General features: G+C 47.3%; 45 protein-coding genes, 1 tRNA gene and 1 pseudogene. 26 read left to right on the top strand and 21 right to left on the bottom strand.

Annotated features, from left to right (window positions below; all coding sequences use genetic code 11):
- Positions 1-47 precede the first annotated feature (47 nt).
- From AB3R30_RS06270 to AB3R30_RS06250, 5 genes are all read right to left on the bottom strand, one after another.
- Positions 48-1,631: a bifunctional DNA primase/polymerase gene (locus AB3R30_RS06270; protein WP_458648295.1), complete on the bottom strand. Its 1,584-nt coding sequence runs from the start codon at positions 1,629-1,631 to the stop codon at positions 48-50.
- 13 nt (positions 1,632-1,644) lie between these two features.
- The gene (locus tag AB3R30_RS06265) at positions 1,645-1,926 is read right to left on the bottom strand and encodes a helix-turn-helix domain-containing protein (RefSeq protein ID WP_458648294.1); all 282 of its coding nucleotides are present in this window, start codon (positions 1,924-1,926) and stop codon (positions 1,645-1,647) included.
- Between the two features lie 271 nt (positions 1,927-2,197).
- A complete protein-coding gene (locus tag AB3R30_RS06260) occupies positions 2,198-3,463 on the bottom strand; it encodes a tyrosine-type recombinase/integrase (protein ID WP_458648293.1) in 1,266 nt (421 codons plus the stop codon).
- A 159-nt stretch (positions 3,464-3,622) separates the two neighbouring features.
- Positions 3,623-3,696 (bottom strand) — tRNA-Val (locus tag AB3R30_RS06255).
- Positions 3,674-3,799 (bottom strand): hypothetical protein, encoded by a 126-nt coding sequence (locus AB3R30_RS06250; RefSeq protein ID WP_458648292.1) that lies wholly within the window; start codon positions 3,797-3,799, stop codon positions 3,674-3,676. The genes AB3R30_RS06255 and AB3R30_RS06250 overlap by 23 nt, the downstream gene beginning before the upstream one ends.
- Positions 3,800-3,918: 119 nt before the next feature.
- Here AB3R30_RS06250 and AB3R30_RS06245 point away from each other — a divergent pair, with 119 nt between their 5' ends.
- The 5 genes from AB3R30_RS06245 to AB3R30_RS06225 all read left to right on the top strand — a co-directional run bounded on the left by AB3R30_RS06245 (position 3,919) and on the right by AB3R30_RS06225 (position 10,963).
- Positions 3,919-4,119, top strand: coding sequence for a hypothetical protein (locus AB3R30_RS06245; protein ID WP_458648291.1), 201 nt, complete (start codon positions 3,919-3,921; stop codon positions 4,117-4,119).
- Positions 4,120-4,504: 385 nt separating this feature from the next.
- Entirely contained in the window at positions 4,505-7,264 is a 2,760-nt protein-coding gene (locus AB3R30_RS06240; protein ID WP_458648290.1) for an efflux RND transporter permease subunit, read from the top strand.
- Between the two features lie 48 nt (positions 7,265-7,312).
- Positions 7,313-8,293 carry a hopanoid-associated sugar epimerase gene (gene hpnA, locus AB3R30_RS06235; RefSeq protein ID WP_458648289.1) on the top strand — a complete coding sequence of 327 codons (981 nt, stop codon included), beginning with the start codon at positions 7,313-7,315 and terminating at the stop codon, positions 8,291-8,293.
- A 100-nt stretch (positions 8,294-8,393) separates the two neighbouring features.
- A complete protein-coding gene (hpnH, locus tag AB3R30_RS06230) occupies positions 8,394-9,416 on the top strand; it encodes an adenosyl-hopene transferase HpnH (protein WP_458648288.1) in 1,023 nt (340 codons plus the stop codon).
- Between the two features lie 722 nt (positions 9,417-10,138).
- Entirely contained in the window at positions 10,139-10,963 is an 825-nt protein-coding gene (locus AB3R30_RS06225; protein ID WP_458648287.1) for a squalene/phytoene synthase family protein, read from the top strand.
- A gap of 83 nt (positions 10,964-11,046) precedes the next feature.
- Here the strand turns inward: AB3R30_RS06225 and gcvH are convergent, their stop codons facing one another.
- The 7 genes from gcvH to AB3R30_RS06190 all read right to left on the bottom strand — a co-directional run bounded on the left by gcvH (position 11,047) and on the right by AB3R30_RS06190 (position 17,249).
- A complete protein-coding gene (gene gcvH, locus AB3R30_RS06220) occupies positions 11,047-11,433 on the bottom strand; it encodes a glycine cleavage system protein GcvH (RefSeq protein ID WP_458648286.1) in 387 nt (128 codons plus the stop codon).
- A gap of 125 nt (positions 11,434-11,558) precedes the next feature.
- Positions 11,559-12,695 (bottom strand): glycine cleavage system aminomethyltransferase GcvT, encoded by a 1,137-nt coding sequence (gcvT, locus tag AB3R30_RS06215; RefSeq protein ID WP_458648285.1) that lies wholly within the window; start codon positions 12,693-12,695, stop codon positions 11,559-11,561.
- Between the two features lie 56 nt (positions 12,696-12,751).
- Positions 12,752-12,904, bottom strand: a complete 153-nt coding sequence (locus AB3R30_RS06210) for a hypothetical protein (RefSeq protein ID WP_458648284.1) — start codon at positions 12,902-12,904, stop codon at positions 12,752-12,754.
- A 138-nt stretch (positions 12,905-13,042) separates the two neighbouring features.
- A complete protein-coding gene (locus AB3R30_RS06205; RefSeq protein ID WP_458648283.1) occupies positions 13,043-14,470 on the bottom strand; it encodes a PrsW family glutamic-type intramembrane protease in 1,428 nt (475 codons plus the stop codon).
- 35 nt (positions 14,471-14,505) lie between these two features.
- Positions 14,506-14,703 (bottom strand): hypothetical protein, encoded by a 198-nt coding sequence (locus AB3R30_RS06200; protein WP_458648282.1) that lies wholly within the window; start codon positions 14,701-14,703, stop codon positions 14,506-14,508.
- Positions 14,704-14,817: 114 nt separating this feature from the next.
- Positions 14,818-15,423, bottom strand: a complete 606-nt coding sequence (gene def / locus AB3R30_RS06195; RefSeq protein WP_458648281.1) for a peptide deformylase — start codon at positions 15,421-15,423, stop codon at positions 14,818-14,820.
- 143 nt (positions 15,424-15,566) lie between these two features.
- Complete coding sequence (locus AB3R30_RS06190; protein ID WP_458648280.1) at positions 15,567-17,249, bottom strand: MBL fold metallo-hydrolase; 1,683 nt, start codon at positions 17,247-17,249, stop codon at positions 15,567-15,569.
- Between the two features lie 714 nt (positions 17,250-17,963).
- Between AB3R30_RS06190 and AB3R30_RS06185 the strand changes: the two genes are divergently transcribed.
- Complete coding sequence (locus tag AB3R30_RS06185) at positions 17,964-21,596, top strand: endonuclease/exonuclease/phosphatase family protein (RefSeq protein WP_458648279.1); 3,633 nt, start codon at positions 17,964-17,966, stop codon at positions 21,594-21,596.
- Between the two features lie 123 nt (positions 21,597-21,719).
- Here the strand turns inward: AB3R30_RS06185 and AB3R30_RS06180 are convergent, their stop codons facing one another.
- Positions 21,720-21,920: a hypothetical protein gene (locus tag AB3R30_RS06180; protein WP_458648278.1), complete on the bottom strand. Its 201-nt coding sequence runs from the start codon at positions 21,918-21,920 to the stop codon at positions 21,720-21,722.
- A gap of 6 nt (positions 21,921-21,926) precedes the next feature.
- Here AB3R30_RS06180 and AB3R30_RS06175 point away from each other — a divergent pair, with 6 nt between their 5' ends.
- A complete protein-coding gene (locus AB3R30_RS06175; protein WP_458648277.1) occupies positions 21,927-22,475 on the top strand; it encodes a cyclic nucleotide-binding domain-containing protein in 549 nt (182 codons plus the stop codon).
- Positions 22,476-22,573: 98 nt separating this feature from the next.
- Here the strand turns inward: AB3R30_RS06175 and AB3R30_RS06170 are convergent, their stop codons facing one another.
- Positions 22,574-23,323 carry a Uma2 family endonuclease gene (locus tag AB3R30_RS06170; protein WP_458648276.1) on the bottom strand — a complete coding sequence of 250 codons (750 nt, stop codon included), beginning with the start codon at positions 23,321-23,323 and terminating at the stop codon, positions 22,574-22,576.
- Positions 23,324-23,783: 460 nt separating this feature from the next.
- Here AB3R30_RS06170 and AB3R30_RS06165 point away from each other — a divergent pair, with 460 nt between their 5' ends.
- Positions 23,784-23,963 (top strand): hypothetical protein, encoded by a 180-nt coding sequence (locus AB3R30_RS06165; RefSeq protein WP_458648275.1) that lies wholly within the window; start codon positions 23,784-23,786, stop codon positions 23,961-23,963.
- A 115-nt stretch (positions 23,964-24,078) separates the two neighbouring features.
- Here the strand turns inward: AB3R30_RS06165 and AB3R30_RS06160 are convergent, their stop codons facing one another.
- From AB3R30_RS06160 to AB3R30_RS06150, 3 genes are all read right to left on the bottom strand, one after another.
- Positions 24,079-25,515 (bottom strand): AAA family ATPase, encoded by a 1,437-nt coding sequence (locus tag AB3R30_RS06160; protein WP_458648274.1) that lies wholly within the window; start codon positions 25,513-25,515, stop codon positions 24,079-24,081.
- Between the two features lie 127 nt (positions 25,516-25,642).
- A complete protein-coding gene (locus AB3R30_RS06155; RefSeq protein WP_458648273.1) occupies positions 25,643-26,311 on the bottom strand; it encodes a Uma2 family endonuclease in 669 nt (222 codons plus the stop codon).
- A gap of 12 nt (positions 26,312-26,323) precedes the next feature.
- A complete protein-coding gene (locus AB3R30_RS06150) occupies positions 26,324-28,933 on the bottom strand; it encodes a DNA polymerase III subunit alpha (protein ID WP_458648272.1) in 2,610 nt (869 codons plus the stop codon).
- A gap of 247 nt (positions 28,934-29,180) precedes the next feature.
- Here AB3R30_RS06150 and AB3R30_RS06145 point away from each other — a divergent pair, with 247 nt between their 5' ends.
- Complete coding sequence (locus AB3R30_RS06145; RefSeq protein ID WP_458648271.1) at positions 29,181-29,750, top strand: Uma2 family endonuclease; 570 nt, start codon at positions 29,181-29,183, stop codon at positions 29,748-29,750.
- Between the two features lie 550 nt (positions 29,751-30,300).
- Here AB3R30_RS06145 and clpB read toward each other — a convergent pair.
- Together clpB and AB3R30_RS06135 are read right to left on the bottom strand one after the other, a co-directional pair.
- Positions 30,301-32,955: an ATP-dependent chaperone ClpB gene (gene clpB / locus AB3R30_RS06140; RefSeq protein WP_458648270.1), complete on the bottom strand. Its 2,655-nt coding sequence runs from the start codon at positions 32,953-32,955 to the stop codon at positions 30,301-30,303.
- Positions 32,956-32,997: 42 nt separating this feature from the next.
- Entirely contained in the window at positions 32,998-33,126 is a 129-nt protein-coding gene (locus AB3R30_RS06135) for a hypothetical protein (protein ID WP_458648269.1), read from the bottom strand.
- Between the two features lie 341 nt (positions 33,127-33,467).
- Between AB3R30_RS06135 and AB3R30_RS06130 the strand changes: the two are divergent.
- Positions 33,468-34,069 (top strand): annotated as a pseudogene (locus tag AB3R30_RS06130) (DUF4142 domain-containing protein).
- 76 nt (positions 34,070-34,145) lie between these two features.
- On the opposite strand, the gene AB3R30_RS06125 reads toward AB3R30_RS06130, so the two are convergent.
- Both AB3R30_RS06125 and AB3R30_RS06120 read right to left on the bottom strand, forming a co-directional pair.
- Positions 34,146-34,418, bottom strand: a complete 273-nt coding sequence (locus AB3R30_RS06125) for a cupin domain-containing protein (RefSeq protein WP_458648268.1) — start codon at positions 34,416-34,418, stop codon at positions 34,146-34,148.
- Positions 34,415-35,005 (bottom strand): hypothetical protein, encoded by a 591-nt coding sequence (locus AB3R30_RS06120; protein ID WP_458648267.1) that lies wholly within the window; start codon positions 35,003-35,005, stop codon positions 34,415-34,417. The genes AB3R30_RS06125 and AB3R30_RS06120 overlap by 4 nt, the downstream gene beginning before the upstream one ends.
- Before the next feature lie 174 nt (positions 35,006-35,179).
- Here AB3R30_RS06120 and AB3R30_RS06115 point away from each other — a divergent pair, with 174 nt between their 5' ends.
- The 16 genes from AB3R30_RS06115 to AB3R30_RS06040 all read left to right on the top strand — a co-directional run bounded on the left by AB3R30_RS06115 (position 35,180) and on the right by AB3R30_RS06040 (position 53,289).
- Complete coding sequence (locus AB3R30_RS06115; protein WP_458648266.1) at positions 35,180-36,346, top strand: ferrochelatase; 1,167 nt, start codon at positions 35,180-35,182, stop codon at positions 36,344-36,346.
- A 131-nt stretch (positions 36,347-36,477) separates the two neighbouring features.
- Entirely contained in the window at positions 36,478-36,852 is a 375-nt protein-coding gene (locus AB3R30_RS06110) for a DUF1823 family protein (protein ID WP_458648265.1), read from the top strand.
- A gap of 520 nt (positions 36,853-37,372) precedes the next feature.
- The gene (locus AB3R30_RS06105; protein WP_458648264.1) at positions 37,373-39,082 is read left to right on the top strand and encodes a phage tail sheath family protein; all 1,710 of its coding nucleotides are present in this window, start codon (positions 37,373-37,375) and stop codon (positions 39,080-39,082) included.
- Between the two features lie 125 nt (positions 39,083-39,207).
- Positions 39,208-39,696, top strand: coding sequence for a phage tail protein (locus AB3R30_RS06100; protein ID WP_458648263.1), 489 nt, complete (start codon positions 39,208-39,210; stop codon positions 39,694-39,696).
- Between the two features lie 64 nt (positions 39,697-39,760).
- Positions 39,761-40,228, top strand: a complete 468-nt coding sequence (locus AB3R30_RS06095; protein WP_458648262.1) for a phage tail protein — start codon at positions 39,761-39,763, stop codon at positions 40,226-40,228.
- Positions 40,229-40,316: 88 nt separating this feature from the next.
- The gene (locus tag AB3R30_RS06090) at positions 40,317-40,829 is read left to right on the top strand and encodes a phage tail protein (protein ID WP_458648261.1); all 513 of its coding nucleotides are present in this window, start codon (positions 40,317-40,319) and stop codon (positions 40,827-40,829) included.
- On the top strand, positions 40,819-41,112 hold the full coding sequence (locus AB3R30_RS06085; protein ID WP_458648260.1) for a hypothetical protein: 294 nt from the start codon (positions 40,819-40,821) through the stop codon (positions 41,110-41,112). Before AB3R30_RS06090 ends, AB3R30_RS06085 begins: the two co-directional genes overlap by 11 nt.
- Positions 41,113-41,138: 26 nt before the next feature.
- Positions 41,139-41,504, top strand: coding sequence for a phage tail assembly protein (locus tag AB3R30_RS06080; RefSeq protein ID WP_458648297.1), 366 nt, complete (start codon positions 41,139-41,141; stop codon positions 41,502-41,504).
- Positions 41,498-41,650, top strand: coding sequence for a DUF6760 family protein (locus AB3R30_RS06075; RefSeq protein ID WP_458648296.1), 153 nt, complete (start codon positions 41,498-41,500; stop codon positions 41,648-41,650). Before AB3R30_RS06080 ends, AB3R30_RS06075 begins: the two co-directional genes overlap by 7 nt.
- A 15-nt stretch (positions 41,651-41,665) precedes the next feature.
- Positions 41,666-41,842, top strand: a complete 177-nt coding sequence (locus AB3R30_RS06070; RefSeq protein ID WP_458648259.1) for a hypothetical protein — start codon at positions 41,666-41,668, stop codon at positions 41,840-41,842.
- Complete coding sequence (locus AB3R30_RS06065; protein WP_458648258.1) at positions 41,842-42,366, top strand: phage tail protein; 525 nt, start codon at positions 41,842-41,844, stop codon at positions 42,364-42,366. The genes AB3R30_RS06070 and AB3R30_RS06065 overlap by 1 nt, the downstream gene beginning before the upstream one ends.
- 2 nt (positions 42,367-42,368) lie before the next feature.
- Positions 42,369-48,497 carry a hypothetical protein gene (locus tag AB3R30_RS06060; protein WP_458648257.1) on the top strand — a complete coding sequence of 2,043 codons (6,129 nt, stop codon included), beginning with the start codon at positions 42,369-42,371 and terminating at the stop codon, positions 48,495-48,497.
- 31 nt (positions 48,498-48,528) lie between these two features.
- Positions 48,529-49,053, top strand: a complete 525-nt coding sequence (locus tag AB3R30_RS06055) for a CIS tube protein (protein ID WP_458648256.1) — start codon at positions 48,529-48,531, stop codon at positions 49,051-49,053.
- 3 nt (positions 49,054-49,056) lie between these two features.
- Positions 49,057-50,994, top strand: a complete 1,938-nt coding sequence (locus AB3R30_RS06050) for a VgrG-related protein (protein WP_458648255.1) — start codon at positions 49,057-49,059, stop codon at positions 50,992-50,994.
- A 39-nt stretch (positions 50,995-51,033) separates the two neighbouring features.
- Entirely contained in the window at positions 51,034-51,429 is a 396-nt protein-coding gene (locus AB3R30_RS06045) for a DUF4280 domain-containing protein (protein WP_458648254.1), read from the top strand.
- A 114-nt stretch (positions 51,430-51,543) separates the two neighbouring features.
- Positions 51,544-53,289 carry an eCIS core domain-containing protein gene (locus tag AB3R30_RS06040; RefSeq protein WP_458648253.1) on the top strand — a complete coding sequence of 582 codons (1,746 nt, stop codon included), beginning with the start codon at positions 51,544-51,546 and terminating at the stop codon, positions 53,287-53,289.
- Positions 53,290-53,375 lie beyond the last annotated feature (86 nt).

The raw sequence follows: 53,375 nt of genomic DNA, 5'->3' as shown, positions 1-53,375 counted from the left end.
TGGAATACTGAAGTCGAATCGTCCATTTGACCCCAACTTCCTCACCACTACCCCTTGACTTTCAAGACAGCATCTACGAGAACCTGATCCTCTTCAATCACATTAAGAAGCTGCCACAAGTCCTTTAGTGAATTGTTTGCAACAGGTTCAGTTAGACCAAGTAAAGTATTGGGTCGTCGAAATCGTACTGGGTAATCTGACACAACTTGCCATCCCTGCGAATCGATTTCAACAGCAGTCCAAGCGTCGGTTCCCAAATCCAGATAGATTTTGCTCTCAAACTCTGCCAACCGAATATAGACTTGGCGTTCTTCTCCTTCAAAGTTGGCTTTTGCTTGTAGAAGGTTCAGCACAGTGTTGATTGGTTCAGATGCGGCAGCCCGCTCATGCAACGCATACAGTTGATAGGCGAGGAATTGTTTAAATTGTCTAGAACGTACTAAAATCGTTTGCCTGCATTGGTTTAGCCAAACATCGGCGTAAGCAATGCGATCGGGAGTGTGAAAGAGAGTTAAATCTCCAGTAATCGCCAGTAGTAACTCCACTATCGAGGTTTTTTTATCTTCTTTAGTGGTAGTTTTTCCAGGTTTTTCCACATCAAAATCAAATTCTTCTCCTTTCCGCTCCCAAGCGGTAATACAGTTGGCGATCGCGTCTGGAGTTAGGGCAGGTTGGGGATCGCTCCGTTCAGCGGAATTCCAGATGCTGCTTCGTTCTTCAGGGTTGATTGGCGGTTGGCAGCGATCGCAAAACATCTCAAACAGTTTTTTAGGATTGTCCTCAAACGCTATGCCTTCGCTGTTTAGGTAGTTAGCCGTACCGATCAAATTTCGTGCTAACGCAGCGCCCGAATCATTGCGTATACCGTCTGGTAATCCGTCCTTGATCCAAGAGCGCTCCTTTTTTCGGAGTAGTCGTTCGAGTGGGATTTTTGCAGTTGATACTTCAGACGATAATAAAGATGAAAGATCAGAACGCTCTTCTGTTTCCCCTTGAACCACTCCTATTAGGTAAGAGAATAACCAATCGGGCAAATCAGCAGGGTCTTGTTCTGCCGGGGACTGCTTTGACAACCAGTCATAACGTCTCCCTGAAGGATGCAGAGATGGAGGCAAAACTGATTGATGATTGCTCCAGCGAAATTCCAGTTGCGACGCTTTGTTATCTTCTGCAACGCATGAAACAACCCAGCGTCCTTGAGGTGACTTGGAACGGGTTTTCTGAGCCGCCGCTGTCAGGAGAGCTTTTTGCTCTAATGTTAGGTGGAACGCCAGATGATAGCGTCCCGGTACTCCACTCGTCCAAGCAACTGTAGGAGGGATTGTCCGTCCTGCGGCAATTTCCTGCAACTTCTGGTGAGGCGCACTGCCATCTACGTCCAACCCGATCGCAGTTCCACCCCAAACAACACCGTAATTTTCTCCCTGCTCAACCCAGAGTCGAATTTGATCAGTGGTCAGTGTGTTGTCTTGCCAACCTTGATCAATAGGTTTCTTAGTTCCTTTCCTTACTCGACAAAAGTTCCAGTCAGTGGGCAAGAAAGGTAGTTTTAGATTAGAATCGGACGAAGACTTAAAGTTATTAGATGGGCGATCGCTTGATTGAGCGATCGCGCTTTTTTGCTCATCCATTTAAATATTTCTCCTATTTCTTTGGCGCTAATTTATTAGTCAATCGGGAGTTTTTTTGATTGCTTGCGAGACTAGCCAAAAAGTTATCTACTGCTCTTTCGTGCGCCTCCGGATCTCTAGAGCGGTTAATTAACCAATCCAGCAATAACTGTTGGTTGTAACGGACAAATTTGTCATCACCGCTATAGTGAACGCCGTTCCGTAAAAGTCCTTTCCGCCGCCAACTCTTGAGCGTCTCGACAGAAACTCCTAAAAGTTCTGCGGCTTGGTGTTTGGTAATAAATTTATAATCCAATTCAACCTCCTAACAGTGGTTGAGCCAAACCGTAAAAACGCAAAAAGCCGCCAGTACCAACGGTACTAGCGGCTTATCTTTTCAGGTTTAGCCCAAAATCTTCAGTTTTTGGCTGCGTTGATTTAATGGTTTCCAACGCAGCTACTAAGATATAACATATACCCAATCAACTAAATCAGAGTCGTTATTTTTAGATATTCTTAATTATTTTTAACAATTCAATTTTTTGAGGTGAAAGTGCTCACCAAGCTAAAATAAGTCCTAACTGTTTCTACTCCTTAAACAGCAAATCTGGCAGAACAGTGCTACTTTTAACGCTTGCTGCGTAGTCTCGATAAAGAGTTCGTACATCGTGACCTGTGACATCGGCAATGGCGACAGGGTTCAGTCCCGCATCAAGTGCATGACTGATAGCTGAATGTCTGGTGTTGTAGGGTTTTCTATAACTAATCCCAAGCCTAGTGAGGATGGTTTTCCAGGCACGATTTCTAAAGTTATGATCATCAATTGGATTGCCTTGACGAGTGATAAAAACTAAATCGTCTGGTTTAGTATTCTCCAGTTTTCTATCTTTAAGCATTGTCTGAAGGCGAGGATTAAGTCGGATGGTTCTATCCTTATTCGTTTTAGTGGATTTGCGAACGCCTCGTGAAAGAGTTTCACCAATCCATATTTGAGAGTAGTCTTCTGAAATGTGTTTCCATCTCAGTCCGATCGCCTCAGACGTTCTACATCCTGTCCCAAACAGAAATTCAACGTAGTCAGCGTAGTAGTGGTAATGACTATCCGTGCGGAACGCTTGGGCGATCGCGCTAATTTCCTCACGATTAAATGGTCTGGGCTTTTGCTTGGGAGACACTTTCACTCGCTTGACTAGCTGTTCCCAAGGATTTGACTCACCTTCCCAAAGTCGCTTACTCATTCCCCATTTCCAGCAAGCTGCCAACAGACCCAAAGCTTCCTTAAGTGTTCGGTCTGCCAATTTCTTTTCAAGATAATCATAAAAATGTTCAGCCAAAACCTGATCGATGAGGATGGCAGGATTGTCTGCAAAGGAAAGCTTTCCCTTATCATCCTTGATTTGACAACCTTCCAGATGGTTGAGCAACGCATTATATTTTTCCAGAGTGCGCGCATAAACGATTTTGGATTTGTGTTTAATGAACCGCCGAATTTCCAGAGTGCGCGCATAAACGATTTTGGATTTGTGTTTAATGAACCGCCGCATCACCTCACCCGTTGTAACCAAGTTCAACTTTGAAGAGGAATGGACAGGCTGAGGTTTGTATTTGGATAACGTTTCGTCAAAATTCCCACTCAGAATATCCAACTCAATTTTTCTGGCTCTATCAGCCGCAATTTCTTTGTTCAGCCGACTATCAATCAGCCCTAAAGCGATCGCGTACCTCTTACCTTGATAGGTGAAGCGCAGCCTCAGCCAGCCTTTGTCAACTTCAATTTTGACTGTGCCCTTTGCCGCTTTTTTCTGTCTACCAATTTCTACCAATTCTTGATTATGAGCTTGAGAGGCTTTCATATCGGCACTCCAGGTAGGGATTTGTCTACCAATCTTCTACCAATATTATGCCTAAAGATACCTAGAACTACCCATTTGACGGGAGCTTATCGACATTACGAGAAGTGCCGCCAGCTACTCTAATGGCTGTAGTCCGCTTTAGAAAAGGCTTTTGGAGAATGGACACATCCCGACTCGAACGGGAGACCCCCACGATGTCAACGTGGTGCTCTAACCAACTGAGCTATGCGTCCATGACAGTTTACTAGAATACCATAGGTTGAGCGGAAAGGGCGATCGCGGATGAATAGTGTAATCAGAGCGGCGATCGCGATTGTTGAGAAGGTCTATTCTCATCCATAACTTACACGGATAGCGTTAAACTTAGTTGCGAGAATGCCTGCTAAACGGGTCTCTGTGTTAAGTTCGTTCACATAGAACAATCTTGCAGAGTTTGGGAATAAAGGAGAATACTCTTGGAATCGCGCTCACATCAAGCTTTACATTCTTCTAATCGAGAAGATATTAGTGAATATGTTGCTCATCTTCAGCTTCATATGAGTTTACAGGCTCGCAACTTAGTTCCACCCCTAACCCAAGTAACCGATAGCCGAGAGCAATTGCTCCAGCAAACCCAAGCCCATTTTGAAAAGCTGATCTCTCGACAAATTCATTAATCTGCCATTTACAGCGGTTTTCACTTGAGTAGACCACAAACCCCTGTAGGGGCAGTTCGCGAACTGCCCCTACCTGTGTGGCTTACCCGTCCGACAATTGCTGTATCTAGAATACAAGTCTAGAACACAAAGCAGGGCTAATATTAGTCCTGCTTTTGCATGGGGTACATTTCAAGAATGAGATTTCCTAATTCATCGACTTCCTCATGTTGCTCTAACCGCTCTATGGGTCAAGCGCGTCCTATTCCTATGAGGGTTGCATATGAGGTTGATGGCGTTGACTTCTAAATAAAACCGATGGAGGATTTCTAGGACAGTTGACCAAGAAATTGGGATCTGTTCGGTACTATGACAATACGCTTGCCACTTATCATCATCCGAATCAATGGACAATTTAGATCCCGAATCTTTGCGATCGCGCTTTAATATTTCCAAAATTGCCATCCAGCGTCCGGTTTTAACCCTCAGCTTTTGGCTGGCAGTAGTAGTCGCAGGGGTGCTGGCATTTAGCTCCCTCAAGTATGCGCTGTTTCCAGACGTAACTTTTCCGGTAGTGGTGGTAAATGCTTCGGCACCACTGAAAACCGCTGTGGACACTGAGCAAAAGTTGACTAACCCGATTGAAGCCACCCTGAGCGATTTGAAAAACGTGGATGGGGTAGAGTCCACAACCTATCCAGGACAATCGGTGGTGCGGCTGCGGTTTGCTGTGGGCACCAACCTGGAGGAATCAAGCCAAACAGTGAAAGTGGCATTGAGAACTGTGGCACTGCCTACCAAAACAACGACCAAGGTGATTTCGGTCAATTTAAACGAAGCGGCGGTGGTTAGCTATGCAATCGACAGTTCGTCGCAAGATTTAAAGGCGTTGAGCAAAACGGCACAGGATCAAATTATTCCCGCGATCGCAAAGCGACCCGGCGTATTAAAAGTGACATTGCTGGGTGAGCCGAGCAAACTGGACTTGACTAACCCCCCGACGCTAGAAGATTTGACCAAAAGCGGCAACTTGGTTCGGTTTAACGGACAGGAAGCCCTCGCATTTCAGGTGGTTAAAAAGAGTGATGCCAATACCTTGGAAGTGGTGCGCGAGGTGAACCAGGAAGTGGAGCGTCTGCAAACTAAATTCCCCAACGTACAATTTTCCCTGGCAGCGACCCAAGCGGACTACATTGAAGCCGCTACCCATGAAACGGTGAAAGCTTTAATTGAAGCAATCATACTCTCGGTGATCGTCATTTATCCCTTTTTGTGGAATTGGAAAGCTACGGTTATTTCGGCGCTGGCAATTCCCATGTCTTTGCTGGGCACTTTCATCGTTATGGCATTTTATGGGTTCAATTTTGAAACGATTACCCTACTCGCGCTGGCGTTGGTGATTGGCAATGTGGTGGATGATGCAATCGTGGATGTGGAAAATATTGCCCGTCATTTGGAAGAAGGGGAATCTCCTCGGCAAGCGGCAATTTTGGCAACTGAGGAGATTGGGTTAACGGTTACCGCCGCAACGTTGACCGCGATCGCGGTTTTTCTGCCTGTTGGCACGATGGGCGGTGTGTTGGGGCAATTCTTCAAACCCTTTGGCATCACCATTTCGGCAGCCATGATTATGTCTCTACTGGTTGCTCGGACTCTATCTCCCTTACTAGCGGCATCCTGGCTAAAACCGCCCAAACCTCGCAATCATGATAACCCCAGTCTTGCCGATCGCTTCCAGCGCGGGTTTGATCGGTTAAATCAGCAATATCAACGGCTATTGCAATGGTCACTGACGCATAAAGCCATAGTGGTCGCGATCGCTTTAGCGAGTTTTGTAGGCGGCTTAGCGCTGATCCCCTTGATTCCCAAAGGTTTTATTCCCAAACTCGATCGCGGTGAATTTAATATTTCATATATTGCCCCCACTCCCCAAATTCCTGAAGCGCTGAAGCAAGCACTATCGAGGCAGGCAAGCGGACAAGGTGAGATCGATCCCCGTCAGCTACCCCCCGGCGTTTCACCAGAGCAACTGGCAGCGGCGCAAGGGCGATCGCCCCAACCTTTGCCGGAGTTTGACCCGCTACAAGATTCGCTCACCGTTGCCAAAAGACTGGATGGATTTGTGCAGCGATCGCCGGATGTTAAAAGTACTTTCACTGTGGTTGGCTCTCGGCAAGGCGAAGTTAACAAAGGCACAATTTATGTGAAGTTAAAAGCAGCCCGAACAGCGAATACGGCTGAGGTGCAAGAGCGATTTCGGCGAGATTTGCCCAAAATTGCTGGCGTAACCACCAGCATTGAAGATATTCAATTTGTGGATACAGGCGGCGACAAACCGATCCAAGTACAGATTCAGGGCAATGATTTATTTGCCCTAGATCGCGCCGCACGAGAGATTCAAACCCGCCTGACCAAAATTCCTGGCTTGGTGGATGTGTCTGCCACAACCCAGGCTGATTCTGACACGATTCGCGAAATTCAGCACGATAATCAACAGCAGGTTGCCACCATTAGCGCTAATCTAGGGCAAGGCTTGACGATTGGTGAAGCGGGCGATCTCGCCACGGCAGAGGCAAAAGCGGTGCTTCCACCCGGAATTTCTCTGCGCTTGGGCGGCGATTCTGCCAGAATTGATGACATTTTGAGCAGTTTTGGCAAAACCTTAGCGCTGTCCTTGCTGTGCATTGTGGGTGTGCTGTTTGCGCTGTTTCGCCGCTGGACAGACACCCTCGTCATTTTTCTATCGTTGCCACTGTCAATTGTGGGTGCCATGGTGGGCTTACTGATTTCCCAAAGCGACTTTGGCATGATTTCGCTCATCGGCATTATCTTTTTGCTGGGTTTGACGAGCAAAAACGCAATCCTGATTGTGGATTACATCAACCAACTGCGGCGATCGGGTTTTCAGCGAGATGATGCCATTCTCAGAGCGGCTCCTGTCCGTCTCCGTCCCATTCTCATGACCACCGTGGCGACTTTGCTAGGAATGCTGCCGATCGCGATCGGTTGGGGCGCTGGAGTAGAATTGCGATCCCCCATGGCGATCGCCATCATGGGCGGCTTAATTACTTCCACCCTGCTCAGCCTCATCGTCATTCCTGTCCTCTACGCTTTGCTAGATAACCTCAACAACGCTATTAAACGCAGCTTAAGTCGAAATTATTGACGCAGAGTTTCAGGTTGGAAAAGTGCAAAGGAATTTGAGGCTCTTATAGTGCAAAAAGTATTTGTCACGGGGGGCACAGGGTTTGTGGGTGCTAATCTTGTGCGTTTGCTATTGCAAGAAGGCTATGCCGTTAAAGCGTTAGTGCGTCCCAACAGTCAGTTGGATAACTTGCAGGGACTGAATGTGGAACTGGTGCAGGGCAGCCTCACCGATCGCAACTTGGATCAGGCAATGGCTGGCTGCCAGGGATTATTTCACGTTGCGGCTCACTATTCCCTCTGGCAAAAAGATCAGAAAATTTTGCATGAATACAACGTGCTGGGAACGCGAAACGTCTTAGCAGCGGCGCGGACTGCTGGAGTCGATCGCACGATTTATACTAGTTCAGTCGCCGCGATCGGAGTGAAACAAGGGGCGATCGCGGACGAAGCTTATCAAAGTCCGGTAGAAAAGCTAATTGGAGCCTACAAGCAATCCAAATATTGGGCAGAACAAGAAGCCATCAAAGCGGCACAATCTGGACAAACCATCGTCATTGTGAATCCCAGTACGCCGATTGGTGCCTGGGATATTAAACCTACGCCCACAGGAGACATCGTATTGCGCTTTTTGCGTCGCCAAATGCCCGTTTATTTACACACGGGACTCAACTTCATCCATGTGCAGGATGTGGCATGGGGGCATTTACTGGCATATCAAAAGGGAACAACGGGCGATCGCTATATCTTAGGGCACCAAAACATGACCCTCAAGTATCTACTTGACCAGCTAGAGCAAATCACCGGGCTACCCGCTCCTTCGCGTTCCATTCCTGCCTGGGTTCCCCTGTCTGTCGCCTGGATTGATGAGACTCTCTTAGCCAAGTTGGGCAAAACTCCGTCTGTTCCGATCGATGGCGTACGCATGGCAGGACAACTCATGTACTACGATGCTTCAAAAGCGGTGCAAGAATTGGGGCTTCCCCAAACTCCAATTGTTGACGCTTTGAAAGATGCCGTAGAGTGGTTTGTAACCAAAGGTTACGCATAAATCCTAGTTGACTCAGTGATAGATTGCCTATCCCCTGAAGCCTGAAACCTGAAATCTGTTTTCCCGTTCCCTATTTTTCCAGTGAGGAGTGAATCGCGCTATGGCAGTTAGTTTTCAACAAGCAATGGATATTGGTAAATACATCGTTACCCAGCGATTGAAAGGACGCAAACAATATCCCTTAACGCTCATGCTAGAGCCGCTCTTTCGGTGTAATCTTGCCTGTTCTGGTTGCGGCAAAATCCAGCATCCGGTCGAGATTTTGAAGCAAAATTTGTCGCCTGAAGATTGCTTTGCAGCCGTGGAAGAATGCGGTGCGCCAGTGGTGGCAATTCCGGGTGGTGAACCCTTGCTTCATCCTCAAATTGATGAAATTGTGCGCGGTTTAGTAGCACGCCGCAAATACATTTATCTCTGCACCAATGGACTCTTGCTAGAGAAAAGCCTGCACAAATTTGAACCATCCCCCTATTTTTCTTTTAGTGTGCATCTGGATGGGCTGCGTGAACTACACGATAAATGCGTCGATCGCAAGGGAGTATTTGATACGGCTGTGCAAGCAATCAAAGCAGCCAAAGCCAAAGGGTTTCGCGTTACCACCAACACCACTGTATTTGAGGGGTCTGATCCCAAAGAAATTCAAAACTTCTTTGATTTTGTCGCAACCTTGGGAGTAGATGGCATGATGATCTCTCCCGGCTATGGCTATGAGTGGGCACCGGATCAAGACCATTTCTTAAAACGGGAGCAAACCAAAGCATTGTTCCGCGATATTTTGGCTCCTTACACGGCAGGCAAAAAGAACTGGAACTTTAATCACAATCCTTTGTTTCTCGACTTTTTGACCGGCGAGAAAGACTATGAATGTACTCCTTGGGGAATGCCAAGCTTTAGTGTACTGGGCTGGCAAAAGCCTTGCTACTTACTCAATGAAGGGCACTATCAAACCTATCAAGCGCTCATAGACGGCACCGACTGGAGCCAATATGGTCGAGCGAGTGGCAATCCGAGTTGTGCGGACTGCATGGTGCATTGTGGCTATGAGCCAACCGCAGCGGTAGACGCGATGAATCCTCAAAATATTACGCGATCGCTGGGGTCGGTGTTTAGTATGAGTCGCTAATGCGATGGTTGGACTGAGAGCAGAGACAGCGCTGTTCTCAGTTCAAGAAAATTTAAAGCCATTAGTTATTAATGAACGTATTAGCAGTTATATCTGCTGTTAATACTGCGGTTTTGCAGAACCTTAAAATTTGTTGGTTAGAATCAGATTTTTTCCGGAAACTCTAGTATCAGCAGTGGAGAAATAATAGTAATTGTTAATTTCTAAGGCAATTTCTTAACTGCTCAGATTCTAGATTCATGTGCGCTAGATTCGTATCATAAATTTGCAAGCCTAATCCTGTTTTTCTTTCTATTAAATGTCAAATTCAAATTTAATTATTTTTTTGTATCAGATTATTCACTTGCCGATTTGATTGGAGTTTATCTTTCTTAAATAACTCTTTGATTTCCTCTTAAGTTGTAACGGAGTTATATTTCAAAACATTGATATCTAGCTTTCAACCTCTTTATAGAACTTTTTTTTAACGATGGAGATTGTTTAGCTGAAACAGCTTTTTCAATTGATCTTCCTATCGTAGGAGCGTGTCAGAAAATACTTATTCTTACTCAAAAATATTTTCAAAGCATGTTGATAAATAAAGAAGTTTTCACCTTTTAGACAGCATTAAATTATTTTAGAGAGGCAGGTTTTCCAGTTGGGTAAGGCATTTTCATCTTAAATGAAACGTCTTGTTGTATATTTAGAGCCAACCTGGTGTAATGACTTAGAGGAGTGAATCCATGCAGCTATGCAAAAGTGCTTTAGAAGTATTAGAAGAGACAAGCCGGACATTTTACATTCCCATCAGTCGGTTACCATCAGGGCTTCAAGAAGCAGTGGCTTCTGGTTACTTGTGTATGCGAGCGATCGATGAAATTGAAGACCATCCAACCTTAGATAATGCACTTAAAGCACAACTGCTACAAATCATTAGCTTGAGCCTACAAGCAGGAACTCACGAAATGCGGGCAAGCGATCTGGCTGCTGCGCTTGGCGAATACAAAGACCTATTGCCGGAAGTGTCTTATCGGATTGGAGAATGGGCACTCCTAGCACCCGAATCGATCGCGCCGCGAGTGTGGGATGCAACAGCGGCAATGTCCGATCGCATGGCATATTGGGCGCGCATTAACTGGAAAATTGAAGACCGAGCCGATTTAGACCAATATACGTTTGGCGTGGCTGGAGCCGTTGGGTTACTGCTCTCTGATCTATGGGCATGGTATGACGGCACCAAAACCAACCGTTCTCACGCGATCGGCTTTGGTAGAGGATTACAAGCTGTCAATATTCTCCGCAACCACACTGAAGATAAAACCCGTGGTGTAGACTTCTTTCCCACCGGATGGACGGCGGAACAGGTTTATCACTATGCTCGCCAAAACCTTGAGCTTGCAGATGCCTATACTGAGGCACTTCCCCTCGGTCCAGCCTTGGACTTTTGCCGAATTCCCCTGACTTTGGCTCATGCCACACTCAATGCGATGGCTCAAGGAGAAGCCAAATTGAGCCGCAGTACCGTGATTGATTTGGTGAGCCAATTAACCAGTAGTAGTGTTGGCTAAGCAGTGTTCGCTAGGTTGCCTAGAAGGACTGAGATCGCGGACATGGGAATAGATTAGGACTGAACAAAGAGAATCCAAGATGGTTATTCTCCCTCAACCTGCTCTCGATATTCATCGGCTGACAAGGTATCTTCTAGGTCGATATCATCAATCCGCACTTTCAGCAGCCATCCTTCGCCATAGGGATCATCCCCAATCTGTTCAGGAGCCTCTAATAAAGCACTGTTGATTTCAATCACGGTTCCACTGACAGGAGCGTTGAGATCTTCAACGGCTTTAACGGATTCGATCGTGCCAAATTTCTCACCTCGCTCGATCGCATCTCCCATTTCAGGTAACTCTAAAAACACGATATCGCCCAGTTGGTCAATCGCAAACGCCGTAATGCCAATGGTGGCAATTTCTCCGTCTAGCCGTGCATATTCGTGGGTGTCAAGATACTTCAGATCGCTAGGATATTCCAGTGTCATGGGTCTTCAAATTAATAGGAGAGTTTACGGAAGAGTTGAATTTCAACCCTTATAACTCATACCTCAAAAAACAGGATTCCTAGCGATTTTTGTAAAAAATTCCAAGAAATTAGATCGTATTCTTCCTACAAAGTCGCTGCTGCTGGAGGACGACGATAGAAAGGACGCTTCACGACGATCGCCGGATGAAGTTTGCCGCGAATTTCGACTTCCAATGGCTGACCCGGCTTGGAAAATTCGGGGGACACATAGGCAAGGGCGATCGCCTGACCCAACGTCGGCGATTGGGTGCCGCTCGTCACAATTCCGATTCCCTTACCGTTGACCATCACCGGATAATCATGCCGCGCAATATTACGTCCTTGCATCTGCAAGCCCACTAAACGCCGCGCTACCCCATGTTGTTTTTGATGTTCCAAAGTGGGTCGCCCCACAAAATTGGCTTTACTATCCAGGTGAACCAGCCATCCCAATCCTGCTTCCAAGGGCGTGGTTGTATCGTCAATATCCTGCCCATACAGTGCCATTGCTGCCTCTAGCCGCAAGGTATCTCGACAGCCCAAGCCACAGGGCACCACGCCCAACGTGAACAGCGCTTTCCACAGATCGATCCCCACTTCTGGCGACACCATGACCTCAAAGCCATCCTCCCCGGTGTAACCCGTGCGCGCCAAAAATCCAGGTTTTCCTAAAATCGTGCCGTCTAAATGCCCAAATGCTTGGATGGGGGACAGATCTTCTTGAACTAGGGTTTGCAGTTTGGCGATCGCGTCTGGTCCCTGCACAGCAATCAGAGCCTGATCTAGGGAACAATCCTGAAACGTCATCTCAGTTAAATCTAAATGGCTCAGCATCCACGCTTTATCTTTATCAGTGGTAGCAGCATTAACGATCGCCACCCAATGCTCTATCCCGTCGCTCTCTGTGCCCTGGTAGTAAAAAATTAGATCATCAATAATTCCAGCATGGTCATTTAGTAACACCGTATACTGAGCTTCTCCAGGTTTTAGCCGGCTTAGGTCAGACGGTACAAGCGTTTGAAGTTGTTGCAAAACAGTTTTGCCCGTCAGCCGAAACTTGCCCATATGGGAAATATCAAACATCCCGGCGGTTGATCGCACGGCGTGATGCTCATGGGAAATACCAGAGTATTGAACCGGCATCTCCCAGCCAGAAAACTCTGTCATCCGAGCGTTTAGCTGTTTCGCCAAGGAGTAAAGCGGCGTGCGAGCAAGGGCTGTGGTGTGGTGTGGGTCAGTCACAAAACAAGTGTCAAAAGGAATACCCTTTATATTACCGGGCTGGTTCTGGCAAATCCTTACAAGAATACGATTACTAGCAGTAAAAAGCCAAACATAGTCACCGCTGTGGCGATGAAAGTACCCGCGATCGATGCCTCTGGAAAGTCAGTTTTTTGCGTCTCCGGATTCGATCCAGAAGAACGTCGAGTCAACGTTGAAACCTGTTTCACTAGAACCTCTGAAGTTTATACCTGGATAAATAACTCAATCTGTGTTGTCCAATCATCTACAATTATACAAAACTTTACATACCCCAAATGGAGTAATCCATCAACGGGCGTTTAACAAATTTCAAAAAGGCAGGATTATTACAGAAAGCGAGTAGCGAAGTTTTGCGATCGCGTGGGAGAAAGGGCACGGGCTTTGAGAATTGCGGCACCTAAAAAGGCATAAGACAACACGCCGACAAATGCCAGGAATACTGGACTTAGCATCCCTGCCACATTCCAGAGCGTGTGTAAGCTAGCCGCAGTGCAGAGTCCAATGCCTAAAATGAGCCAGCGTTGGCGAGATCGGAGGACACTTAGCCCAATGAAATAGCCAAAGTAGCCACTGTAAGCCATATGTCCGGCGACCAAGCCTAATACTCTGGGTATGAGCAACTGTAATCCCGCAAGTTGAGCGGCTTCTTGTCCGCCTAAAAGGGATGATTTATAGGTTGCGGGAACATACACTCCCAAGGTTTCCATGAGGCTAAAACCCACGGCGGAAGCTGCGCCTAGCAAAATTCCATCTAGGGGTTCCCATACGCCAACACGAGTGCGGAAGGGCGATCGCAGCCGTAACCCTAACCCCAAGGCGATGAAAACAGGCACCGCTTTGAGCAACTCCTCCATCAACCCTGCGCCAAAAAACATCTTGATCAGCAGCACCCCAAAACTAGTCGCGGCATTGGTGTTGGATAAATCACCGGGCAAGAGGTCGTGAAAGATCAACGTGAACAGATCGAGGATGGGGCTGATCAAAATCAGCGCGGTCAGAGTTGCCACAGCCAAAAGCAGCCACCAGGGTTTTTGCTTGCCGCAAAGCTGATAAATGAAATATAGTGCCGCGATCGCCAAATATGCCGCCAGCAACAGGTTAAACAGTACCGGATTGCCGATCGCCAAAAACAACAGCACCACAAAAGTAATGGTGACAATTGCGGGCACCAAATAAGCTTTGTGAGTCAGTTCGCGCCCAGTAGACAGGATCGGAAATAACTGAGTCAAACTGACATCTTCTTCTAGATTGACGCGGTTTTTGGGCGGCGGCAGCGTCGGATCGAGATCCAGGGAAAATGTCCCTAGCGGCACTCCAGAATTGTCTAGCCGTTGCTCTGCTGGTTGGAGTTGACATTCAAAAATAAATTCTGGACCGTTATGCCCTAGCATAATGCGATCGCCGACCTGCAAAACTTGGCATCCTTGCACACGAGCGCCATTGACGAACGTACCATTGCGGCTATTCAGGTCACACACTTGCCAAAATCGCTTCCCGTTCGGTGCCTCAACCCCCAGAATGGGATCAATTTTTGCATGGTGTCGGGATACTGAACGATATAAAGAGGCATCCAGCGAAACATCGCAGCGCAAATCGCGTCCTACAGTAATAGGTTCAGTGGGAGACAGTAGATAGTAGGGTTGTCTGTGCCCTAGATGCTTCCTGCCACTTAATCGAAGAAATGCAATGGATTGAATGCCCGACATTTTGGGAAAAGTGTGCCGAGGTAAGGGGTCTGTCCAAAAAGTAGGCATTCAGTAGGGTTAGGCATTCAGCAGAGTTTGCGAGGTTACTTTTGATTCGCTCTAGTATCTCGAACGGCTGCCAAAAAACAGCCAATTGTTAAAGGAATACTCAGCGCTAAAATAATTCCAGTGACTAAACTACCGAGTTCCGGTTCACCGGAGGATAACTCAAATACTGAGCCAACTGCCGCGATCGCCGTAATGCAAGAACCTGCTAGAAGTATGCCGCTTTTTGGAGTCACTATAGACTAATCCCGAAACATCTCAATTGGCTAAAAATTAGACCATCCACATGAAAATTTTAAACAGATGGTTAAAAAACATACAGAAACGAACCGCTTGCCGAAAATTACCTCTTAGCTGATCGGTTTCACTGCTTTTACCGAAAAGCCATATTTAATCAATTCTTGATTCAACTCCAAGGCATTCTCTACGCGATCAACAAATAAAACGCCGTTTAGGTGATCGATTTCATGTTGAATGCAGCAGGCAAGCAGTCCGGTTGCAGTGAGCCGCTGAGGACGACCGTTTTCGTCTTTATAGGACACTTCAATTGCCGTTGGGCGTTTAACATCTAGATAGACATTGGGGATGCTGAGGCACCCTTCCTGGTTTACGACAATCTCTTGACTAGCATTGGTCAGCGTCGGGTTCATCAAAATCAGCGGCGGTTTTGTAGCGTCATCCGGGTCGCAATCTACAACAATGAGTTGCTTATTGACCCCAACTTGCGGTGCAGCTAACCCAATACCATCAGCGCTATACATAGTCTGCAACATTTCTCGAATCAGTTGCTTAATCTCTGCATCCACCTTGGCGATTCGTTTGGCAGGCGATCGCAACACGCGATCGCCCAACTGATGGATTTCCAGCGGTGGCTTTGCTAATTTCTTTTTTTCTACCAAAACCTCAGCAGTCATGGATGTGGCACTCACAGCTTTAATATAAAAGGTCGGACTCATTCCGCATTATTGTATCTTATCGAATTTTCAGTCTATTTAGCAGTTATTCACAAGTCTATTATTCACAAGTCTATTGCTCTACATTCCGCCCCCCCCCATTCCGCACTCCGTACCTTCCACATATCAATGTTATGGCTCCCTAGTTACGGCTCCACATTCCTTTCCCCGATTTGCACTGATTCAAATACAGGACAAAATCCCTCCGGCGTAACTTTGAACTCAAACAAAGGGGAGGCATCGTTCCAGCAGTGCTGCCCTCGATAGTGGCGACAGTTGCCACAGCAGTTTCGCAAGGGAGAGTTGGCATCCACCCAATCCAATAGGCGATCGCTCTCTTGAGGGCGCAGTAGTTCCCGTTGGGGCAAGCCACGCAGCACCAGTTCATCACCTTGCCAGCGAGCTTCGATCAAACCGGTATCTGCTAAACCCCGCCAGCGTGGATCAGCCGCGATCGCATTCGGTAGAGTAATTGTCACCAGGGCATCTAGTTCAGTCAGTTCTCCTTCATAGCTCGTATCAGGAGGAGCAGGTTGCAAAAAAGTATCCCCAATCGGCAGTTCTACCCTCGTGCCGCTAGCCGGCGAATGAAGATGATACCGATTATGTAATTCATCTAAGCCCGTTAAATCTGATAAATATGCCGCTGAACCATGAACAAACATCACATGCTGAGGACGGAGGTTGTGAATCAGTTGGGTGGTTCCAGTGCCATCACAATGGTGTGCCAGCAAGTAAGTTTCAGTTGCCAAATCGGTTGCCACAGTAGAAGACGGCATTGGCAACGCCCCTGCGTCGCGCTCAATCTCATACCGCCGATCTGCTTCTAAGGGCAACAACAACAGCCATGCGTTTGGATTCTCACGATAATACTGACGCAGATCTGCCGTTTCATCGGTCACTATAATACAGGGAGTTTGTCCTAACTGGGCACAACTTTCTGGAGTGAGACGGCGCACCCGTGGACGCACCCGTTCATCCCAAAAGAGGGGTTGGTGACGGGCAAAATTTTGAACGGACGTGGGCAGATGAGGCAAAATTTCTAGGTAGGCATCACAGCCATCCGCTACTGCTCCATCAACCCAAATGTCAATGTCTCGTCCCGTGAAATAATGATGGCTTCGCAACAGCAACAACAACTCTTGCCCCAAGCCCAAGGAAGCAGGTAACACAATAGACTGTTGGCGGGCGATCGCCTGATCAATTCGCTCAGCCAAGTGGTTTTCTTGGTGGCGACGATGGGGATGACGTGCCGTCCCATAGCTGCCTTCCACAATCAGCACATTGGGCTGAAGCCCACGTAACTCTTCTAGCGGCAACCCTTCCACCAAACGGGTGTTCGATAAAAAGAAATCTCCCGTATAAAGCACCGTATAGGAACGAGAAGGGACATTTTTTTCAGGGGGAGCGGTATAAGAAAGCAGAATTGCTGCGGCTCCTGGCAAGTGTCCCGATGGATAGATTTCAGCACTCAGTCCATCTAAAAATTCAATGGGTGTGCGCCAAGGCAACGCATGACAAAATTGCGGCGGTTCATTTCCAGAGGGGTCAAGCCAATTGAGCGCCAATAGCTGAGTGGTTACTTCGCTGGCATAAATGGGCAGCTTGGGGAACGATTGATGCAGTTCTAGCAATCCCCGTGCATGATCTGCGTGGGCATGGCTACATAGCACCAAGTCAGCCGGAGGTTCGCCTGTTGGGTTGAGTAAAGGAGAGAGATCGGATAAACCACAATCTAGCAAAATCCGGTAGGTGCCAATTCGCAACAGTAGGCAGACTCCCTCGCCTGAATGACCCACGCCATAGGTTAAACATTCCAACTCAACCACGTTTGTTTTGCATCTCCATGGGGCGATTCGTGAAACGATCCCTCCGGGAATCGCTGCTTTTACCTAACTGCGCTACTCACCATCCCAAAAAGCAACTCATTATCTAGTGGGCTGAGCCATTGCCATGATAGTTATCTGAATCATAGAAGCCATTTTTTGTGCCAAAGAATAAACAAGCAATTGTAAAAAAAACAGTTAAAACGACCAAAACCAGTTTGATATCCATGGGTTCAACCCTTCCTAATTTATGGGGCTAGCGATCAACTTATTAGTTTATATAACGACTTACCAATATTCATCTACCTACTGAGTAGCTTTATTTTTGCAGACACTTTGTTTTTGCAGACAACTTTATTTTTGCAGACATTAGACAACTATGTCTTAAGTACACTGGTACTCCGTACTCTCAAGAAGCTAGCCACCGTATGGCAGTTTGGTGCTTCTCAAACACTTTCTAAAATTATTTTATCCAAACCAGACAGCCCAAAGATCTTACAACAAGTCTTTCTTAATCATGCTTCTGCCCACTTTTTCCTCTTTCCACAATTATAAAAATTCAGTATAATCACTGGCTTTTTAATGCTGCGTTGAAGAGTTCTTAAAGTTTTTGTGGGATTTATGGTAATCGGCAGCTAAATAATTACCGACTAATTCCGTGAATTTTCTGAAGTTAGCCAGTAACCTTTTTTTCGTTCATTCTGCACACGAGGTTTTATGCCCAAGCTGATTATCAATGAATTCTACCGAGGAAGTACCTTAACGACGGGTGATGAATTTATTGAACTGTTGTTGACAGAAGATTTAACTGCGACTCAACTGAATTCATTTTTCGTGGGCGACTCAACCAGCAGCAAAGCCACTAAGTTTTCTGCCTATGATTTCATCAATCTGGAGGCGATCGCGCCCGTATTTAAGGCAGGCACCCTGATCACGGTGGGGGGGACAACTGCCTTTGCTCAAAACACGTCCTACAATCCAAATGGCGGCGATTGGAACATTTCCCTCAATTTAGGCGGTTCCTTCCTGCCCAACGCCAATTCTGGCAACAACGGCGATATTGCTGGTGACGACGTAGTTTGGATTGATACCGCCAATACGGGTGCCACCATTTCTGCGGATGGGTTTGCAGTTGATATTGGAACCGCGACAGGTGCCTTTACAAGTGCTGCAACCGTCAACTTTGGCAGCAGCGTGAATAACACGGGTTATGCGCTTAACTCTGACTTGGCGGGCGCAACCAACACAGCAAACTGGACAACTGGCATTCCTTTAGCCTCAACCACTCCAGGGCAAGCCAACGGAGGCACAAATACAAGCTACATCGAGAGTTTACGAGTTGGCGCTCCAACCGTTGCAGCGTTAAGCATTACGGCTACTCCCACCTCCTTTTCTGAGGGCGCGGGGACGACGGCAGCAACAGGAACGGTTACGCGCACGGGCAGCACGACTAACGCGGTGACGGTAACCCTGAGCAGTAGTGACTCCAGTGAAGCGACGGTGTCTACCACCGTAGAAATTTTAGCCGGACAAGCCTCGGCAACCTTTGCGATCGCGGCAGTTGAAGACACCATAGTAGATGGTTCCCAAACGGTAACCGTGACGGCGGCAGCAACCGGATTCACCAGCGGCACTGCCAGCTTAACGGTGACTGACAACGACATCGCGCCCAGCACGACCCGCATTCATGATATTCAAGGAGCAGCCCACAGATCGCCGCTATTGGGTCAAACCGTAACGGCAGTTCCAGGCATTGTCACGGTTGTTCGCTCCAACGGGTTTTATCTACAAGATCCTAACCCTGATACCAACGATGCGACCTCCGAAGCAATTTTTGTCTTTACCAGTTCGGCACCCCCGGTAGCGGTGGGCGATGCCATCGTCGTTAACGGCACCGTGAGCGAGTTTCGCCCTGGCGGGTCTGGCGGCACCAATAATCTCAGCCTGACTCAACTCATCAGCCCAACAATAACAAAGCTCTCCAGTGGAAATGCGTTGCCTGTTGCGACGGTTTTGGGCAACGGTGGACGTGCCATTCCCACCCAAATTATCAGCAATGATGCCGCAGGTGGAAACGTCGAAAATGCTGGCACGGTGTTTGATCCGGCGGAAGACGGCATTGACTTCTATGAAAGTCTGGAAAGCATGTTGGTGCAGGTGAACAACGCGATCGCGGTGGGTCCGACCAACAGCTTTGGCGAAATTCCAGTTTTGGCAGACAACGGCGCGAACGCAGGCACCCGCACGGCACGGGGCGGTATTGTGATTCAACCCGGCGACTTTAACCCAGAGCGGATCATCATTGATGATGCCATTATCTCCAGTGAACCCCAGGTGAATGTAGGCGATACCTTTAACGGGGCGATCGTCGGCGTACTGGATTACAGCTTTAGTAACTTCAAACTGCTAAATACCCAAGCGTTGCCCACTGTTACACCCGGCGAGTTGCAGCGAGAAGTGACGAATTTGACGGCTAGCGCAAATCAGCTTACCGTTGCCACCTTCAACGTGGAGAACCTAGACCCCAACGATGGGGCAGCGCAGTTCAATGCTCTAGCTAGCGCCATTGTCAATAACCTGAAAGCACCCGATATTCTGAATTTGGAAGAGATTCAGGACAACAATGGTGCCACTAACGACAGCGTGGTTGATGCCAACATCACCTTCCAGATCTTGATTGACGCGATCGCAGCAGCAGGCGGACCCACCTACGAATTTCGTCAACTCAATCCTGTGGATGATCAAGATGGCGGTCAACCGGGCGGCAACATTCGAGTAGGCTTTCTGTTCAACCCCAATCGGGTCAGCTTCGTGGAAGGCTCTTTGCAGCGCCTCACTGACACCGACCTCAGCGATGGCAATGCTTTTCAAAGCAGCCGTAAACCTCTCGTGGGCACCTTCCAATTCAACGGGCAGGACGTGACGGTAATTGGCAACCACTTCAACTCTAAGGGTGGCGATCAGCCCTTGTTTGGACCCAATCAGCCGCCCACATTGACCAGCGAAATCCAGCGCAATCAGCAGGCAACAATTGTGCGTGATTTTGTTCAAGGGATTCTCACGCCCAATCCCAGCGCCAATGTGATTGTGGCAGGTGACATCAACGACTTTGAATTTTCCAACCCCGTCACCATTTTAGAAAGCGGCGGACTGAACACGCTGATTGAAACCCTGCCTCAAAACGAGCGCTACACCTACAACTTTGAGGGTAATGCTCAAGTGCTTGATCACATCTTGGTCAGCAATAGCCTGTTGACAAAGCTAGATGGGTTCGATGTCGTTCATATCAACTCTGAGTTTGCGGATCAGATCAGCGACCATGATCCCGTTCTGGCGCGGTTTAATTTAGCTCCTTTAAACCAGGTGATCAACGGCACATCTGGCAATGATACTCTCGCCGGTGGAGCAGGCAACGACACGATCGCAGGCGGTGCTGGCAATGACCAAATTAACGGTCAAGGTGGCAATGATATGTTGTACGGAGACAGCGCGATCGCTGCATTCACCACCAATCTTTTCCTGCAATTGCAGCCTTCCCGGTTAACACTAGAGTTTAAGGAAGGGACGGGCACCGCGATTACGGAACGACTGAGGCAAAATGGGCAACTTCCCGACACGTTCGGCAGCCTCAAGTTTACTGCACTCGATGCCAATGGCAATGCTGCTCAGACTTGGGTGGATCAGGGCGAAGGGATTGGTATTCAAGATGAGGGCGATCGCCGTGCCAACACAGCCCTTCGCAAACGAATTGAAGGTGGCGAACAGTTCAACATCGAGATTCTAGCCCAAACCGACTATGACAGCGCCCTAGGAGCCAACATTGTCCTGAACCGCTTTGATCCAGGCTCCCAGGCAACGATCATCGCGCTGAAGAATGGCACTGAAGTCGATCGCGAATCCTTCACAACTTCATCATTCAACTTTGAGTCTGACTCAGTGTTTGACCAATTGGTCATCCAAGGAGATATGGGCAAATTCACCTTCCGCTCTGTGAACCTGACAGGTGTTGTTAACAGTGCAGATGCAGGCAATGATGTGCTGAACGGGGGGGCAGGCGATGATCTACTGTTTGGCGGCGCAGGTAGAAATACGCTTACAGGCGGCATTGGCGCAGATACCTTCGTGCTTTCCCCCTTCGCTGGCACCGACACTATCACCGACTTCACCAGTGGGCAAGACAAGATTGCTCTATCGGGTGGCTTAACCTTTGGCAGACTCACCTTTGCCCAAGGCATCGGCACAAACGCCACGGATACCTTAATTAGCCAAACCGGCAGCACCAACATTCTGGCGGTACTCAACGGGATTCAGGCTAGTAGTCTTACGGCTACGGACTTTACAACCGTTTAATCAAACTTCTCTCATCAAAAATCGCCGTTTTGGGGCTGTATCAGTGGGATACAACCACTACCCGTCTTATGGGAAGAAGAGCTTTCGGATGACGAACTTGACAGCCGTCTAAGGTAATCTTTCTCACTGATCAAACCGAGGAGTATAAAACTTCTCGGTTTTTTGTTGTCTAAAGCTGTTATCCAAAACACTAAACACGTACCAAAATACTATGCGATCGCCAAAGTTATCAGCAGCAAACCAGCCCACACCTGTAAGATCGGTTAAAACAGAAAGAATCGCGGAAGTAAGAACGAACCCAACAGTTTTGGGAAGGTGAGGCAATGTCCCATGAAAACAGTATTATTCCTTTTAGGAGAACTGGATGACGATGATATTGATTGGATGCTAGCCACGGGGACTCGCGAAAACATGCCCGCAGGCACCATATTGATTGACGAAGGCATCCCCATTAACACTCTCTTTATTTTGCTGGAAGGAACCCTCAGCGTCACCACTGCCGCCACCCAAGGGCGCGAAATTGCCAATCTTCTCAGCGGCGATATTGTGGGAGAGATGTCTTTCGTGGATACGCGCCCCCCTTCCGCCACCGTTTCTGCGAAAGGGGAAGCCCTAGTTTTATGCATTTCCAGAGAAAAACTAGCCGATCGCCTCAAGTTTGATATTGGCTTTGCCGCACGGTTTTATCGAGCCTTGGCAATTTGTCTTTCTAGCCGGATGCGCCTCACGGTGAATCAACTCCAAAATCGAGATAAACCTCAATCTGGCAACCTGAATCACGAACTGCCCGTTAGCGAGTTAGCAAAAGATGCCCTAGAAAGTGTCGAACTGGCAAAGACGCGCCTAGACTGGTTGCTACGACGGTTGAAGGATAATTAAAGGTGGCGGTTATTGTCTTCGCTCTTTTGTATGGCTAGCTATCAGCGTACTGGTCAAGCTTTTCAAGGAAATAAAGTCTTCGTTGGTAGATAGCCGCTTTAGTCGATCGCGTCTGGGTCAATCCCCTGAGATCGCAGCAATTCTGCGAGGCGATCGACTCGTTGCCGTTCCTGTTCTGCCTTTTGGCGTTCCTGTTCTACTAACTCCATTCCCCAAAGGAGCAATTGCCCTGCCTCATCCCACCAGCGCAGCCAATAGCCGTCTCGCCCTTCTTTCTCCCCGCGCCAAGTGCCCAAAAATAGCTTCAGATCCTCACACCAGTGGCGACCTTCTTCATCGGGCTGCTCTAACTGATAGCGATCGCCTTCCAAGCGGTGGACTTCTAATAATCCTCCATCTGGCTCAAATATCACATAGGTCGGTATCTTCAAGACTTGCTCATAGAAAAACCACTTGCCTACCGGAGGAATTTGGCGAATTGAATATTCACCACCATCCGTCGCAGACAAAAACTCCATGACAATACTGGGAATCTCACCCTCTATATAAGGCGTGTAGCTTTGACGGGGTAGACCGGGTTGTTTCACTCTGGGCACATAGAGCCAGTCTGGAGCTTTTAGGGTCAATTCACCGCTAATTTTGGTACACAAACCAAAGTTTGAAGCAATCAAGTTCTCTAACTGAATCCGCCCAGCAAGTTCTAAACTTTCCCGCAATGCGCCTGCGATCAGAGGTTGTCCAGTATTTTCCACGGGCGTATCATCCAGTACAAAGTCGGCGGGGGGCTTTTCCCAAGTGATAATCAGTTCGGGACGGCGGCGAATCGGAGGATTGGGAGTGGCAACCATCGCAGTGACCTCAAGACCAAGACTTTCTCAGTGTAGCGGGGATCGATCAGCTTGACCTTAGAACTTGGGCTGACAGCACTGAATGAGTGGTTTTGCCGCCAATTTTTCTAAGCCAGCGGTTTGCAGCAAAGCGTTCTAGTCTTTTAGCGGACGAACTGTAAGAATGTCGAGTAACACTTTATTTGTCCTCATAACAAATTAGTGTCACTCTCTTTTGAATGACTGAAAACCATGAGCTACAGAGCTTACAACTTTTTAGAAAAGCGAAGCCTTAATTCATCCCAATCACACATTAGATGTCGCCATCCTCGAATTTAACAAAATAGATGTCGTGATTTGACACCCTTGCTAAAATCTGTGGATAAACGATTTAACAAATTACCTGTCGCTTTTCTGAAGCCTTTCAATCCGACGGTTCAGTGCTTTAGCTTGTTAGTGCTGAGAAAAGTGAATGGGATAGGTGAGTTCGGCGAGGCTGGCAGCGATCGCCGCTGTATCCACAGCAGGCTATTGTTCAGTACGCTATCAACGTAAGTACGCTGGTTTTCTGACAGAGGGTAGGTGGATGGCAGATCGGCGATCGCCAGCACCCCTTGAGCCAGCAGCGCGTCTTTTTTCTTCCAGTCTAGGCGAGGGATAGTGAAGATGGAGATTTCTGGGACGTGCTGCCAGCAAGCTTGCGTGAACGGACAAGGGTTTGGGTTATCACAGTATTTGCCAATCGCCAGTGTTGGCTCAAGGTTCTCAGTATCACTTTATGAAGCAGCAAGAACTAGAGGAGTAGCGATAAAGTCCGCTGCATCCAAAGTACATAAATCAATTTCGCTGGGATCTTCAAGTTCTATAACTCGGCTAGCTTGAGCAGAGATTACCTGTTCAAACAAATTACGTACTCCCCGCGCATTACCAAATGTTGTTGGGCAACGATTCACTAAATCATGCATCAGTTCAACAGAATAATAAGTTGCTGACTCATTCATAAAATAGCCGGAGGATATACATAGGTTATCCAGGATTTCACATAGTTCATTGATTGTGTAGTCCTCAAAGGCAACGTACTTATTAAATCGAGATTTTAAGCCAGGATTAGACGTTAAAAACGCTGTCATCTGTTCTGGATAACCTGCTACGATTACTACAAAATCATCACGGTAGTCTTCCATTGATTTTAGTAGGGTATCGATTGCCTCCTGCCCAAAATCGCCGTTACTCCCACTTGCTGCAACTAATGTGTAAGCTTCGTCGATAAAGAGTATTCCGCCTTTTGCCTTAGTAACGACATCTGTCACTTTTAACGCAGTTTGCCCAACAAACCCTGCCACTAAGCCAGAGCGATCTACTTCAACTAAATGACCTTTTGAAAGTAACCCCAAAGCTTTGTATATTCGTGAAATCAATCGAGCAACGGTTGTCTTGCCTGTTCCAGGATTTCCTGTGAAAACTAGATGCATAGACAAAGGGGGAGTTGCTAAACCCCGTTCCCGACGAAGTTGTTGCACCCGTACCAAGTTAACTAATTTTTTCACTTCTGCTTTAACGTTGGGCAACCCGGTCAATTGATCTAACTTTGTTAGCAATGATTCTAGAGTTTCGACAGCTTCAGAATTGGTACTTTCAGCAGGTACAGATTGATAGCGATCGCCCAAACGATCCTGGATAGCCTGAATTTGTTCATCTAACCCATCGCGCTCAGGCTCAATGTCTCGCAGTTGAAGTAAATCTGTGAGGGCTTCAGCATCCATGCTGAATTCTTGATAAGCAAAAGCTCGAAATCCCAAAGCATGTGTATTGCCTGGATCAAGCTCTAGAGTAGTTGTGTAATCTGCAATAGCTTGATCAAAGCGACCTAGCTTTTCCCAAACAAAAGCACGAGGAAAATAACTAGTCGCATCTGATGGCGACAGAACGATTGATGTTGTGAAATCAGCGATCGCTGCCTGTAATTCTCCCAGCCCTTCATAAGCTTTTCCGCGTACCCAGTAGGCAAAATCCGATGAATTCAAATTAATAGATTCTGTGCAGTCTAAAATTGTCTGGGTATATTCTTCTTGTTGATAGTAGCTCCAAGCACGCCAAGAATAAGCTTCTGATGGTTCTGATTCAGTCTTAATGATTGTGGTAAAGGACTCGATCGCTTCTGCGTAGTTCTGAGCCTTAAATTCCTCAATCCCTTGTGACATTACCTCAGACATGGCTTAATCCCTAGTTATAGCTGCCTTGGTCAGTATTCCCTCAAAGCCCAAGAAACTCCCTTGTCAAAGGGGCAATCGTACTTTTTATGGCATCTTCGAGAATGTTTGCTTGGAATGAGTATGATTACTACTGGCGTAGGCGATCTCGTAAAGCATCTTCAGCCGCAAGTTCATCTTGACGGCATTGTTCCAAAAAATCGTAGAGCCACTCTTTAGGAACTGTGGGAAAGGTAGGGCTAGATTCTACTTCAACATATTCCTGGTTTTGTAGTTGATAAATGCGAAGAATGCGACCATCAAATCGCCAAAATTCAGGTACATTCATGCTGGCATAGAGCCGATTTTTATCAATATCGGTGTTAGTAATATCCACTTCCACAATCAGATCAGGGGCTGGATCTGCCTCCAGATCAACATTTCTGCCTGACACAAGCGGCTGATTCTGAATATAAAACGCTTCGTCGGGTTCAGCGCCTTTTTTCAATCCTGGAAAATTGAGCGTGGTTGATCCCATCGTTTTAATTTTCTTGCCGAATCCGCGAACTAAAACGCGAATGAATAGCCCAATCATTCGTCCTGAAAAGTCATGATCTTCGGTTGGCATGGTGAATTCGAGGGTTCCTTCGTCATAGATTAGACGGGTGCTGCGAGATTGGGGCAGCGCATCCAAAATTTGCAGGTAACCTTCCCAAGTCACGCCATGAATCACTACACGCTGCTCCCCTTTAAGTGCGATTCCCGCAGGGATCGTTTTACGAATCGCGGTTTGTTGAGTATCCGGTGCAGTGCTAACCATGACAGCCTCCAGTTAGATAGGAACGGGAATGTTGGCGTTGACTTTGAGCAGATCTAAACCTCTTTCAAATATCGTACCAATTGGCTGCATGGTGCCGTCGGTGGTCATGAATTGGTGATCGGGTGTGGCGCGGAGGGTAGTGCCGTCGTCAAGCTGATATTCAAATAGAGTTTGAGTGCCGCGATCGTGCCATTGAGCGATCGCCTGAGTATAAACAAACCCGTTTGCATCAACGCTGTAAACCGTGCAGGCTAATTGTTTCTCGACGATTTCACTGATCGCGATCGCGCCATATTCCACCGTCAGAACCAGCGTATCGGCACTGAGGCAATATTCCGCAAACTGCACCATTGTCTCCCACAAATCCGTGGCAACTTTGGCTTTCACATCTTTTTTTTCTGCACCCTGCACAAAGAGTTCCTGATGCTTTTCCATCTCAGATTTTTTCTTTTTACCCATCGCCCGCCGCAGCAGGTCGGCTTGTCCCAAGGAGTAACCGCCCATGTCTTGGGCGATTTTCATGATCTGCTCTTGGTAGACCATGATGCCGTAGGTTTCGTTGAGAATTGGCTCCAGGATCTGATGGGGATAGTCGATTTTTTCGCGCCCGTGTTTGCGGTTGATAAATTTGGGAATCAAGCCAGCATCCAATGGACCCGGACGATAGAGCGCCAGCACGGAAGAAATATCTTCTAGGCTAGAAGGCTTCAGGTCGCGCACAATTTGCCGCATTCCCGATGATTCCAACTGAAAGATACCTTCTAAATCGCCCTTAGCCAGCAGCTTGTAAGTATTGGGATCGTCAAGCGGCAAATGATCCAGGTCGATCGCGGGTTTGCCCGTCAGCGCGATTAGTTCGATCGCTTTTTGAATCATCGTCAGGTTTTTCAGCCCCAAAAAGTCCATTTTTAGAAGACCGAGGGCTTCGATATCTTCCATGTAGTACTGAGTAAACACGGCTCCGTCAGCATTTCGCTGAAGCGGCACAATTTCATCCAGCGGGTCGGAGGAGATCACCACTCCAGCCGCGTGAATGCCAACGCTTTTGTTGGTGCCCTCAATTCGGATTGCCATGTCGATCCAGCGGCGAAAGCTAATGGCGGGATCGGTGCCGGGAACAGTCAGGTTTTTGTGATATTTTTCTTTGAATTCCGGGGCGGGTGTTTCATCAGAAATCATCACCTTCAGCTTGACGGGTTTGCCGCGCACGACTGGAATCATTTTGGTCATGCGATCGCTCTCGCCATAGGGCACGTTCAGCACTCGCGCCACATCTTTTAGCACCGCCTTGGAAGTCATGCGGTTGTAAGTAATGATTTGGGCAACGCGATCGCTGCCATATTTTTCGGTGACATATTCGATCACTTCTTCCCGGCGATCGATGCAAAAGTCGGTGTCAATATCCGGCATGGATTTGCGTTCAGGGTTGAGGAAGCGCTCGAACAGTAAGCCGTGATGCACCGGATCAATGTTGGTGATGCCCAAGGCATAGGCAACCAGAGAACCCGCCGCCGAACCGCGTCCCGGTCCTACGGGAATGGCATTGTCACGGGCATATTTGATGTAATCCCACACCACAAGAAAGTAGGTGGCAAACCCCATCTGCTGCATGATCTGGAGTTCATAAACCAGGCGATCGCGATACTCATCCGTAATTTGATCGCGCGAGGTACATTCCCGCCGCCACAACAAGCCTTCCCAGGAAATTTCGACTAGATATTCATCGTGGGTGTAGCCCTCCGGGATGGAATAGTTGGGAATGCGCGGGATTCCCATAATTTCGTAAGGTTCTACCTTGTTTGCGACTTCTATCGTGGTCGCGATCGCCTCTTCAATCACCTCATCAGTTAGGTGATCGCGGAACAATTGCCGCATCTCATCCGCCGATTTCAGATACTCCGTACCGCTATAGCGCAGACGTTTATCTTCCGAGATCAGCTTGCCCGTTTGAATGCACAACAGCGCATCGTGAGCCTCCACATCATTACAGGAAATGTAGTGAGAATCGTTGGTACACAGAATTTTGATATCTAGCTCACGGGCAATCTTCACCACTTCCACATTCACAATCCGGTCTTCGGGCGAACCGTGATCTTGAAGTTCCAGATAATAATCTTCGCCAAACAAATCCTTATACCACTGGGCAACCCGCCGAGCAATTTCGGGCTTGTGTTGCAAAATCGCCTGCGGCACTTCGCCACCCAAACACGCCGAGGTGACAATTAGTCCTTCTTTATATTGTTCCAGCACGTCTTTATTGATGCAGGGACGCGCAAAAATTCCCTTGCCCTGATAGCCTTGCAGGTTGGAAATGGTGGTCAGCTTAACCAGATTTTTGTAACCCTGAGTATTTTTTGCCAGCACCACCTGGTGATATTTGGGGCGACGCTCTTGCTTCGTAATGTCGCCATTGATCACATACATTTCATTGCCAATGATTGGCTTAATGTTCTTGCCTTTGCACACCTTCAGCAGTTCGATCGCGCCATACATCACCCCATGATCCGTCAGGGCGATCGCCGGCATCCCCAGTTCTAAGGCGCGATCAATTAAAGCCGGTAATTGACTGGCACCGTCAAGCAGGCTGTAATCACTGTGAATATGAAGACCAACAAAGGACATAATGGCTCGGGCGATCGCAAGGTCGAGTTTAGAATACTCGAAGTGCGTCGCTATGACTAGCGTTTTTGATAAGATGCAACCCTAGATATGGATTTTGAATCGAGCAAGTGGATCAAAAAATTATCCTATCTATGATCTAGCACGGATGTATTACTAATATCCGATTTTCTTGAGTTCCTGAGCGCGATCAAACCCGTGACGATACACTAAATTTAGGGTGAACCGCGTTCATTTTAGGAGAGTATCCATGCTGGCAGACCTTCGCCTGATCACTGTGCAGGAATATCACCGAATGGCAGAAGCGGGCATTCTGGATGCCGATGAGCGAGTCGAGTTAATTGATGGATACATTCTAAAGATGGCTGCAAAAGGAACTGCCCATGCATCGGCTGTCACTCGCACAGAGCAACTACTACGGCAGCTTTTGGGAAATCGAGCGTTGCTGCGCTTTCAAGACCCGATTCGGCTGAATAATTATTCAGAACCGGAACCCGATATTGCTGTGGTGCAGATTGATCCATTGGATTATGCAGACCACCATCCCACCGCATCGGAAGTTTACTTGGTAATTGAGGTAGCCGATTCTAGCTTTCAGAAAGGCTGCGGTTTGAAGGCAAAAGCATACGCGCGATCGCACATTGCAGACTACTGGGTACTCGACGTAGCGGAACGCAAATTACACGTCTTTCGCTCACCCAGCCAGGACGGATATCAAACTGAAACTGTGCTGCGAGAAGATGCCACTATCTCACCCTTGCAATTCCCCAACGCGATCGCGATCATCCGAGATTTGCTGCCCAAACTTCGCGCTGAGTGATTGGATAGGTTGGGTGGACGGATGGTCGCTGCGATCGCTCAACCTATAAAAAACCTTTCTAAACGCTTCACCCAATCGATCTACCGTACAGACATTTTCAGCCTACATCCTCAATTGAGGATGTAGGCTGAAAATGTCTGGATAATGCCCTAAATAGGGGTGATATATGGCAAGTTTCCGTATATTAAGTGGTTAGCAATCCACGCGCTGTCGCACTATCAGGGTGAAAGAAAATGGACATTTAAGCCCATGAAGCAAAACTCCTGGCGGTACTGGCGGCGGTAGGTTTTCTCGGGCAACTCACTGTAGCGGCGGCTCAGGTTGGTGAAGTTGACTTTGCCACACACTAAAATAATCGTTCCAAACAGCGTTAAGAGAAACTTCTGTTGCGGTTTGCTAAAGTCCCCATTTTGGCAAATAGGGCTTGTAGAATGGTCTTCATTGCTACCTCTGGGGTGTTTATTTCAACATCTGCACCTTACAAACAGAGGTAGCTTTTTGTCTAAAAGCTTGAATTTTCTCCCTGAAAACTGTCCGAACTATTGTTAAGTTAGCTAATCACCGAAAGTTCGCTTTTGGCGATCGCGGGTTTTGAGTGAAACGTCAGCGCCCCATCGACTACATCAATCAGGATAGTATCCCCTTCGGTGAAGGTGTTTTCCAAAATTTTGGTGGCGATCGGGTTTTGCAGTTCGCGCTGGATCGCTCGTTTCAGGGGACGCGCCCCATAGGTTGGGTCGTATCCGGCGGCGGCAATGTGGTCTTGGGCGGCGGGGGTAATGTCTAGTTTCAGTTTTTGATCGGACAGCATCGCCTGAATTTTGAGAATTTGTAATCCCACAATTTGGCTGAGTTCGTCGCGCCCCAAAGCATGGAAGATGATCAAGTCATCAATCCGATTGAGAAATTCGGGACGGAAGTGTTTTCGTAAGGCAGCAGTGACTCGTGTTTGCATTTCCTCATAGCGATCGTCATCACCCGACACATCCAGGATAAATTCGCTGCCAATGTTGCTAGTCATCACAATGACTGTGTTGCAGAAATCTGCTGTACGCCCCAGCCCGTCTGTAATCCGACCATCATCTAACATTTGCAGAAAGATATTGAATACATCCGGATGGGCTTTCTCAATTTCATCCAATAACACGACCGAGTAAGGTTTGCGACGAACCGCCTCAGTCAGTTGTCCGCCTCTTTCCGAATCGACATAGCCGGGAGGAGACCCCACGACTCGCATCACCGCATTCTTCTCCATGTATTCCGACATATCCAGCCGAATCAAAGCATCGTCTGAGTCGAACAGGAATTGGGCAAGGGCACGGGCGAGTTCGGTTTTGCCCACGCCAGTCGGTCCCATAAATAAGAAAGAGCCGATCGGACGACCGAGATCTTTCATCCCCGCACGGGCGCGACGAATAGCGGCAGAAACCGCTTCCACTGCTTCGTTTTGACCAATCACCCGCTCATGCAGATGGGTTTCCAACTGCAACAGCTTTTGTCGCTCTGATTCCAGCAGGCGATTCACCGGAATGCCCGTCCACCGTGCGACGATTTCGGCGATATCAGCTTCGGTAACTTGTTCGCGCAGCAGAGCCGATCCACGAGCCTGTACTTCTAGGAGTTTCGCTTCTTGGGCTTCGCGATCGCGCTGCACTTTTTCCAACATGCCATACTTCAGTTGGGCGGCAATATTCAGGTCATAGGCGCGTTCTGCTTGCTCAATCTGCACCCGCAGTTTGTCTTCTTCTTCTTTGAGCTTTTTGATTTCTTCTAGAACATGCTTTTCGCCCTGCCACTGGCTGCTAAGAACTTCTTGCTTGACTTGCAGATCGATAATTTCTTGCTCAATTCGATCCAGTCGCTCTTTGGAGGCGCGGGTAGAAGCCAGCATTCCCAGTTGTCCTTCTCCTTCTAGAGAGAGCTTTTCCATTTCTAGCTGCATCAAGCGGCGATCGATGGTTTCCAGTTCTACAGGTTTAGAGGTAATCTCCATTTTCAATTTGGCAGCCGCTTCGTCTACGAGGTCGATCGCCTTATCCGGTAAAAAGCGATCGGCAATGTAGCGCGATGACAGAGTGGCAGCGGCAACCAAGGATGAGTCGGTAATTTTGACCCCATGATGCACTTCATAGCGTTCTTTCAAGCCTCGCAGAATGGAAATGGTATCTTCCACACTGGGTTCATTCACCAATACTTGCTGAAACCGCCGTTCTAATGCCGCATCTTTTTCAATATATTTGCGGTATTCATCAATCGTCGTTGCCCCAATGCAGCGCAGTTCGCCCCGCGCCAGCATGGGTTTCAGCAGGTTCCCCGCATCCATTGCGCCCTGAGTGGAACCCGTGCCGATGACGGTATGCAGTTCGTCGATGAATAAAACAATTTGCCCATCGGAGTTCATCACTTCTTTGAGAACCGATCGCAGCCGATCTTCAAAATCCCCGCGATACTTAGCTCCAGCAATCAATGACCCCATATCCAGCGCGATCAGTTTGCGATTCTTCAACGATTCCGGCACATCGCCATTGATGATCCGCTGCGCCAACCCTTCGGCGATCGCGGTTTTGCCGACTCCCGGTTCTCCAATTAATACTGGGTTATTCTTCGTCCGACGAGACAACACCTGCACCACGCGGCGAATTTCTTCATCGCGCCCAATCACCGGATCAATCTTGCCCGCTTTTGCCTGCTCCGTCAGATCCCGCCCATATTTTTCCAGCGCCCCATAGCGAGATTCTGGATTTTGATCCACCACCTTCTGGCTACCGCGTACCTCTTTAATAACCACTTCTAGCTTTTTGGGATCAAGCTCGTAGGTTCGCATCAACCGCATTCCCAAACGTGGATCAACCACAAACCCCATCAGCATATGTTCCACCGAGATGAACTCATCCTGAAACTTGATGCGAGCTTCCTCAGCGCGATCGAGCAGCACATCCAAATTGCGCCCTAAATATAGCTGCTCACTGCTTGCCACTTTGGGTTGCCGCTTCGTAAAATCATCGATCTGTTGAAACAGGCGCTGCGTTTCGGCTCCCGCTTTACTCAACACCTTTGCCGCCAGCCCATCTTTTTGTTCTAGCAAGGCAATCATCAAATGTTCTACTTCAAGCTGTTGATGCTTATAGCGGCGAACCACATCCTGTGCTTGAACGATCGCTTCCCATGCTTTGTCGGTAAACTTATTCGGGTCGGTGGGCTGCATTTTGAATAAAGATTTGAGTATAAATTTAAATAATCTGGACTTTCAGTATAGCCGAGCAATGGTTGACAGATAGTTGTTGAAGTTCGTTGCAGCTAATTTTTTAACAAAGCGGAAGGGAGTCGATTCACATTCGCGATCGCCCATGTCTATTACTTGAACAGCGTTAGTCAAAGCCTAAAAACGACATCATCAAAAACTTTGACATTGCTGATCTACCATAGACTTCTTGGCGTTGCTGAAGCGAGATATGAAATTCGTAGGGGCAATCCCTTGTGGTTGCCCTTCATCTCCGTCAGGGTAGGCACAAGACCTACCCCTACAGTCAAAAATCATGCTTCTATTCAGCAATGCCGACTTCTTCAGGGTCGAGTGAGTTAAAAAACATAACGCTCTTTAGTAGGGATGTTCACACCGATGAGGTTGATTAACCTTTGGTCAAGGGTGGGCTGTGGAGCAACAAGTCTTTAGCCGCCAGAATATCCAGCGTTGTTTTTTAAGTGAGCTATTTAACCATGAAATTAATTGATCCTCGCCGTCTGATTTCAGCAAGCCTCTGTATGTTTAGCCTTGCTACTGTATCTTCCATCCTTCCGGGTTCGGCTCAAAGTGGTTCGCAACGCGGCTCGATGCAAAATGAAACCATGCAACAAAGCCCAATGCAGGGCGGCAACCGGGGTACTTCCTTGAACGCGGTTGATCGGCAGTTCCTAGCTAAAGCGACTCAAAGCGATATGACAGAAATTAAAACTAGTCAACTGGCGCTGAAGCGATCGCAAAACGCGCAAGTTAGACAATTTGCTCAGAATATGATCCAAGAACACACGCGATCGAGCAACAAGCTAAAGCCTCTAGCGGCTCGAAAAGGCATAATGCTACCCACACTTTGGGTGCTGAAAACCAAGCATTGCTAAACAAATTGACCAAGCTATCAGGCACCCAGTTTGATCAGGCATATATGCAAGGACAGACCCAAGCACACGCCAAAACTCAGGCAACTTTTCAAAAGGTGCTACAGCAAGGACAAGATCGAGACGTAAAAGCATTTGCCCGTGAAGGACTTCCCATGATTACGGCTCACCTCCGTATGGCAGAAAACATGGTTGCTGGACGGTAGCGATCGCCCCACGACCCCATCACTCTAAAAACAACCCGCTGATGAGATCGCTTTTTATAGTTTCTAGGCGTGACAATTAGCTAAATAGGTAGTGCTTTTTCACATCGCTGAGAATGTTCCAGGTACAAGCCATGCCAGCCGGAAAGATGACCAAATCGCCTTTGCCCATGGTTACAGGTTGCCTAGCCCTCGGTGTAACGATGACTTCTCCTTCTAAGAAATAGCAGGTTTCCGAATTGCCGTAATACCAGGGAAACTCAGAGGTTTCTTTTGTCCAAATATCCCAATTGAAAACACCCAGCAGTTCCAAACGTTTTTGGCTGGGGTTGTGTTCTACTTTAATGTTCATAGCGGTGATGAAAAGTTAGATTCTAAATTGTAGCGATGAAGCAAGCTGGCGATGAAGGATGCCGCGATCGCGCGGGTCGGTTGGGCATTAATCGGCTGTTGCCACCCCTGAACCCGGTGGGGCGATCGCCACAGTTCCAAATGATCCACGGCTGGATCAGCATAAAAGCTATCTTGTCCGGCACCCAATAACGCCGAACTCCAGTGGGTAAAGTGATCGTGACTAAGCCGATGAATCGGAAAATCTCCCCAGAGAGGGACACCCCATCCATCTAGAGCAATGAATACTTGAATGGTGCCCCCGATCGCCTGCCAAGCGTGAGTTGCTGCGATAGCGCCAGCGACTCCAGCACTAAAGGCAATGATGGCGATCGGGGGTTTCATCCTAGGTTGCTCCACGTGTTCCTGCATCCATTGGAGAATATCTAGCCCTGAATAAGCCGGATAGCGATCGGTGGGAAAAACCAACCAGTGAAACAAATTCAGATCCATGACCTGTCCCAAACCTTCTATAAAACAGGCGGTTAGCTGCGACTCATGCACCCCCGGACAGACAACAACCTGCATTTTCTCCCGTTTGCTTCCCATTGTTTAAGGCAATCTGTGATTTATCCTCATCGCTGCCCATCCCCCCCATAGGGATGTTAGCCTATGGAAATCATAAAATCTTATTTTGGCTCCCTCCTCCCTAGCGAGAAAGGTTGGGGCTGAGGGTAATGATCTAGCTAACGCATTTTTGTCTGATTTACCGAGGAATTTTACGTGGTCGCTACTTCTGATAAACTCCAAACTTTGCCAATCGCAACTGCCCCAAGCCGCGTTGCCGTCTTGCTCATGGGCTACGGCGAAGTGGAAAGCTACGAAGACTTTGCGAACTATAATGAGCAGGCGTTGAACCTGTTAACTGCAAAGTTTGCGCCCGTGCCGACCTGGATTTATCCCCCCTTGGCAAAACTGTTGGCAATGTTTGATTTGCACGAGTGGGGACATCAGCATGGCAACTTCATTTCTCCACACAATGCCATTTTTGAGCGGCAGCGTCTCGGCATTGAGCAGCAGTTGCAGGAGCGGTGGGGCGATCGCGTCAAAGTATTCAAAGCCTTTAACTTCTGTGCGCCCTTTTTGCCAGAGCAAGTATTAGCTCAAGTGAAAGCTGAAGGTTTTGACAAACTGCTGATCTATCCGTTGTTGGTGGTCGATTCGATTTTTACCAGCGGCATTGCGGTAGAGCAAGTTAACCAGGCATTGGCAAGTTTGACCGATGACGGCGAACACTGGGTTAAGGGCACTCGCTACATTCCATCGTTCTACAACCAACCTGCCTACATCGACCTGATGGCACAATTGGTTGAAGACAAAATTCAGGCAGAACTGGCGCAGGCTTATTTGCCCTCGCAAATTGGGATTGTGCTGATGAATCACGGCTGCCCTCATAAGGCGAAAGGCTTTACATCGGGGATTGATGAAAGTCAGGCGATGTATGAACTGGTGCGCGATCGCCTAATTTACCGTTATCCATTAATTTCTGTTGGCTGGCTGAATCACCAAACACCACTGATTGAATGGACGCAGCCCAATGCAGATTTGGCAGCCCGGAATTTGATGGCAGTGGGGGCTAAAGCGCTGGTCTTTATGCCGATTGGGTTTGCCACTGAAAATCACGAAACCTTGCTAGATGTAGCTCACATCATTGAAGCAATTAGCCGCAAATATCCAGAGGGCAATTATGTACAAATGGAGTGTGTCAACGATAATCCCAAGTTTCTAGACATGATTGCGGATTGGGCAAATCCTCAAATTGAGGCGCTGTTTGAATCAGAAGCGATCGCCGTCAACCCCAACCTTGCCCCTGCTCACGCGCCCCATACTCACGGACATCACCACGATCACGACCATGGGCACAGCCACGACCACGGACATCAGCATTAAACTCATAGCTCGAAAGATAGCCGCGAACTAATTCCTTGACACTCCCACGCTTGAAAGACGTGGGAGTCTTCAATCAACAAAACTACTTAGACTAAAGTCTTCCGTCGTCTAACCCAGAAACTTTCACTGTTATGCCAGATCTTCCCTCTTTAACAACTGCCACTATCTGGGCAATTCTCAAGGACGAACTTGATGATGGGACGGCGAATCGTTTAGTGTGGCGATGTTTGGGCTATCAGCAAAATGAAACAACGGGTGAATGGGATACCAGTTCAGTGGCTCTGGATTGGAAAGAGGTTTATCCTGAACCGCCGGATTTTATTGAAAACCGTCCGCCTACGGTGAAGTTGACGCGATCGATTCCAGCAGCAAATAAACAGCTACTAAAAGAAAAACTGGGGTTTCAAGGATATACCGTCAGCGAACTCGTACCGCGCAAAACTCGCCGTGCCACGATCGCCAATTGGTTGCTCAGCTATATGCAAATCCACGCGATCGCTGATTAAGGAATACTTCAGCCAAAAGACGTTCAGTTGTAGCGAGAGAGCGGTCTTTGAATTATTCTTGGCAGGTCGCATATCGATTAGTTAAACTTAAGTCGCTTAAACGAGCCTATTCAAAAAAGAGCCGTTTTCAGCAAACCGATAAATATTATGAATAATGTGGCAACTTCCTATAGACATAGTTCACAATCAGAACGATTAGGCGACACAATTTTGGCAGTGAGTTTTTGAGGTTGGTTTCTAGTTCAATACTTTCTTGATATCTCTTATTTTTAAGCGGATGCTAATGGATTTATTGAGTATTTTGAGCGATCGCAAATTCTACTTTCTAAATTGGTGTAGTTTCAATTGATCGTCACTAAGTCTTAATAGACTTTTGCATTTTTCACTCAAATGGCTTGCAGCCCTAATAGTTCCTAGGCTGTTTATTTGCTCCGCATCTCCCCTGGTTCTGTAGCGAATTGCAATACAAGCAATACAACAATAGTTTTTCAATCTCTACCCGAAACGAGGATTGTGACTCATGGCGTTAGACTATTTTGCTCCTGGTGTCTATGTTGAAGAGGTAGACCGAGGAAGTCGCCCGATCGAAGGCGTAAGCCTAAGCGTTGCTGGATTTGTTGGTTTCACTGAAGATGTTCGGGGCGATGCAGAGTTATTCAAGCCCATGCTTGTCACCAACTGGAACCAATATCTGGAACTGTTCTCCAAACCAGGCTCCGATGGCTACACCGACTTCGATGCCTATCTCCCCTTTGCCGTGCAGGGTTGGTTCTTAAATGGGGGCGGACGCTGTTGGGTAGTGAGCATTGGCACCAAGTTGCCCGGTTCAGAATTGCCACCCCCTGAAGAAACTGGAAGCAAACTCTTCACTTCCGGCGGCAAGCCCTCGTTAATGTTTAATTTGAAGCTGCCTGAAGCAGGAGCGGCACCCGCATTGCCATCTAGCAGTGGACGCATCACCGTCAGTATTTTGGAAAGCGAACCAAAACCCTTGGATGACGATGCTGATGAAGATGCCATTCCGCCGCTGAATACAGGTGAGTTCTTTTCGGTCGTGGTTCGTAATGGCAACGAAATTCTAGAGCGATACGATAATCTGAGCATGAATCCGCAGGTGGAAACCGCTTTAGCAGATTACGTCCTCACTGCTCTCGAAGCGTCTGAATTTGTGACGATCGCCAACCTTTCCCAAAGTGGGCAGGCGCTTTCTCGTCGCCCTCGCAATGGCTCTTACGAAATTGCCCCACCGCCTTATATTTCTCCCCTAGAAAATCTGGCGCGAGATGTGCAGGGTGCGCGTAACGACAAAACTGGAATGCAGGGCATTTTTGAAGTAGACGAAGTTGCCATGATCGCCTGTCCTGATTTGATGCGGGTTTATCAAGAGGGCTTGATGGATCTCGATCAGATTCACGGCGTAATGGAAATGATGGTCAGCCTCTGCGAAAACTCCTTCCCCGGACCTGCTTACCGGATGGCGGTGCTGGATGCGCCCCCTGTGAAACCGGGCAAAAATGAAAACCGCGCCGTGCCACCCGAACAGCAAAAGCCGCAGGATGTGTTTAACTGGCTGCGTGAATTTAATCGGCGATCGATGTTTGGCGCGCTCTATTACCCCTGGATCAAAGTTGCCAACCCGCGCAATGGTGGCAGACCCATTTTAGTGCCGCCCAGTGGTCACATGATGGGGCTGTGGTGCCGCACCGATGAAACCCGTGGCATCTTCAAAGCGCCTGCAAACGATACCCCTCGCGGTGTGATCGGCTTGGCATACGAAACCAACATGCGCGAACAAGAAATGCTGAACCCGGTGGGAATCAACTGCATCCGCAACTTTGCCAGCTACAACCGGGGCTTTAAGGTGTGGGGCGCTCGTACCTTAGTGGAACCCGATAACGTGCAATGGCGCTACATCAGCGTTCGCCGTTTGATTAGCTACGTTGAGAAGTCGATCGAAATTGGCACTCAGTGGGTGGTGTTTGAACCCAACGATCAAGACCTCTGGGCGCGGGTCAGCCGCACGGTCAGCAACTTCTTGGAACGACTCTGGCGCGAAGGGGCGCTGTTTGGTGGCTCCGCCGCAGAAGCATTTTATGTGAAGTGCGATGCCGAATTGAACACTAATGAAACGATGATGCTGGGTCGTTTGTATGTTGAAGTCGGCATTTGTCCCGTCCGTCCGGCGGAATTTGTCATTTTCCGGATTAGCCAGTGGGCACCGAATCAGTAGACAACTGAGCGATCGCGCTTGGGGTCAGTCATGACTGCTTGCTCCAAGTGCGATCGTCCTATCTGTCCCCTAAAACTACACACCTTACTCATCAACTATTTGCGGCTTAGAGGACGCTTAATCGTATGGCTGGAGAACTAAAACCGATCTCGGCGAGTAACTTTTACTTTGAAATTGATGGCATGACCGATATGCAATTTAGCAAAATCGGCGGGGTCAAATTTGAGGCAAAAGTTAAAGGACAAGACAAACCGCTGATGTCTACCAAAGGCGGAAAATCCATTCGCCAAATTAACTCAGCAGGCTTTGAAGGACTTTTTACCCTGGATGTTTCCACCCTGATGAGTGGAGACGACGACAGCACCAGCAAAAAAATGTATGCCTGGTTTAAAAAGTGTCTTCCAGGGGCTGAAAAAGGCGAGGGCAAGTGGGGCGAGAGCAAAAAAACAGGCTCCATTACTGCCTATGATACGGATGGCAAAGAAGTGATGCGCTGGAACCTCAAGGAAGCGTGGCCATCTAGCTACAAAATTGGCGATTTAGATGTAAATGGCAACGACTACATTGAGGAAACCTACACCCTCACCTGCGAAAACCTGAATCGTGAAACGTAAAAAGTCAGCACCATCAACATCACTATTAATGAATCATGCTTCATAGAAACTAGGGAGTTAGGCAATGCCAGAATTTATTTCAAATGCCAAGTTTTACTTTGAAACCGATGGATTAACCGATTTGCTGGTGCAAAAAATCAGCGGAATGCAAATGAAAATGACTGTTGCTGGGGGAGATGCTCCAATTGGCGTAACCAAGGATGGCAAAACCCAAACCCAGGCAACCATCGGCGGCGTAGAATGCTCTGAAATTACGATTGAATGTGTGGCAACCGCTGATTCAAAGAAATTGCTGGATTGGTACAACAAATGTCACGCTGAAGCGCTTTCGGGCGGCAAGGCAGAAGGTCGGAAAAGCCGCAAGTTGGGAAAAATTGCGATTTACGATGGCGATGGAAATGAGAAAGTTCAGTATGAGTTAACAGACGTGTTTCCTACTAGCTATGCCACTGGAGATTTATCAGCCGGGGGTGGAGATTTGCTGACTGAAACTGTGACTCTGGGATTCACCTATTTTGAACGGAAAAAGTAGGGGCGGGTTATCAACCATAGTGTCGAATTGTAGAGTTGCTGGCTAAACCCGTCCCCCAGTGGGAAATTTTATTCAAAGGTTTTTTACGGTGCCAGAGCTAGAGTTTCCTGAAATTTTGACCAGTTCACGTTTCTATCTGGAGCTTAAGCTGGATGGCAGCAAAGATTCAGTGGACGGATATTTTATGGAATGTAGCGGCTTTCAAACCGCACAGGACACCATAGAAATCTCCGAGGTCACGCCGCAATTATGGGGAAAAAGCGGCAATACCAAAGGGCGCGTTATTCGCACCAAAGTTCCGGGTAATGCAACTTATACAAACTTGACTTTGCGGCGCGGGTTAACCTGTTCAACAACCTTGTGGAATTGGGTGCAGTCGGTGCAAAACAGCGGTTGGGCAACGCAACGGCGCAACGGTGCGCTTGTGCTTTACAATCAGGCAGCAGAGGAGCAATTTCGCTTTGAGTTTAAGGGTGCTTGGCCTGTGTGCTATAAGATCTCGGATGTGAGTGCCGCTGGAAGTGAGCATGAAATTGAAGAAATTGAAGTTGCGATCGAAGAATTGAAACGGGTGTCACCCACTACCACCAATGCAAGTTGATTTTGAGTTTGAGCTACCGAAGGGCTACCTGGATGCAGAGGGTAATTTGCACCGCAAGGGCGTGATGCGGCTGTCGCGGGCGATCGATGAGATTGTGCCCCTGCGTGATCCACGGGTAAAGTCAAATCCTGCCTATGCCACCGTGATTATTTTGTCGCGGGTGATCACAAAATTAGGAGCCTTGGAAGAAGTATCCCCCATCGTTGTGGAGGGTTTGTTTGCCTGCGATCTCAGCTACTTGCAAAAGTTTTATCGCCAAATTAATGAATTGGAAATACCTTAACTTGGTTATGGAGGCAGGGAACGTTGGTGACAGCGACAGAATTTAACTTTACGCTCCCCAAGGGATTGATTGACGCAGACGGAACGGTGCATCGACACGGCATCATGCGACTTGCCACCGCAAAAGATGAAATTGCAGTGCAGAAAGATCGGCGCGCTCAAGACAGTGAAGCCTATGGATCGCTGATTATGTTTTCGCGAGTGATTACTCAATTGGGGCAGCGATCGCCTGTCACGCTGGAGCTTCTAGAGAATTTATTTACAAATGACTTGGGTTATCTGCGGGAGTTTTACAATCGGATTAATCAACAGGAAACAGCGGAAATTCCGGTGCGTTGCCCAACCTGTAGTACTTCGTTTAAAGCGGAGTTGTCGCTAGCGGGGGAATTGTAGGCTACCCCTCGGCTCAGCTTTATGAGGAGGTAGCCTGTATTGCGTTTGAGTTTCACTGGTCGTTAGAGGAGATTTTGGTTCTGGAACATGGCGATCGCCGTCGTTGGGTTACAGAGATTGGCAAACTTCGGCAGCAACTGTCGTAATACTACAGCAACGCTATGAATCTTGATTCTGCTCAACCGATCAATCCTGACCGCTTGCCGCCCAAAGTGCTAAAACGAATCTTGCGCGATCCGACACTGATGGAAAAATTGAGCGATCGCGTGTATGAATTACTGCGAGACGATTTACAACGACAGCGTGAACGCAACTATGGCTATGGGAGGCGCTTCTAATGGTAGCCAACAGCACTGAATCCTTTGGACTTAACTACATCACAGGCAATCGCTTTTATGTCGGGTTAGAAACCTCTACCGTTTCCGCATCGTTTACAGAATGCGAAGGTTTGGGAGTCACGGTTAACTATGAAGCATTCCATGAGGGCGGTGTGAATGACCAGAAGCGCATCTTATTAGGGCAACCCGACTTTTCGGAAGTGACGCTGAAACGCGGCATGACAGATGATCTCGTCTTTTGGAATTGGGCAAGCCAGGTGATGAAAACAGACTCGCAAAAAGCGATCGAGCGGCGCAATGTCAACATCGTTCTGTTCAATCAGGCTGGAGAAACGATGCAGTGCTGGACGCTGATCGGAGCGGTGCCTGTGGGTTGGAAAGCTCCTGCTTTGGCAGCAGACTCGACCAATGTGGCGATCGAAGAGTTAACGCTGATCTACGAAGGCATGAAAGTGGCGAAGTCAGGCACAGCATCAGCTTCGGCTCTCAGCGGTCGTCAGAATGGCTACTTTGGTAGTGAATAACTATGTCTGATTCCGACACGCCACCGATTCGCGATTCTGCAAAGCAGATCCCTGATGGGAATCGCCCCGATTTGGACTTACCAGCCGAGGAACCTTTGGGGCTGAAAAATCCGCTGCTGCCTGCGCGATCGCTGGGACTCAATCAACGATTTTTAGTGCCTTTAGGTGCCCAATCACTATCCGTTTTAGATGCTTCCATTTTTCAAAGCGATCGCATCCAACGCGATTTTTTAGACAGCCCTTTTCAAGATTCTCCATTTTTCTCAACTTCTGATATAGCTCCTGCTTTTGTTCCTGGAAACCCTGGAAACAGCGAAGATCAACAAGCCCAAGGCACCATTCAATCACAACCATTGCCAGCAACATCAACAAGTTCGACATCCCTTAAAAATCAACTGTTGAGAACTGATGGAGTGCCGCAAAGAGAAATGCAGGGGCAGCGATCGCCGTCTTCTGAACTCAGTTTAACGGTAGAGGAAGTGACATCAACTTCGTTACAGCGATCGCCGCTACCTTCTGAAACTCAACAGTCTGCTTCTGAACCAGATATTCAGCGATCGCACGATGAAATCACTGTTCCATCTTCTGAAGTCGTTTCTGAGTCATCGATCCAGCTTCAACCGATATCCAAACAATCAAACGAACTAGATCTTGCTGCTGAACCAGTCCAACAGTCGAATTCTGATGAAAAAAATCAGCTATCCTCTTCTGAAGCAAGCCAAGTAAAAGAATCTCAACCTGATAGCCAACCTTTACGAGTTTCATCAGATAAAATTCAATTATCAACAGATAAAATCTCTACTTCATCTGCTGAAAACATCTCTGAATCATCAACTCAGCTTCAGTCAATATCTAATCAATCGAGCGAATTAGATCTTGCTCCTGAAACGATACATCAGTTGAGTTCCGATGAAAAAAATCAACCCTCTTTCCCTGAGATAAACCAGATAAAAGATAGTATTCAGCCCTTACAAATTGCTGAACCTGACATTCAGCGATCGCACGATAAAACCTCTGTTTTGCCTTCTGAAAACGCAACTGAAGCACTCAGTCAGCCTCAAAAACTAACCAATCAAACGAATGAGTTAGAATATAATGTTGAACCTGAATATCAGGCAACTCTTAGCGATACTATACAGCTATTTTCCTTGGATGAAAATCAGGTAGAAACTCTTCAGGCTTCACAAAATTCTAATTCAACAAAACAGCGACCGCAAGAAGTAAGTTTTAAGCAATCTTCTAATCTATCAATTCAGCCTCAGCAGTTATCTAGTCAGTCTAACAACTTAGAACTTAATAACCTAGAGTTTAGCAATTTAGAACCTGGTAGTTTAGAACCTAATAGCGCATCAATACAGCAAACAGATATTCGTGCAAATAATCAGCCAAAGTTCACTGATGATATCAATCTAAAGAGTTCTCAATCTATCATCCAGGCTGAGCGATCGCAAAACTTTAGAACTTCGGAAATAGCGCCTGCTCCATCAATTTCTGATACTTCAACAATTGCATCTGAAGTAGTTATTCAACCTGCGCGATCGCTCTCATCATCTGCAACATCTTTAGATTCTGCTCAGCCAGTTGAGAGTGGCGAAATTATAGAACAGGCTAACTTAGGATTAGAACCATTTAATTCGGAACAGATAACTTCTAGCAATGATAGTCTGTCCATTCAAGATTTCAGCATTAATCACGAAGTTCTAACGACATCTGCCGAACCTTCTGTCGATGTAACGACTCCAATAGCAAGCGAGATTGTTCAGCTAAAAACAATCGCGGCAAATATGGAGAATGAAATCATCCAGCCAAAGGCGATCGCTGCAAACGATTTACCCAATGATCAAGTATTGACCCATTCAGAAAATTCAGTTCAGCAGTCTACTTCCAACGCGATCGCATCCCCATTACCGCTAGATTCGATTGTTGCAACATCATCGCAAAGCCAACTTGAGAGCAATGAATCAGTTCTACAGCAATTGCCTATTTCAGCACAAGCACAGATAGTAGAAACACCAGAGATTGAATCAAAACTCGCTGATGCAATACAAAAAAAGGAACGTATAGAAACTGATAGTTCTCTAGGTCAAACTCTAGAATCAGTGATTGCGCCAGCCGTCGAGCCATTCGCTATATCCAACGAAGCGCCAACCGTTCAAACTGCTCAAGAACCTGCGATTCGCGAAACGTTAGCGAAGCTTTCCACAGGACTTCCTAGAGAAATCGCACCTGAATCTGATCTCCAATCAATCAAAAACACAGAAGCTACTCAGCCTTCCTTAGATTTAATTAGTACTGAGAACTCAAACTCTTCAACAACGGCTCAAATGTATCCAAATGATTTGAGCAATACTTCTGCAAATCAATCATCTACAATATTTACATCTACTCCAACAGAATCTAGTCAGTCATCAGAATCAGCATTATCTAATTTTCAACAAGCAGAAAATGCACCGATGATACAGCCGCAGTTAGTGGAAAACGGTGTCGAGGAAATCGGGCGACCTGATGCTATACCATCGCCTTCTTTTGAGATATTGGAGGTAATTGAAACCAGTGCGCGATCGCCTTCAGAACCCACTATTTCTCTCCAAGCCGCAACTCAAGATTTCTCATCCGCAGAACTTGTAAACTCATCAATAGATACTCAACTCTCATTAGATTCTCTAGATCAACCCGTTGCCAACTCAACCTCTTCATTGTCATCAAATACGCTTGCTGAACCAACTACACAGCCAGCATTAGAAACCGTTGGAGAGCCTATACTACAACCACAGCGTGAAATGATTGCAGCTATCGATGGATTTTCATCGACTACAGAGCAGCCTTCGAGCGAGGAGGTGTCGTTCTCAACTGAGGCGATAGCTGAAACGTTGCCGGATGCAAACGAAGCGATCGCTCCTGTTGTCACTAAAGAGGATCAGCAAGCGAACTCAGCCGTTTCTAGAGCGATAGACTTATCAACTGAAACTGCAAATTCTGAAGCCGCCAATCCTGATATTTCATTACAAACTTCCTTGGAAGATCAGGCAAAATTACTTCAACTAAAAGCATCTAGTGAGAACACTAATTCTCAAGATAGCAATATCGCTCAAGCTTTTAATACATTGCCTGATGTCGAATTAAATCAACGCAATCATAATTATGTTTCTAACCAACGCCCTGAAATATCTACAAGCGATTCTCAGCAATTATTAAGGACAGTAGATGATTTCACTAGCCGAGAAGTTGAACGCAGTCAAAGTAGCTTTGAACAAGCCCAAGCATCGACTGAAAAAGTAATTTCTGAAAGAGCGATCGCGCCATCAGATTCAACCGTTCAAGAATTGCAACTTGACAACAACGAGACTATTCAAAAAACACCTGAAATAGGGGTTAGCCAACCCGCTACTTCGACAGAATCGACTGAGGTTAGCGATCGCGCAACGAATCAAAACTTTCCTGAAACCCCAATTAAGCAACCATCATCTACCGATTTAACATCTGTTCAGGCAAACCCCAATTCTTCAGAAGATTCTACTGAAATTAGCGATCGCGCAACGAGTCAAAACTTCCCTGAAACCCCAATCGAGCAACCATCATCTACCGATTTAACATCTGTTCATACCGATTTAACATCTGTTCAGGCAAACCCTGGTTTATCAGTTCGCAAAAACCCGCCCATTATTCAAGAGACAGGCGTTATCCAAACTGAAACAGTCGAACTTGCTCAGGAGTTTATCAGTGCATCCAATACTCAATTCAACCCGCTTGAAATTATCTCAGAGAATTATGTAAAAACCGAACCAGCACTACAACCTCAATTAGAGAACTCAATATTATCGGTTTCACATGATTGGGTAAAATCAACAGAATCGGCAACAACCGAAACTATTTCGGCTTCTTCAGATACTTCATCTTCTTTAGAGGAGATAGAGCCTATTTCGATTTCCTCAGATACTTCATCTTCTTTAGAGGCAGTTGATATAGCCCCTTCAACAATTGATGTCTCGGCAATATCAAAAGATTCACTCCAGGCAATGGGAAGCCTTCCTAAACAGTCTGTTGATGTTAGCGAATCAATTTTGCCGTCCGATACTGCAATACCTCAAACCTCTACTGAGCAAACAGAGGTTTTTGAAGAGCCAGTTATTGAACCTATTCAGCGATCGCCAGAACTATCTTTAACCCAAAATACTGATTTAATCACAGCAGATTTAGTTGCAAGAGAATCGGTAGTTAAGTTAGAAACTAATTCAGCAAGTGAGACTTTATCACAATTTTCTCAAGACCATTCTTTCCAAGCGTCGAATACGACTCAAACTAAACTGCAATTAGAACCAGCATTAATGTTGAAAGAGGAGACTGAGCAAACAATTCAACAGGCAGAAATAGCCTTCAATAGTCCAGAGGAGACTATTGAACGAGGATATCAACAAGTAAAATTACCATCAATTATAGAAGAACAGTCGCAGGGAGGAATTCAACAGGCAGAAATAGCCTTTAATAGCCCAGAGGAAACTATTCAGCGGGAAAATCAACAAGCAGAATCTATATCAATTACAGAAGAACAGTTTCAACAAAACATACAACGTTTACCGCTTCAAGTAGATGATAAACAAACAGAAGTAGAGTCGATTATTCAGCGATCGCCCATTTCAGAGAATACCGCGATCGCTTCACCTACGCAGCCTCAATTCACCCCAGCGAAAACCAGTGAATTGTCGATTCCACAATCAGATTTCACAAGCGTAGAACAAAGCGATTTATCATTTACAAATCAAGCCGCTACGCCTCCAATCACTTCAGAGTCTAGTATTGATCAGGTGCTTGATCTAAAACGCGACAGTCTTGTTCAAATTGATTCTGCCAGATCAACTCAGTCAAATGTTAGCGATGAGTTGCCAACAACTATTCCAGCAGAGTTAGGTGTTCAACTGTCTGTGCAAAAGGCAACTACCCTTGAAGGGTCGAAAGCTGATTTGCAGAAAGCTGATTTGCAGATTCAACGACAATCTAGCCGCGATGCTAGCCGTCTGAGCGTTAATTCATTACAGAAAACTGAAGCGATTGAGATCGACTCATCTACTGAAGAAATTCAACGTTCTATCGATAATCATTCTGTCGATGACACCGAGATCGCCCAGAATCCAGCACAGGCGATTGAGATCGACTTATCTACTGAAGAAATTCAACGGTCTGTTGATAATCGTTCTGTCGATGACACCGCGATCGCCCAGAATCCAGTACGCTCAAATAACGACGTTTCAGCGACTTTGCTACTCAACCAGCAAGTGAATTTTGAGCAGTTTAATTCTGAGCGATCGCAGGATGGGCGATCGCAACCACTCGATATCACAACTTCAAATGTAATAGCGCCTCATTCATTGCCACATCCTTTTGATATCGTATCGTCTAGCTCTGAAACATCCATTCAGAGATCTTCAGCATCTCTAGAACCTTTAAACACAACCCTAGATAGCTCGGCAACAGAGACTAATCAGCCAGACTCTATGCCGCAGTTACCTCAAGTGCTGCAAAATTTGACGGTGTTGCGATCGCTGACTCAGCCCCAATCATCAGACAGAATCGACACTACAGTTCAGACGAAATCGCTTCAATCACAGCCACTTCAGCCACAACCAATTCAAGTACAACCGATTCAGGTACAACCGATTCAGGCAACGGACACGCCCAATCGTCCCTTGATTCCTGCAATTTCAATAGCCAATATTTCTGCCGAATCACAGATTGATCAATCGGTGCTAAATCATAAGCCGGAGCCTGTCAAAGTGGCATCCCTGTCTAGCGATCGCATTTCCCGCCAGTGGTCAACATTGAATGAACTGGTTCAAGGACAAACAACCCCCACTCGACGACTTTCATTGACTAAGACTGCGCCATCTCAAAAGCCTTCATCTAGCATGAACTCTATGATTCAAGCAAAATTTTCAGAATCCTCAACACCCGTGCGCGTTACCCGACAACCCTCGTCAACAATTAGACGACAGGGCGACGAGTTTCAAGATGAAGACTTTGATGATGTTGATTACCTGGAAACCTTAGCCCAAGCGATTTACGATCGCCTCCGCCAGCGCATGAGAATCGAGCAAGAACGACATGGACGCGATTACAGCGGACGGCTACCTTGGTAGATTAAAAAGTAAAAAGTAAAAGAGTAAAAACATGTCATTGGTCAAAGCAAAACTAGTTTCTACAGACGGTGGGGGCACGATTGAATTTATGTTCAACCCCACTCAGCTAGCGTTTCGGCAACGGATTAATCTCACGAAAAATAGCGGTGCCCGTACCGGAAGAGGATTGCCAAAAGTGAACTTTGCTTATCCTGATCCTTGCACATTAAGCATTCATGACTTGATGTTGGATTCTTATGAAGAAGGTGGTGGTAAAAGTATTTTGCCTAACCTCCAGCAGTTTGAAAAAGCCGTGAACTTTGCGGAAAGTGGCGAAGGGAAAGAGAAACGTCCACCGACCTATGTTTTCACTTGGGGCAGTCATCAATTTATTCGATGTTTTGTGGTGGAATTTACCTACACATTGACGATGTTTTTGCCCGATGGCACGCCCGTTCGAGCAAAGGTCGATTTAGAACTAGAAGAAATTGATGAATCGACTTCTCAACCGGGAATGGGCACCCCTGCTACGGTCAATCGCTCAGGAGATAATCGCAGTAGTCGTAAAGGAGGTTAACCCATGCCCGGAACCTATGCATCCACACTCACTTTGAAAATTGATGGGCAACCTGTCTCCGCAAGTTTAATGGAAGATATTTTGCAACTTTCTGTGGAAGAAAGCTTGCACTTACCAGGCATGTTTACGCTCGTGATTCGCAACGATTATGCCTCTGCTCGTAGTGGTGAAAGTCTTTGGCTGTATGACTCCACATTTGAAATGGGTAAATCAGTTGAAATTGGGTTCACTGCCAGCACCACTGAAAATGCGGCTTTTGATGATGTCAAAACGGGAATTTTGTTGAAGGGAGAGATCACGGCGATCGAGGCGCACTTTAGCCCCGAATCCCAGGCTCCCGTTGTGATTCGGGGGTATGACGTGAGCCATCGTTTACATCGAGGGCGCTTCAACCGTTCCTTTCAAAATATGAAAGATTCCGATATTGTGAATCAGATTATCGGCGAAGCAGGGATTGCGGCTGGCACGGTGGATGATACAGGTGGACCCTATGGGTTTGGCGATCCGGTTGGCTATGTCTTTCAGGAAAACCAAACGAACATGGAATTTCTGCGCGAACGGGCGGCTCGAAACGGATTTGAGCTATTTGTACAAGATGGCAAACTTAACTTTCGTAAGCCGATCGCAGGCGATTCGCTTAACCTTCAGTGGCTAACGGATATTACCAGTTTTCAGGTGCGGGTCAGCAGCGCTGAACAGGTTGATTCAGTGGAAGTACGCGGCTGGAATTATCAAGCAAAGCAGGCAATTATCTCAACTAAATCGGCTCAAACAACTCAAGTGATCACCTCTACTGACTATGGCAAAGGTAAAACAGTTAGCACAAAGTTTAGCGCCACGCCTAAGATGATTGTGGTGAATCAACCGATCTCATCTAGCCAGGAATCAGACGCGATCGCCCAGTCACTTTATAACGAACTGTCTGGCGAGTTTGTGCAGGCAGATGCTAAAGCCGAAGGCACCCCAGCGATTCGACCCGGTAAAGTGGTTCAATTGACTGAGATGGGCAAATATAGCGGCAAGTATTACGTCACCGAAACGCGCCATGTATTGCAGCAGCGGGTGTATGTGACGGAATTTAGCGTTCGGGGGCTGCGAGATGGTGATCTGCTGACGCTGATGGTGCCGCAAACCCGTCTTCAGCCGGGACAAACGATGTTAGTGGGCATCGTCTCCAATAACAAAGATCCGAAAAAATGGGGTAGGGTGCGAGTTAAGTTTCCCACCCTGACGGAGGATCATGAAAGCGAGTGGGCAAGAATCGTGGCGATCGGTGCGGGTAGCAATCGCGGCTTTGATTGTTTGCCAGAGGTCAACGATGAAGTGCTAGTGGGCTTTGAGCATGGCGATATCCATCGTCCATTTGTGATTGGCGGCGTTTGGAATGGCAAAGATGCACCGCCCACCACAGTAGATAATTCGATAGTCGGTGGCAAAGTGCGCTTGCGAACCATTAAAACTCGCACCGGACACACTCTGCAATTTGTGGAAGAAGACAAAGATGCCAGCAAGAAAGGAATTTATTTAGATACGGTTTATGGACATAAATTGCACATAAACGATAGCGATAAAAAAATCGACATTAAAACCAATGGCGGACACCAAGTTCTGCTGGATGATCAAAATAAAAAAATCGACATTAAAACCAGTGGAGGACATTCTTGCAAGCTAGATGACACCGCCCGTAAAATCACTATTAGCGGCACCAGCCAAATAGAAATAACGGCTCCACAGTCTATCACCCTCAAAGTTGGGGCGAACAGTCTAGAGCTTTCCATGACCAATGCAACTCTCAAAACAGCGACCAGCACGGTAGATTTGGGTCCCGCAGGCATTAATGTAACTGCGAATGGCGGCATGACGACGGTAAAAGGGGTGACCACAACTGTGAAGGGCGATACCATGGTGGCTGTGAATGCACCGATCATCAATTTAGGTTAGAAGGTTTTGAGTTTTGAGTTTTGAGTGAGGAAAAAGTTGATGCCACTACAAACCTGCATGGGTGCCACGCTACAATGCATCCCCTTTGGAGTTGCGCCTAGTACGCTGATTGTTATTCCAAAAGGAACTCCAGTGTTGGTGAATGGTTTGTTGGCTGCCAGTATCATGGATTTTGTGCCGATCGCGAATATTCTCCCTTTTGGCATGTGTACCTCGATCGCAAATCCCACGGTTGCCGCTGCCACAACCGCCGCTTTGGGGGTGCTAACACCCATGCCTTGTGTCCCGGTAACTGTTGCCCCTTGGTCACCAGGAGCGATGAAAACAAAAATCGGTATCTTTCCAGCGTTGCCCAACACTGCCATCTGCAACTGTGCTTGGGGCGGCGTGATCAAAATAACGGCTCCAGCGCAATTCACGGTGAACGTCAATTAACCAATAAAAAGTGTGATAACCAACGCCTTCACAATTTTTGATTTGTGAAAATTCCTCTGATGCGCGAGAATATCGGCAGAATTATTTTTTGCTAGTAACGCTGGAGTTTGGGCTATGGGTCTGCGATCGCACGCTCAAAAAAAGGTTCCGCAACAGTCCGCTTTAACCCCAGTTCAAAGTCAAGTGCGATCGCGTCCCTTTGCTGTTCAACCTCAACCTGAAACTAGCCAGCAAGAAACTCCTGATCTGCAAACTCAAATCGAAACCGCACAGCGTTTTGGTCACAGTTTCTCCAAAATTGCAGCCTCCAAGACAGCAATCATTCAACCCAAGCTCACCATCGGCGCACCGGGCGACAAGTACGAGCAAGAAGCCGATCGCGTCGCTCAACAAGTGGTGCAGCGGATTAATGCACCGGATGTGGAGCGATCTCAGCTAGAACAATCAGTTCAACGGGAAACTGTGCCCGAAGAAGAGGAACTTCAGATGAAACCTTTGGCAGACCAGATCCAGCGAGTGGAACTGCCCGACGAAGACAAACTGCAAATGAAACCCGATGGTCTTCAACGAGAAACGATGCTGGAGGAAGACGAAGAGCTTCAAAAGTCACCCATGCTGCAACGACAGGCAAGTGAAGCAGCACTTCCCGCAACTACAGAATTAGAAAGCGCGATTCAACAATCGCGGGGTAGTGGACAAGCCCTCACAGACACCATTCGTCAGCCCTTAGAACAAGCCTTTGGCAACGTGGATTTTAGCGGGGTCAAGGTTCACACCGATGCCCAATCCGATAAACTCAACCGTTCTATTCACGCTAAAGCCTTTACCACCGGACAAGATATCTTCTTTCGCCAAGGAGCCTATCAACCGGAAAATCACGGAGGACAGGAGTTGATTGCCCACGAGTTGACTCATGTGGTGCAGCAGAATGGGGGCACAGTACAGCGATCCCAACGAGAATTTGTGCATCAAAGGTCAGCGTCCACAGCCTTATCACTCCCAAACATCACCGTCCAACGAGCATTAGGCATCACTGTCGATCAGTACAAAACAGCTTCGGATAGCAAAGGGAGCGGTTCACGGAAACGAGTGAAAGCGGTCGATCGCGCACTCGCTGATTATCATCAAGACGCACCCAGAGATCGTCTGGGTATCAAATCAAATGGTGCAATGACTCCAGAAGAATTACAAGATACAAGACATCTGCTAGATAATTTAATGGTTGAGATCGATACCTATTTGGCTCTGGGCGACATTGCTGAAAAGCGCAAAGAAGGCACCTACGCGCTACGTGTACACGTGCAAAATGAGCGTATGTACGTGACTAAGAGTTTAGCGAATAAGGGAGGATTCTCGACTAAAGCTCGAGACAACGAAGTATCAGAAGCGGTGAAAACCGATCCAGCCTCCTTTATCAACTGGTTGGGAACTCATCCAGAATATTTAAAATGGGCAGGTCAAGGGGCAGGTGCTTGCATCACTTCAGTAGAAGCGCTGGAGCCGATGTTAAAAGCAATATTTAAAGACGTGTATGTGAAAGGGCTGTTGGCATTTGCTACTTCAGATGCTACGAAAGTAGCGAATCACTTTGTCGTTGTGGTAAATATCTCAGGTCAGGATATTGTGGTTGATCCAACGCAGATTCAATTTTTGGGCGGTAACCCGCAAGTTGCCGCAGAAGCGACATGGCGACAGCGATTGCAAGCGGTGAAAATTGCATTTGCAGGATCGGATTACGAACCTGCCCAAGTGATTAAAGTGAAAGATTGTGGGAGTTGTGCAGAGGCGATCGCCTTTGCTGGGGAAGACCGCCGCAAAACGGTACAGCTTGTAGATGTCGCCGGAGAAGCGGATCTTTAATCCTATGACTTTAATCCTATGACTTTAATCCTATGACTTTAATCCTATGACTTTAATCCTATGACTTTAATCCTATGACTTTAATC

Source organism: Sivoneniella epilithica UHCC 1019 (assembly GCF_040830845.1).
Classification (GTDB): Bacteria; Cyanobacteriota; Cyanobacteriia; order Leptolyngbyales; family Leptolyngbyaceae; genus ULC077BIN1.
Note: the sequence above shows the minus strand (reverse complement) of the source record. Positions and strands in the feature narration are given on the sequence as shown.

Coding starts and splice junctions, on each gene's coding strand:
- AB3R30_RS06160 (WP_458648274.1), bottom strand. CDS start 25,515: ATGTCTGAGGTAATGTCACAAGGGATTGAGGAATTTAAGGCTCAGAAC.
- AB3R30_RS06060 (WP_458648257.1), top strand. CDS start 42,369: ATGTCTGATTCCGACACGCCACCGATTCGCGATTCTGCAAAGCAGATC.
- clpB (WP_458648270.1), bottom strand. CDS start 32,955: ATGCAGCCCACCGACCCGAATAAGTTTACCGACAAAGCATGGGAAGCG.
- AB3R30_RS06070 (WP_458648259.1), top strand. CDS start 41,666: ATGAATCTTGATTCTGCTCAACCGATCAATCCTGACCGCTTGCCGCCC.
- AB3R30_RS06155 (WP_458648273.1), bottom strand. CDS start 26,311: ATGGTTAGCACTGCACCGGATACTCAACAAACCGCGATTCGTAAAACG.
- hpnH (WP_458648288.1), top strand. CDS start 8,394: ATGGCAGTTAGTTTTCAACAAGCAATGGATATTGGTAAATACATCGTT.
- AB3R30_RS06095 (WP_458648262.1), top strand. CDS start 39,761: ATGCCAGAATTTATTTCAAATGCCAAGTTTTACTTTGAAACCGATGGA.
- AB3R30_RS06240 (WP_458648290.1), top strand. CDS start 4,505: ATGGACAATTTAGATCCCGAATCTTTGCGATCGCGCTTTAATATTTCC.
- def (WP_458648281.1), bottom strand. CDS start 15,423: ATGAGTCCGACCTTTTATATTAAAGCTGTGAGTGCCACATCCATGACT.
- AB3R30_RS06120 (WP_458648267.1), bottom strand. CDS start 35,005: ATGGGAAGCAAACGGGAGAAAATGCAGGTTGTTGTCTGTCCGGGGGTG.
- AB3R30_RS06065 (WP_458648258.1), top strand. CDS start 41,842: ATGGTAGCCAACAGCACTGAATCCTTTGGACTTAACTACATCACAGGC.
- AB3R30_RS06270 (WP_458648295.1), bottom strand. CDS start 1,631: ATGGATGAGCAAAAAAGCGCGATCGCTCAATCAAGCGATCGCCCATCT.
- AB3R30_RS06045 (WP_458648254.1), top strand. CDS start 51,034: ATGCCACTACAAACCTGCATGGGTGCCACGCTACAATGCATCCCCTTT.
- AB3R30_RS06205 (WP_458648283.1), bottom strand. CDS start 14,470: ATGCCTACTTTTTGGACAGACCCCTTACCTCGGCACACTTTTCCCAAA.
- AB3R30_RS06170 (WP_458648276.1), bottom strand. CDS start 23,323: ATGGTTGCCACTCCCAATCCTCCGATTCGCCGCCGTCCCGAACTGATT.
- AB3R30_RS06250 (WP_458648292.1), bottom strand. CDS start 3,799: ATGAGAATAGACCTTCTCAACAATCGCGATCGCCGCTCTGATTACACT.
- AB3R30_RS06175 (WP_458648277.1), top strand. CDS start 21,927: ATGAAAACAGTATTATTCCTTTTAGGAGAACTGGATGACGATGATATT.
- AB3R30_RS06055 (WP_458648256.1), top strand. CDS start 48,529: ATGTCATTGGTCAAAGCAAAACTAGTTTCTACAGACGGTGGGGGCACG.
- AB3R30_RS06085 (WP_458648260.1), top strand. CDS start 40,819: ATGCAAGTTGATTTTGAGTTTGAGCTACCGAAGGGCTACCTGGATGCA.
- AB3R30_RS06125 (WP_458648268.1), bottom strand. CDS start 34,418: ATGAACATTAAAGTAGAACACAACCCCAGCCAAAAACGTTTGGAACTG.
- AB3R30_RS06145 (WP_458648271.1), top strand. CDS start 29,181: ATGCTGGCAGACCTTCGCCTGATCACTGTGCAGGAATATCACCGAATG.
- gcvH (WP_458648286.1), bottom strand. CDS start 11,433: ATGACACTGGAATATCCTAGCGATCTGAAGTATCTTGACACCCACGAA.
- AB3R30_RS06150 (WP_458648272.1), bottom strand. CDS start 28,933: ATGTCCTTTGTTGGTCTTCATATTCACAGTGATTACAGCCTGCTTGAC.
- AB3R30_RS06100 (WP_458648263.1), top strand. CDS start 39,208: ATGGCTGGAGAACTAAAACCGATCTCGGCGAGTAACTTTTACTTTGAA.
- AB3R30_RS06185 (WP_458648279.1), top strand. CDS start 17,964: ATGCCCAAGCTGATTATCAATGAATTCTACCGAGGAAGTACCTTAACG.
- AB3R30_RS06110 (WP_458648265.1), top strand. CDS start 36,478: ATGCCAGATCTTCCCTCTTTAACAACTGCCACTATCTGGGCAATTCTC.
- AB3R30_RS06040 (WP_458648253.1), top strand. CDS start 51,544: ATGGGTCTGCGATCGCACGCTCAAAAAAAGGTTCCGCAACAGTCCGCT.
- AB3R30_RS06260 (WP_458648293.1), bottom strand. CDS start 3,463: ATGAAAGCCTCTCAAGCTCATAATCAAGAATTGGTAGAAATTGGTAGA.
- AB3R30_RS06050 (WP_458648255.1), top strand. CDS start 49,057: ATGCCCGGAACCTATGCATCCACACTCACTTTGAAAATTGATGGGCAA.
- AB3R30_RS06105 (WP_458648264.1), top strand. CDS start 37,373: ATGGCGTTAGACTATTTTGCTCCTGGTGTCTATGTTGAAGAGGTAGAC.
- AB3R30_RS06225 (WP_458648287.1), top strand. CDS start 10,139: ATGCAGCTATGCAAAAGTGCTTTAGAAGTATTAGAAGAGACAAGCCGG.